This window comes from Streptomyces sp. NPDC049837 (assembly GCF_040674455.1).
In the GTDB taxonomy this organism is placed as follows: domain Bacteria; phylum Actinomycetota; class Actinomycetes; order Streptomycetales; family Streptomycetaceae; genus Streptomyces.
Genome location: NZ_JBFAMP010000002.1, coordinates 221,005 through 276,633 on the forward strand (window position 1 = coordinate 221,005; position 55,629 = coordinate 276,633).

Sequence of the window (55,629 nt, forward strand, 5' to 3'; positions counted from 1 at the left end):
CCGGATCGGCGAGGGTGCACGCGAGCGCAGGGGCGTACTCGGGGAGCGCGAGCAGGGCGCGTTAGGCTCCGGGACGGGACCGACAGCCTGTGAGGGAGACCGAGGGAACCATGGACACCGCACTGCCCCGGGACACGGACGAGCTGACCTACCGCGACGCCACCGAGGCGGACGTGCCCGCGCTCGTCGCGCTCGTCGAGTCGGCGTACCGGGGCGACTCCAGCAGGGCCGGCTGGACGACCGAGGCCGACATCCTTCAGGGGCAGCGCACGGACCCCGAGGGCGTGCGCGAGGTCATCACCACCCCGGGCTCCCGCCTGCTCGTCGTGGAGCGGGCCGGCGAGCCGGTCGCCTGCTGCCAGCTCGAACACCGCGGGGACGCCGCCTACTTCGGGATGTTCGCCGTCCGTCCCGGCCTCCAGGGCGGCGGTGTCGGCCGGCGCGTCCTCGGGGAGGCCGAGCGGCTCGCCGTCGCCGCGTGGGGCGTGCGCGAGATGCACATGACGGTGATCTCGGTCCGGGACGAGCTGATCGCCTGGTACGAGCGGCGCGGCTACCGCCGTACGGGACGGACGACCCCGTTCCCGTACGGCGACGAGCGCTTCGGCCTGCCCCAGCGCGACGACCTGGAGTTCGAGCTGCTGGTGAAGGACCTGGACCGCCGGCCGGACGTGGCCTAGGCGGCGGGCGGCGGGCCGCCCGGTTCGGCCGGCGGCGCACCGGGTCCGCCCTGGGAGGGTCCCGGTTCGCCCCGGGTGCCCGGGGGCCGGTCCATCGCGCCCGGTTTGCCCACCGTGCCCGGCGGCCTGTCCATCGACCCCGGCTTGCCCACCGTGCCGGCACCACCGGGCGGGCCCTGGGGCTCGTCCTTGCCGGGCTCGTCCGTGTGGAACGCCAACTGCCCGTTCCCGACCGTCACCCGCACCCGCGCGCCGGCCGGGAGCCGCCCGTCCAGCAGCAGCCGGGACAGCCGGTTGTCCACCTCGCGCTGGATCGTGCGCCGCAGCGGCCGCGCCCCGTACTCGGGCTGGTGGCCGCGCTGGGCGATCCAGTCGACGGCGTCCGGGGCGAACTCGAGCGTGATGTCCTGCCCGCGCATCCGGCGCCGGGTCTCCTCCAGCAGCAGATCGGTGATCCGGCGCAGTTGCTCCTCGTCGAGGCGCCGGAAGATGACGATCTCGTCGATGCGGTTGAGGAACTCGGGGCGGAAGTGCTCGCGCAGCGGCCGCAGCGCCCGCTCCCGCATCGCGTCGTCCTCCGCCTCGCTGTCCGTGGCGCCGAAGCCGACCATGCCGCGGCCGGTGCCGATCGCCTCGGAGCCGAGGTTGCTCGTCATCACGATGACCGTGTTCTTGAAGTCGACCGTGCGGCCCTGCGAGTCGGTCAGCCGCCCGTCGTCCAGCACCTGGAGCAGGATGTTGAACACGTCCGGGTGGGCCTTCTCGACCTCGTCCAGCAGGAGCAGCGAGTACGGGTGACGGCGCACCGCCTCGGTGAGCTGCCCGGCCTCCTCGTGCCCCACGTACCCGGGCGGGGCGCCGACCAGCCGGCTGACGGTGTGCCGCTCCTGGAACTCGCTCATGTCCAGGCGCACCATCCGCTCGTCGCTGCCGAACAGCGCGTCCGCCAGCGCCCGGGCGAGTTCGGTCTTGCCGACGCCGGTCGGGCCGAGGAACAGGAAGCTGCCGATCGGGCGCCTGGGGTCGGCGAGGCCCGCGCGGGAGCGCAGCACCGCCTCGGAGACGGCCTTGACGGCCTCGTCCTGCCCGATGACCCGCTGCCGCAGGTGCTCCTCCAGCCCCAGCAGCCGGTCCCGCTCCTCCTGGGTGAGGCTGCTGACCGGGATGCCGGTCTGCCTGCTGACCACCTCCGCGATGTCCTCCGCCGTGACCTCGACGGCCGGCCCGTCACCGGCGGGCTGGGCGGTGCGTCCCGCCTTGATCCGCCCGGTGATCTCCTGGATGCGGTCGCGCAGCTCCATCGCCCGCTCGTACTGCTCGGCCGCCACCGCCTGGTCCTTGTCGCGGGCCAACTGCTCCGCCTGCCGCTCCAGCGCCCGCGCGTCGGTGTTCGTGTGCGTGCGCAGCCGCACCCGGGCGCCCGCCTGGTCGATCAGGTCGATGGCCTTGTCGGGCAGGAACCGCTCGGTCAGGTACCGGTCGGACAGCTCGACGGCGGCGAGCAGCGCCGCGTCGGTGTAGCGGACCTGGTGGTGGGCCTCGTAGCGGTCCTGGAGGCCGCGCAGGATCTCCAGGGCGTCCTCCGGGCTCGGCTCGGGCACCAGGATCGGCTGGAACCGGCGGGCGAGCGCCGCGTCCTTCTCGATGTAGCGGCGGTACTCCTCCATCGTCGTCGCGCCGATGACGTGCAGCTCGCCCCGGGCGAGCGCGGGCTTGAGCATGTTGCCCGCGTCCATGGAGCCGCTGTCGCCGCCACCGCTGCCCGCGCCCGCGCCGACCACCGTGTGGAGCTCGTCGATGAAGACGATCAGCTCACCGGAGTGGGTGCGGATCTCCTCGATGATGTTGTTCAGCCGCTCCTCGAAGTCGCCCCGGTAGCGGGTGCCGGCGACCACGCCGGACAGGTCCAGCGCGACGACCCGGCGGTCACGCAGCGTGTCGGGCACGTCGTGCTCGGCGATGCGCTGGGCCAGCCCCTCGACGATGGCCGTCTTGCCGACACCGGCGTCGCCGATCAGCACGGGGTTGTTCTTGCCGCGCCGGGACAGCACCTCCACGGTCTGCTCGATCTCCAGGTCCCGCCCGATCACCGGGTCGATCCGGCCCTCCTTGGCCATGTCGGTGAGGTCGCGGCCGTACTTGTCCAGCGTCGGCGTGCCGCGCTGCGGCGCCGGCCGCTGGTCGGGTTCGCCCACCCACGGGCCCTGCCCGCCGCGCCCGGCGCCGGAGCCCTGCACCGAGCCCGGGTCGAACTTGGCGGCGTTCAGGATGCGCCCCGCCGCCGAGTCCGGATTGGCGGCGAGCGCCGCGAGCACGTGTTCGGGGCCGATGTACGAGGCGCCCCCGTGCCGCGCCAGGTCGTGGGCGTCGAGCAGCGCCCGCTTGACGGCGGGCGTGACGGCGATCCGGGACTGCGGCGGGCCCTCGCCGGCCGTGCGGTCGATCTCCTCGGCCAGGGCGTCCGGGTCCGCGCCCGCACGGGCGATCAGGTCACGGGTGGGCTCGGTGGCCAGGGCCGCCCGCAGCAGGTGCTCGGTCTCCAGGTCCGTGCTGCCGTGTTCGGCCGCGTACGAGGCGGCGTCGCCGACCATCCGGCGCGCGGGCTCGCTCATCAGGCGGCCTATGTCGATGTACCGGGGGATGGGCCGCCCACCCGTGGGTGACGATCCGGCCCCGCCCCCGAAGAAGCGGGCCAGAAACTCGCTGAAGGGGTCGGAGCCGTAACCCTCCGGACCCATGAAACCGCTGCTCATATGCGTCCGTTCCGGTGTCCGGTAATGGCCGGGACACGCTGTACGAGAAGACCTGCTGGATCCAGGTCGCGGGTTCCCGGGCGCATTCCGGTTACACCTGTGACGAACGGGACGCACCGGCTCCGCCCGGCGGGGACGACCGGGCGGAGCGGGGGACGGCGGACGGAGCCGTATCGGCGGAACCGGCGGAGAACCGGCCCGTCAGGCGATGAAGCGGCCCGTGCGGCGGATCTCGGGGTGGTCGGTGGTCGCGCCGTCCAGTTCCAGGGCGCGGACCAGCCGCAGGTGCTGCGGCGTGTTGACCACCCAGCCGATGACCCGCAGCCCCGCCGCGCGCGCCCGCTCGGTGGTCTCCAGGGTGAGCCGCCGGATGTCCAGCGCCAGCGTGGCGGCGCCCACGGCCCGCGCCCGCGCGACGATGTCGTCGCCCCAGTGGCTCGCGATGAGCACCGTCCGCACCCCCGGCACCAGCCGGGCGATCTCGGCGACCGCCTCGTCGTGGAACGACGACACCTCCACCCGTCCGGCCAGATCGCGCCGGTGCATCACCTCGGCCAGCGCCCGCGCGGCCGCCACGTCCTTGATCTCCGCCTGGAGGGGTGTCCGCACGGCGTCCAGGACCTCCTCGAACACCGGGATCCGCTCGCCCAGCCCGGCGTCGAGCTCCCGCAGCTCGGCGAGGGTCTTGTCGGCGATCGCCCCGGTGCCGTCGGTCGTCCGGTCGACCTCGGCGTCGTGCATGACGACGAGTGCGCCGTCCTTGCTCAGATGCAGGTCCAGTTCGATGACGTCCATGCCCGCGTGCTCGGCGCGGACGAAGGACCGCAGGGTGTTCTCCGGTTCGACACCCATGACTCCGCGATGACCGATGGTGAGGAAACTCAAGATCTTCTCGCTTCCGTCGACGGCGGGTACCGCGCGGTGCCGTGCCACACGCGGCACCGTCGCAGCCTAACGATCCGCGCCCGGGACGGAACCCGTCCCGCGCGGGGAAGAGGGGTGATCCGGCCCGGATGCGGCGATGCCCAGGACGAAACCCGTGAGGAGGGCGGCGACCAGGACGGCACGGATGCTCATGGCGTACGCCTCCGGGAGCGGGAAGGGGACCTGTCCGTCCTACCCGTGCCGCCCGGCGTGCCGCGACCCCGTTCACCCGTGCGTGGGCGCGTCGTTGGGGACGCGCCGGGGCCGCGCGCACCCGCTCCGCAGCGTCGGGGCGACTCCGTGGATGCCGCTGCATCACCAACCCCGGACAGGAAAAACAGCGGCCGCGATGGGGGGTCGACAGGATAATTTCTTCCTTCTCCCCTTGTGGCGGAGAACCACCCATGGATACGGTGCCTTGACGCGAGGTTCTCCCGTGGAGGAAGTGTGATGACGGAAATTCTTGTGCAGGATGTAGTCGGCGGGGACGTGACCGCCGATGCCAGGGTGATCGACCACCCGGCGTGGCCCGAGCTCAAGAATGCCGTGGAAGAGATCCGCACCTGGCAGTCCGCGGACGGTTCCATCGACTTCGACGCCGAGGGCGCGCCCTCCCGTGGCATCGCCGGGACCACCCTCGACCGGGTCGTCGCCGCGGTCGAGCAGCTCTCCCCGCTGCTCCCGCACGACACCGCGTACCACCGGGCGCTCGTCGCCGACCTGCGCAAGTGGGCCGACAGCGGCTTCGCCGTGCCGGACTTCCTGGACTCGCTGCTGGCCTTCCAGCCCGCCGCCAACCGGGTCGACGGCCTCCAGCACCTGGTCGTGTTCCCGATGTACACGCAGAACGGCAACCCGGACCGCAATCTGGAAGCCGTCGTGCTGCGCATGGTCTGGCCGGAATGGCTCGCCGAGCTGGAGGCGACCCGCTACGACAACCCGCTCTTCTGCGGCATCACGTTCGAGGACTTCACCTCCGGGTACGACACCAACTCGGCCGTCCTCTTCCCGGAGACCATCGCCGTGCGCGAGGCCCCCGAGCGCTTCAGTTGGGGCGGCATCTTCTGCGACCGCGAGGCCGCCCGCTTCCGCCGCGTCACCGAGGCGGCGGTGGACATCCTCGGCCTCGACCTGCCCGACGACATCCGCGAGATGCTCGGCGACCAGGAGCGCTGCGAGAAGGCGTTCGTGCTCTGGGACATGGTCCACGACCGCACCCACAGCCACGGCGACCTGCCGTTCGACCCCTTCATGATCAAGCAGCGCCAGCCGTTCTGGATGTACGGCCTGGAGGAGCTGCGCTGCGACCTCACCGCCTTCAAGGAGGCCGTGAAGCTGGAGTCCGAGGGCAACGCGCACGGCCGTGACGTCCAGTACGCCGTGCTGTTCGACCGGATGTTCCGCTTCCCGGTCACCGGCGACCGCAACCGCAACTACGACGGCCTCGGCGGCCAGCTCCTCTTCGCGTACCTGCACAAGCACGACGTGCTGCGCTGGACCGACAACACCCTCAAGATCGACTGGGAGCGGGCCCCGCAGGTCACCAACCAGCTCTGCGGCGAGATCGAGAAGCTGTACCGCGACGGCATCGACCGCCCGAAGCTGGTCCACTGGTTCGCCGCGTACGACCTGGTGTCCACCTACCTCGCCCCGCACCCCGGCTCGCGCTGGGCCAAGGGCCCCGACGCCCTGGACCTGAGCCTGCCGCCGCGCAAGCTGGTCGACGAGGTGCTTCCGGACGAGTTTCCGCTGAGCATGTTCTATGAGGCCCTCTCCAAGAAGCTGAAGAACGTGATCGCCTCCACCAAGGGCATCACCGCCGAGAAGACTGGTGAGAAGGCCACCGAGAGGGTCGCCGCGTGAGCTCTCGTACGGAGGAGACGACGACCATGAACGGCAAGGGCAACGGAAACGGTGGCCCGCTCGAGGGCGCTGTCGTCGCGGTGGCCGGAGCGGGCGGCGCGGCCGGCCGTGCCGCCCTGCTGCGGCTCGCGGAGGCCGGTGCGACCGTGGTCGCCTCCGACGCGGACCCTGAGCGGCTCGCCGAGGCGGTCGACGCCGCCCGGTACGCGCACGGCGGGGCGACCGTCACGGGCGACACCGTCGACCTGCTCGACCTGGGCGCGGCCCGGGAGTGGGCCGACAAGACCGAGAAGGAGTTCGGCCGGGTCGACGGCCTGGTCCACCTCGTCGGCGGCTGGCGCGGCAGCGCCACCTTCGCCGAGACGGACCTCGCCGACTGGACCCTGCTGGAGAAGCTCCTGATCCGCACGGTCCAGCACACCTCCCTCGCCTTCCACGACGGGCTGCTGCGCAGCGACCGCGGCCGCTACGTGCTGGTCAGCGCCGCCGGCGCCAGCAAGCCCACCGCCGGTAACGCCGCGTACGCCGCGTCCAAGGCCGCCGCCGAGGCGTGGACGCTCGCGCTCGGCGACGCCTTCCGCAAGGCGGGCGGCGAGGAGGGCCCGAAGGCCGCGGCTACGATCCTGATCGTGAAGGCTCTGGTGCACGACGCCATGCGCGCCGAGCGCCCGAACGCGAAGTTCGCGGGCTTCACGGACGTCAAGGATCTGGCCGACGAGATCGCCGCCGTCTGGGACAAGCCCGCCCGGGAAGTGAATGGACAGCGCCTGTGGCTGACCCCCAAGCCGTGACCCCCAGCACCAAGACGGATGCCCGGCGGCACCACGACCCGACCGTACGGGGTTTCGCCAGCGACAACTACGCCGGCGCGCACCCCGAGGTCATGGCCGCCCTCGCCCTCGCCAACGGCGGCCACCAGGTCGCCTACGGCGAGGACGTGTACACCGAGCACCTCCAGCGGGTCATGCACAGCCACTTCGGCCCGACGGCCGAGGCGTTCCCGGTGTTCAACGGCACCGGCGCCAACGTCACCGCCCTCCAGGCGCTCACCGACCGCTGGGGCGCGGTCATCTGCGCCGAGTCCGCGCACATCAACGTGGACGAGGGCGGGGCGCCCGAGCGCATGGCCGGGCTGAAGCTGCTGACCGTCCCCACTCCGGACGGCAAGCTCACGCCCGAGCTCATCGACCGGCAGGCGTTCGGCTGGGAGGACGAGCACCGCGCCATGCCGCAGGTGGTCTCGATCACCCAGAACACCGAACTGGGTACCGTCTACACCGTCGACGAGATCCGCGCCATCGTCGAGCACGCGCACGGCCTGGGCATGAAGGTGCACCTCGACGGCGCCCGGATAGCCAACGCGGCCGCCTCGCTGAACGTCCCGATGCGGGCGTTCACCAACGCGGTCGGCGTGGACGTGCTGTCGTTCGGCGGGACGAAGAACGGCATGCTCTTCGGCGAGTGCGTGGTCGTGCTCAATCCGGACGCGGCGAAGTACATGAAGCACCTGCGCAAGATGTCCATGCAGCTCGCCTCCAAGATGCGGTTCGTCTCGGTGCAGTTCGAGGCGCTGCTCGCCAAGGACCTGTGGCTGCGCAACGCCCGGCACGCCAACGCGATGGCGCAGCGCCTCGCGGAGGGCGTACGAGCGGTGGACGGGGTGGAGATCCTCTATCCCGTACAGGCCAACGCGGTGTTCGCGCGGCTGCCGCACGAGGTGACCCGGCGGCTCCAGGAGCGGTTCCGCTTCTACTTCTGGGACGAGGCGGCCGGCGACGTGCGCTGGATGTGCTCCTTCGACACCACGGAGGACGACGTCGACGCGTTCGTGCTGGCGCTCAAGGAAGAGATGACGCACTAGCCCCGCGCGTGTGTGCATGAATATGCGGCCGACCGGAAATTGATTGACTCCGGTCGGTCGCCTCTCTATGGTCGGCGGGCATGGAACTGATCCAGCAGGTCCCCGAACTCTCCGCCTACTTGGCGGCCGACGACGTCATCGACCATGAGCACCCGCGTGTGCGTGAGGCCGCGGACCGCCTCGCCGCCTCGCATCCGGACGCATACTCATACGCGAAGGCCGCCTTCGAGCTCGTCCGCGACACCATCCCGCACTCGATGGACGCCGACGATCCGCGCGTCACGTGGCGGGCCTCCGACGTGCTGGAGCAGCGCACCGGGATCTGTTACGCCAAGTCCCATGCGCTCGTCGCCCTGTTGCGGGCCCGGTCCATCCCCGCCGCGCTGTGCTACCAGAAGTTCGAGGTGGTGCACGGTCTGGTCGCGGTGCAACTGCCGGGGGGCGGGGGCTGGGTGCGGCAGGATCCGCGCGGCAACAAGCCGGGCGTGGACGCGCAGTTCCGGATGGACCGCGAGCAGGTGGCGTTCCCCGTGCGAGCGGAGTCCAATGAAGTGGACTATCCGGTGTTGTATGCTAAACCGCATCCTGCCGTTCTGAGCGCCCTGCGGGCCGCCCGGGACCGGCCCCACCTGGACATGACGCTCCCCACGAACCTGTGAACCCTGAACGGCGGACCATGAACCCGACGCTCACCGTCGCCGACGAGGTGCGCACCCTCGTACCCGGCTTCACCCACCTCGCCATCGAGGCCCACGGGCTCGTCAACGGCCCCAGCGACGAGGCCGGTTCGGCCCTCCTGGACGACGCCGCCCGCCGCCTCGCCGAGCGCCTCGGCGGCCGCGCCCCGCACGAGGACCCGCACATCGCCGCCTGGCGCGAGGCGTACACCGCCTTCGGTGCCAAGCCGTCCCGTACGCGCAACTCCGCCGAGGCGCTCGCCAGGCGCGCCCTCGCCGACGGCGGCCTGCCCCGCATCAACCTGCTCGTCGACGCCTACAACGCCGTCAGCGTGGCCCACCTGATCCCGGTCGGCGGCGAGGACGCCGACCGCATCCGGGGCGGGATGCGGCTCGTCCGCGCCACGGGTGCCGAGCCGTTCGTCACCGTCGCCGGTGGCGAGGAGGCCGTCGAGCACCCGGAGGCGGGCGAGGTGGTCTGGTGCGACGACGAGGGCGTCACCTGCCGCCGCTGGAACTGGCGCCAGGGCGTACGGACCCGCCTCACCGAGCGGTCCGTGAACGCGCTCTTCCTGCTGGAGAGCCTGGCGCCCATGACGCGCGCCGAACTGGAGGCCGCGGGCACCGAGCTCGCCGAGTCCCTGGAGAAGCTCAGCCCCGGTGCCCGGATCACGGTCAAAGCCCCCGAGTGACGGCGGCTCGCCCGGGCGCTCAGCCCGCCTCGCGGACCTCGGCCGGGGTCGGCGCCGTGCCGCCGAGGTGCGCGGGCACCCACCAGGTGTCGGTCGCGTCCTTGGGGCGTACGGGATAGGAGCGCTGTGCCGCTTCGAGCAGCTCCTGCACCCGCTCGCGCAGCCGGCGGGTGATCGCGCCCGCGTACTGGTCGGTCGGGGCCTCCACGGGCTCGCCCACCCGGATCGTCACCGGGATGTGGCTGCGCTTGAAGTTGCGCGGCCGCCCCTTGGTCCACAGCCGCTGGGTGCCCCACAGCGCCATCGGGACCAGCGGTACGCCGGCCTCCTGGGCCAGGCGGGCCGCGCCCGACTTGAAGCTCTTGAGCGTGAACGACTGGGAGATCGTCGCCTCGGGGAACACCCCGATGATCTCGCCGGAGCGCAGCGACTCCAGGGCGTGGCGGTAGGCCGCCTCCCCCTGCGCGCGATCGACCGGAATGTGCTTCATGCCGCGCATCAGCGGACCGGAGATCTTGTGCCGGAACACCGAGTCCTTGGCCATGAACCGCACCAGGCGCTTCTGCGGCAGCGCCGCCAGTCCGGAGAAGATGAAGTCCAGATAGCTGATGTGGTTACTGACCAGCACAGCTCCGCCGCTACGCGGGATGTTCTCCGAACCCTGAGTGTCGATCTTCAGGTCGAGCGCCTTGAACATCGTGAGAGCGGCGCCGATGACCGGCCGATAGACGAGTTCTGCCATCTGGAGAAGACCCCTTCTTCAGCGCCTGGGGAGGATTCTCCCGGCGGAAGTTACGCAGCCGTAGGTATCCGGCATTGGGCCGATCGTGCCCCATGTGCGCCGTACAGGCCAGTCCTGACGACTTCGTACAGCGAGATTCTCGTCACGTCGCGTCCTCCCGGGAATCGTACGGACCCCCTGTGCGCTGCACGGGGAAGCCACCACAGGACGGACAGGAAGGCGGGTGCCGGTGCACGCGAGAGTGCTCGGAGCGGGCGAACTGGGTGCGGAGCTGGGGGAGCGGGCGACGCTCGTACAGTTCTCCAGCGCCTTCTGCCAGCCGTGCCGCGCGACCCGGCGCACCCTGGCCGAGGTGGCGGGCATGGTCGACGGCGTGGCGCACATCGAGATCGACGCCGAGCGCCACCTCGGCCTCGTACGGGAGCTGGACATCGTGAAGACCCCCACCGTGCTGGTGCTCGACGGGCGCGGCCGGATCGTCCGCAAGGCGGCCGGACAGCCCCGCAAGGCCGATGTGATCGCCGCGCTCGGCCACGCCGTGTGAGGCCTCGCGAGCCACGCCAGGTGACCTGCAGTGATCCATCTCCCACATCCCGGGACTCCCTTGACTGCCCATGCCATCCGTCGTCAGGCTGACGCCGTGCCCCAGGAACTCCTTCTCCACGGGCGGGCCGACGTCGATCTGGCCCGCAACGCGAGCGCGCGCTGTCCGGGTGTCTGAGCAGCCACGGATCACCTCACCGCGCCCTCCGCAGAAGGACCCCTCCATGACGGTCTCGCCCGACCTCGCCGCCCCCCGTATCCCCAGGCCCGGAACGCCCGGGTCCGCCCGGCCCGCCACGCCCGGCCTCCTCCGCTCCGTCTTCCGGCGGCACGCGGCGGGCGTCGCGGTGATCACGGCCCAGGGCGAGCGGCCCGTCGGTTTCACCGCCACCTCCCTCACCTCGGTCTCCGTCGACCCGCCGATGATCTCGTTCGGCGTAGGGACCTCGTCGTCGAGCTGGCCCGTCCTCGCGGAGGCGGAACACGTCGGCGTCCACGTCCTGGGCGAGCACCAGCGCGACCTCGCGGCCACCTTCGCGCGCAGCGGCGCCGACCGGTTCGGCGCGCCGACCCGCTGGCACCGGGGTCCGGAGGGCGTGCCGGTGCTCGACGGCGTGCTGGCCTGGCTGGTGTGCCGGGTCGTCGCCCGTGTCCCGGCCGGTGACCACCGCCTCGTGGTGGCCGAGGTCGTCGCCGGTGACCCGGACGGCGCGGGCCGTCCGCTGCTGTACCACGAGGGGCGCTTCAACGCTCTCCGGGACTGATTTCCGGGACTGAGAGATCCCGGTTACGGAGCGTTGGCAAGGTCACAGTTCAAAGCGCTTGCTTACCGGGAAAGCAATCGGTGTACTGACGAGTAATATTTCGGTAGGGGCGCCCGGCGCCCCGAGCGGAAACCGTCCCATCAGGCGCCTATGCTGCGTGCAACAAGGCAGCCCAGTTATGACGATGTGTAGGAGAGCCGGCGTGAGCTTGAGGATCGTTGTCTGTGTGAAGTACGTGCCCGACGCCACCGGCGACCGGCACTTCGCCGATGACCTGACCGTCGACCGCGACGACGTCGACGGCCTGCTGTCGGAGCTGGATGAGTACGCGGTGGAGCAGGCGCTCCAGATCGCCGAAGAGGCGGACGACGCGGAGATCACCGTGCTGACCGTCGGCCCCGAGGACGCCAAGGACGCGCTGCGCAAGGCGCTGTCCATGGGCGCCGACAAGGCCGTCCACGTCGAGGACGACGACCTCCACGGCTCCGACGTCATGGCCACCTCGCTGGTGCTCGCCAAGGCGATCGAGAAGACCGGTTACGACCTGGTCATCTGCGGCATGGCGTCCACCGACGGCACCATGGGCGTCCTGCCGGCGATCCTCGCCGAGCGCCTGGGCGTCCCCCAGGTCACCCTGCTCTCCGAGGTCGCGGTCGAGGACGGCACCGTCAAGGGCCGCCGTGACGGCGACACCGCGTCGGAGCAGCTCGAGGCGTCCCTGCCGGCCGTCGTGTCCGTGACGGACCAGTCGGGCGAGGCCCGCTACCCGTCCTTCAAGGGCATCATGGCCGCCAAGAAGAAGCCGGTGGAGTCCCTGGACCTGGAGGACCTGGAGATCGAGGCCGACGAGGTCGGCCTCGAGGGCTCCTGGACCAAGGTCGACTCGGCGGCGGAGCGTCCGGCCCGCACGGCCGGCACGATCGTCAAGGACGAGGGCGAGGGCGGCAAGCAGTTGGCCGAGTTCCTCGCGAGCCAGAAGTTCATCTAAGGCTCGCGCGAGCCACTCACCGCCCCCAGACTCTTCGCATCGCAGGAGATTGAAGTCCCATGGCTGAAGTTCTCGTCTACGTCGACCACGTGGACGGCGCCGTCCGCAAGCCCACCCTGGAGCTGCTGACCCTGGCCCGCCGCATCGGTGAGCCGGTCGCCGTCGCCCTCGGCTCCGGCGCCGAGGCCACCGCCGCCACGCTCGCCGAGCACGGCGCGGTCAAGGTCCTCACCGCCGACGCCCCCGAGTTCGCCGAGTACCTCGTCGTACCGAAGGTGGACGCCCTCCAGGCCGCGTACGAGGCCGTCTCCCCGGCCGCCGTGCTCGTCCCGTCCTCCGCCGAGGGCAAGGAGATCGCGGCCCGCCTGGCGGTCCGCATCGGCTCCGGCATCATCACCGACGCCGTCGACCTGGAGGCCGGCGACGAGGGTCCGGTGGCCACGCAGTCCGCGTTCGCCGCCTCGTTCACCACCAAGTCCCGCGTGTCCAAGGGCACCCCGGTCATCACGGTCAAGCCGAACTCGGCCCCCGTGGAGGCCGCCCCGGCCGCGGGCGCCGTCGAGGCGCTGTCCGTCTCGTTCTCCGAGAAGGCCACCGGCACCAAGGTCGTCTCCCGCACCCCGCGTGAGTCGACCGGCCGCCCCGAGCTGACCGAGGCCGCGATCGTGGTCTCCGGCGGCCGCGGCGTCAACGGCGCCGAGAACTTCGCGATCATCGAGGCGCTCGCCGACTCCCTCGGTGCCGCCGTCGGCGCCTCGCGCGCCGCCGTCGACGCCGGCTGGTACCCGCACTCCAGCCAGGTCGGCCAGACCGGCAAGTCGGTCTCCCCGCAGCTCTACATCGCCTCCGGCATCTCCGGTGCGATCCAGCACCGCGCCGGTATGCAGACCTCGAAGACCATCGTGGCCATCAACAAGGACGCCGAGGCCCCGATCTTCGACCTGGTCGACTACGGCGTGGTCGGCGACCTGTTCCAGGTCGTCCCGCAGCTCACCGAGGAGATCAAGTCCCGCAAGGGCTGACCGTCCCGCAAGGCTGACCTGCGGCATCTGAAGACGGCTCCGGGGCCGCGCGGTGGACTCCACCGCGCGGCCCCGCGCCGTTGGGGTGACCATTGACGCATGTCAGGGCCACCCATTAACTTCACCATACGGATTGTTGATTCCGTGTAGTGGAAATCTGGAGGGTGTGGGAATGGGTCAGCAGGACAAGGCGGCAACGAGCCTCGCCGGCGCGGTCAGCGAGGACATCAGCGCCTCCCTCGTCTCGGTCGACGAGGAGCTGGCGCGCCGCTACCCGGGCGACCCCGGCACCCGCCAGCCGGTCCACACCGTGTACGTACCCGGCGAGGTCTTCGAGGCCGGAACCATCCGCTCCTGGGGCGACCAGGCCCTCGCCATGCTCGACGAGCACGCCCCCGACGCCGCCTCCCTCGCCGCCGTCCTCGGCCTCTCGGACGAGCTCGCCGACGACGTCCACGCGCGCGTGCGGGCCAAGCTGGAGCGCGAGCCCATCGAGGACCTCCGCGTCGACTTCGAGGACGGCTACGGGGGCAAGGACGAGGACACCGACGCCGCCCGCGCCGCGCGCCTGATTTCCGAGGCCTACGCGAAGGGCACCGCCGCCCCCTACATGGGCATCCGCATGAAGTGCATGGAGGCCGCCGTACGCGACCGCGGCATCCGCACCACCGACGTCTTCCTCACCGGCCTCATGGAGCACGGCGGCCTGCCCGAGGGCCTCGTCCTCACCCTCCCCAAGGTCACCTACGCCGAGCAGGTCGGCGCCTTCGTGCGGCTGCTGGAGGCCTTCGAGAAGACCCACGGCCTGGACGCCGGCCGCCTCGGCTTCGAGATCCAGATCGAGACCAGCCAGGCCATCCTCGCCGCCGACGGCACCGCCACCGTCGCCCGCATGATCGACGCCGCCGAGGGCCGCGCCACCGGACTGCACTACGGCACCTTCGACTACAGCGCCTGCCTCGGCGTCTCCGCCGCCTACCAGGCGAGCGACCACCCGGCCGCCGACCACGCCAAGGCGATCATGCAGGTCGCCGCCGCCGGCACCGGCGTACGCGTCTCCGACGGCTCCACCAACGTCCTCCCGGTCGGCCCCACCGAGAAGGTCCACGACGCCTGGCGGCTGCACTACGGCCTCACCCGCCGCGCCCTGGCCCGCGCCTACTACCAGGGCTGGGACATGCACCCGGGCCACCTGCCGACCCGGTACGCCGCCGTCTTCGCCTTCTACCGCGAGGGCTTCCAGCAGGCCGCCGCCCGCCTCTCCGCGTACGCCAACCACGCCGGCGGCGACGTCATGGACGAGCCCGCCACCGCCAAGGCACTCAGCTCCTACCTGCTGCGCGGCATCGACTGCGGCGCCCTCGACACCGACGAGGTCGCCCGCCTCACCGGACTCACCCGCGCCGACCTGGACGGCTTCGCCGCTCCGCGGCGCGGGGACCTGACTGCCACGGCCCAGTAGGCGCCGAGGCTGTCACTGCTGCCCCGTACTCTGTTACGCGTTCGGACGGGAACGCGACACAGGGAACGGGGCAGCGGTGTCTTCGGGGGAGAACGAACTGATCGCCGGGCGCTACCGGGTCATACGGCAGCTCGGGCGCGGCGGCATGGGCGTCGTCTGGCGCGCCGTCGACGAGGTGCTGGGCCGCGAGGTGGCCCTGAAGGAACTCCGTACGTACACGGACTCCTCCGGGCACGAACTGGCCGACCTGCGGCTGCGGATGCAGCGCGAGGCACGGGCCGCCGCGCGCGTGCGCCACCCGGGGGTCATCTCGGTCCACGACGTCTCCGACCACCAGGGCCGCCCGGTCATCGTCATGGAGCTCATCGACGGCCCCTCCCTCGACGACGTCCTGGGCGAGCGCGGCGTCATGGACCCGCGGGAGGCCGCCGCGATCGGCGCCAAGGTGCTGGAGGCGCTCGACGCCGCGCACGCGGTCGGAGTGCTCCACCGGGACGTCAAGCCCGGCAACGTCCTCCTGGACCGAGGGGGACGCGTCGTCCTCACCGACTTCGGCATCGCCGCCATGGACGACCCCGGCGACGGCTCCGCCACCCACCTCACCCGCAGCGGCGAGATCGTCGGCTCGCTCGACTTCCTGGCCCCGGAGCGGGCGCAGGGCCAGGACCCGGGCCCGGCCTCCGACGTCTGGGCGCTCGGCGCCACCCTGTACGCGGCGGTCGAGGGCGCCTCGCCCTTCCGGCGTACGTCGACGTGGTCGACGCTCACCGCGATCGTCTCCGAGCCGCTGCCCGAACCGCGGCGGGCGGGCGCCCTCGGTCCCGTACTGCGGCAGCTCATGGACAAGGACCCGGCGCGGCGACCGGACGCGGCGGGCGCGGCGAGGCTGCTGGCGGCGGTCGCCGAGGGGCGTGACCCCAGGCCGGCCGGCGGGGCCCCGGCGTACGTACCGACCGAGCGCGCCGTGCTGCCGCACCAGCCACAGGGCTTCGGCCCGGCGCCCGCCATACCCCAGGAGCCCGTGCCCCCGGCCGCTCCCGCCGCTCCGGCGGCTCCTGTGGCGCCAGTGGCTCCGGTGGAGCCCGCGGGGCGCAAGGGCCGCGCCAAGGCGTTCGTGGCGGCGGCGACGGTGGCCGTTCTGCTGGCCGGGGGAGGCGTGACGTACGCCTTCATGGACGGCGAGAAGACGGCGACGAGCCAGGAACTGGCGGGTGGGCAGGCCGATGCCGGCGGGAGCCCGGAAGCGGGCCGTCCGCTCGACCCCGGGGCCTCCCCGTCCGCGTCCGGCGGTACGCCGGCCGACCGCAAGCCGTCCCCCTCCGAGCCGGCGGCCGCGAAGTCCTCCCCGGTGGCGGACAAGCCCAGCGCCTCCGCCCCCGGGACGGCCACCGGCGGTGGCACGGACGGTGGGTCCACGGGCGGCGGCGAGCCGGGGACGGCGGGCTCGGGCTCCGGGTCCGCTACGGGCTCCACGGGCGGCGGCTCGGGCCCGGGCGGCGGCTCCACGACGACCACCGGCGGCGGGGACCCGGCACCGGCGCCGGTCTGCCACTCCATCGGCGGCGGCAAGTACAACTGCCAGGTGTGGCGCACCGCGAAGTCCTACCGTGCCGACGGAAGCGAGGCGGGCATCCTCAACGCGGGCACCAACTACTTCTACTGCCAGGCGAACCTCGGCCGCCGCGAGACCCACGGCGAGTGGACCAACGTCTGGTGGGCCAGGACGGACGACGACAGCGGCAACACCGGTGTGTACGTCAGCGACGTCTACATCCAGGGCGGCGACAACGACCAGCCGGTGCCCGGACTCCCCGTCTGCTGACCCCACTTCATCAGGAGGACGGCGGGATCTCGCCCGAGCCGCGCGGGATCAGCACCGTCTCCAGAACGGTCCGGGCCGGGGCGTCGTCGAAGCCGTCCAGCCGCCGGAACAGCCGCTCCGCCGCCGTGCGCCCCAGCGCGGCGGCGTCCTGCGCGATGACGGTGATGCCCAGCAGGTCGGCGAGCTCGATGTCGTCGAAGCCGACGAACGCCACCGGCCGCTCACGCCCGGCCAGTTCGCGTACGACGGTCACGGTCACCCGGTTGTTGCCCGCGAAGATCGCCGTCACCGGCTCCGGGCCGGTGAGCATCGCGGCCGTCGCCTGCCGTACCCGCTCCGGTTCCGTCGAACCCAGCGACACCCAGGCGTCGTCCACCGCCAGGCCCGCGTCCTCCATCGCCGCGCGGTAGCCCCGCAGCCGCTCCACGGCGGTGTGGATGCGCGGCTGGTCGCCGATGAAACCGATCCGCCGGTGCCCGTGCGCGATCAGGTGCGCGACGCCCGCGCGGGCGCCGCCGAAGCTGTCGGACAGCACGACGTCCGCGTCGATCCGCCCGGCCGGGCGGTCCACGAACACCGTCGCGATGCCCGCCCTGATCTCCGGCTCCAGATAGCGGTGGTCGGTGCCGGCCGGGATCACGATCAGCCCGTCGACGCGGCGCGCGCACAGGGCGAGGGCCAGTTCCTGCTCACGGTCCGGGTCCTCGGCGCTGGAGCCGTTGATCAGCAGGGCGCCGTGCGCCCGCGCGACCTCCTCGACGGCGCGGCTGAGCGGGCCGTAGAACGGGTCGGCGAGGTCCTCCAGGACCAGGCCGATGGAGGCGGTACGACCCTTGCGCAGCACCCGAGCGCTGTCGTTGCGGCGGAAGCCGAGCGCCTCGATGGCCTCCTGTACGCGGCGTTCGGTGTCGGCCGTGACGCCCGCCTCGCCGTTGACCACGCGGGAGACGGTCTTCAGCCCGACGCCGGCGCGGGCGGCCACGTCCTTCATGGTCGGCCGGGTGCCGTAGCGGTGGGCGGGGCGGCGGGCGGTCTCGGCCACGGTGCGCTGTCCTGTCGTTCGTCGTCCGGCGGGCGGGAGTGTATGCGAGGCTGTGGCGTCGAGCATAGGCCCTGGACAACGTTGTCATGACGGGGGAGACTGGGGTGAAGCGTTCTTGAACCGCTCTTGAACGTGGCCGTGAAACCAGAGGTCCGCCAGCCGCTCGTGGGCCTTGACGCTCTCCCGGGGGATCCGACGCCGATGCATTCCGACCTCGTCGCCGCGCTGGACATCGGCGGCACCAAGATCGCCGGTGCGCTGGTGGACGGCGGGGGCGGCATTCTGCTGCGGGTGCAGCGGCCGACTCCGGCGCGGGAGGACGGCGAGACGGTGATGGGCGCCGTCGAGGCGGTACTCGCCGAGCTCGCGGCGTCACCGCTGTGGCCGGCCGTCGGTGCCGTCGGCATCGGCAGCGCGGGCCCCGTGGACGCCTCCGCGGGCACGGTCAGCCCCGTCAACGTGCCCGGCTGGCGCGGCTACCCCCTCGTCGAGCGCGTACGCCGCGCCACCGGCGGCCTGCCGGTGGAACTGGTCGGCGACGGCGTGGCGATGACGGCGGCCGAACACTGGCTGGGCGCGGCGCGGGGCCACGACAACGCGCTGTGCATGGTCGTGTCCACCGGTGTCGGCGGCGGCCTGGTGCTCGGCGGCCGCCTGCACACCGGCCCCACCGGCAACGCCGGCCACATCGGGCACATCAGCGTCGACCTGGACGGCGACCCGTGCCCGTGCGGGGCGCGCGGCTGCGTCGAACGCATCGCCAGCGGCCCGAACATCGCCCGTCGCGCCCTGGAGCACGGCTGGCGCCCCGGGCCCGACGGCGACACCACGGCCGCCGCGGTGGCGGCGTCGGCCCGCGCCGGGGACCCGGTCGCCACCGCGTCCTTCGAGCGCGCCGCCCAGGCGCTGGCGGCCGGGATAGCCGCCACGGCGACGCTGGTCGAGATCGACATCGCGGTGATCGGCGGCGGGGTCGCGGGCGCCGACGACGTCCTGTTCGCCCCGCTGCGGCGGTCCCTGCGCGACTACGCCACGCTCTCCTTCGTCCGGCGCCTCACCGTCGCCCCCGCCCTCACCGGCACGGACGCCGGCCTCCTCGGCGCCGCCGCCGCGGCCACCCCGGCCGCCCGGGGCCCGGCCCGGGTCACTTCCACCGCCTGACGCCACGGGGCCCCTGGCGGGGGTGAAGGTTCCTTGTACGTGGGGGCTGACGGGACGACGCACGGCAGCGCACGCCCCGGCACTCAGCGCACCCACGGCGCGACGGGTGCGCCCGCACGGGCGCACCCTGGGCGGGTCAGGGTGTCGTGGTTGACGGGCGGGGCTGGGGGACGATTACCAGGAACGTGTCCGTGGTGAGGTCCATGACCACCTCCGCGGCGAGGCCCTCGGCCCGGCGGGCCTGGGCGAATTCCTCGGCCGGCCAGGAACCGTGCGGGCCGCCTGCCGGGAACCTCTCCAGCACCGTGCGTGTCATCGCGTACCCCCTGTCCATCACCTGCTCCAACGACACTCCACGCCGGAGTGTCACGGCCCAGCAGGCATCTCTTCGTACAGTGAGACGTTTCTCGTGCCCCGTCGGGCGCGACGGAAGCGCAACAGCCCGGCCACAGTTGTGTGCGCGTCAGACACCCGCGTGCCCGGGCGGGTTTCCGTGGCAGGGTGTTGCGGGCAAGCCACTGGGGGCTACGGAGGAGGGGGAACCGTGATCGTCTGGATCAACGGTGCGTTCAGTGCGGGCAAGACCAGCGCCGCGCGCGAACTGGTCGATCTGATCCCGAACAGCACCATCTACGACCCCGAGATCATCGGCGGGGCGCTGCGCCACCTGCTGCCGCAGAAGCGGCTCGCCGAGGTGACCGACTATCAGGACCTGCCGATGTGGCGGCGCATGGTCGTGGACGCCGCCGCCGCGATGCTCGCCGAGGTCGGCGGCGTACTGGTGGTGCCGATGACCCTGCTGCGCCAGGAGTACCGCGATGAGATCTTCGGGGGACTCGCCGCCCGTCGCATCGCCGTACACCATGTGCTGCTGACACCGGACGAAACGATACTGCGCGGACGTATCGCCGCTCGTGAGGAATTCGAGGACGACCCGGAGGGCAACGAGCGCGTCCGCCAGTGGGCGTACGACCACATCGAGCCCTACCGCACGGCGCTCGGCGGTTGGCTCGCCACCGACGCCTACGCCGTCGACAACAGCCGCCTCACCCCGGCCGAGACCGCGCGGACCATCGCCGACGCGATACGCGGCGGGGCGGCCGGCTCGTGCGGGATCGTGCAGACACCGGAGCCGACCGGCGAGACCCTCGCCGCCGGCGTCCTGCTCTTCGACGAGCAGGACCGCGTGCTGCTCGTCGATCCCACCTACAAGCCCGGCTGGGAGTTCCCCGGCGGGGTCGTCGAACGCGGCGAGCCCCCCGCCCGCGCCGGTATGCGGGAGGTCGCCGAGGAGATAGGGCTCGAACTGGACGCCGTACCCAGGCTGCTGCTCGTCGACTGGGAGCCGCCGCGCCCGCCGGGCTACGGCGGCCTCCGGCTCCTCTTCGACGGCGGCCGGCTCACCGCCGCCCAGGCCCGGAGCGTGCTGCTGCCGGGCGCCGAGCTGCGCGGCTGGCGCTTCGTCACCGAGGGCGAGGCGTCCGGGATGCTGCCCCCCGTCCGCTACGAACGGCTCCGCTGGGCGCTGCGCGCCCGTGAACGCGGCACCGTGCTCAACCTGGAGGCCGGCGTCCCCGTCGGCGGAATCGCCGCGTGACCGAACAGGGCTCCTGACAGGGCTTTTACGGCAGTACGGTGCCGACGGCGGCGTCCCGGTCCGCCGCCGCCCTCAGCACGGCCGCCGCATCGTCCGTCAGCGGGTCCCCGTGCCCGAAGCACACCGTGTCCGGCGCCAGCGCGGCGAGCCGCCGCATCGAGGCCTTGGCCCGCTCGCGGTCCACGTGGAAGACGCCCAGGGCCACCCGCCCCACCGACGCCACCGTGTCACCGGTGAACAGCACGCCGTGGCGCGGCAGGTGCACCGCCATCGAGCCGTCCGTGTGGCCCGGCGTGTGCACCACCCGCGCCCCGTCGCCGAAGCCCAGCTCGTCCCCGTCCGCGACCTCACGGTCCACCCGGGCCGGCGGCGCCACCGGAACCGTCAGCCCGTGCTCGTACAGCGGAACCTCCCAGTCCAGCAGGACCGGGTCGGGGACCGGCGCCTCGCCCCGGACGGCCGGCGCGTCCAGGGCGTGGGCCACCACCTCGGCGCCGTACCGGGCGGCCAGTTCACCCGCCGCGCCCACGTGGTCCCGGTGGGCGTGGGTCAGCACGATCCGGCGCAGGTCCTCGGGGCGCAGGCCCCGGCTCCGTATCGCCGCCTCGATCCGCGGACCCGCGCCCGCCCAGCCCGCGTCGATCAGCGTCAGGCCGCCGTCGCCCGCGTCCCCGTCGGCCCACAGATAGGCCTGGCCGATCAGGAAGCGCAGCATGAGCAGTCGGGGCCGTACCTCGATGACATCCATGTTCATGGTCATGCCACCGAACGTACGCACGCCCCGCCCCCGGCGCCCCCGACTCTGCTGTGCGCAGATTCGCCGTCGGCTCAACCGCGCCCGGACGCGGCGTAGTTCAGCAGGAACACCGCCTCCGCGACCGACATGCGCTCCAGCTCGTCCGGCGACACGCTCTCGTTCACCGCGTGGATCTGCGCCTCCGGCTCGCTCAGCCCGATCAGCAGGATCTCCGAGTCCGGGTAGAGCGCCGCCAGCGTGTTGCACAGCGGGATCGACCCGCCCATGCCCGCGATCTGCATCTCCTGGCCCGGGTACGCCACCCGCAGCGCCTCGGCCATCGAGGTGTACGCCGGGCTCGTCACGTCCGCCCGGAACGGCTGGCCCTGCCCCACCTGCTCCACCGACACGCGCGCGCCCCACGGCGTGTGTGCCTCCAGGTGCGCGGTCAGCAGCTTCGTCGCCTCGGCGGCGTCCTGGCCCGGCGGTACCCGAAGGCTGATCTGGGCGCGCGCGGTGGCGTGCACGGACGGGGTGGCGCCGACGACAGGCGGGCAGTCGATGCCCATGACCGTGACGGCCGGGCGCGCCCACAGCCGGTCGCCGACCGAGCCGTGACCGATCAGGCCCACACCGTCGAGCACCTTGGCGTCCTTGCGGAAGTCCTCGTCGGGGTACTGAAGGCCCTGCCACTCGCCCTCGGCGTCCAGCCCGTCGACCGTCGTCGAGCCGTCCTCCGCCCGCAGCGAGTCCAGTACGCGGATGAGCGCGGCCAGCGCGTCCGGCGCGGCCCCGCCGAACAGCCCCGAGTGCAGATTGCCCTGGAGGGTGTCCACCGTGACGCGCACCATCGTCATCCCGCGCAGCGTCGCCGTGACGGTCGGCAGACCCGCCCGGAAGTTCCCCGCGTCACCGATCACGATCGCGTCCGCCGCCAGCAGCTCCGGGTGCGCCTCCGCGTACCGCTCCAGGCCGCCCGTGCCCTGCTCCTCCGAGCCCTCGGCTATGACCTTGACAGCGACCGGGATACCGCCGTTCGCCTTGAGGGCGCGCAGCGCGAGCAGGTGCATGATGAAGCCGCCCTTGCAGTCGGCTGCGCCGCGCCCGTACCAGCGGCCGTCCTCGCGCTCGGTCAGCTCGAACGGGGGCGTGACCCAGCCGGCCAGGTCGAGCGGCGGCTGCACGTCGTAGTGCGCGTACAGCAGCACCGTCGGCGCGCCCTCGGGGCCGGGGAGGTAGCCGTACACCGACTGCGAACCGTCCGGGGTGTCGAACACCGACACGTCCTGGAAGTCCTCCGCCCGCAGCGCGTCCGCCACCCAGTCCGCCGCCGCCCGGCACTCGCTCGGCGGGAACTGCGCCGGATCCGCCACCGACTGGAACGCCACCAACTCCGTGAGCTCCGCCTTCGCGCGGGGCATCAGGGAGGCGACGGTCTCGGCGATCTGCGGGACCGGCCGGGTCGGCTGGGCGGTCATGGGCACGCTCCTGGTGGGTGCGACGTTAAGACTGGCGTTGCGTGTGTCGTTGTACCGCGAACGCGCGTCCGATCCTCCCACAGTGGGCGGGGACGGCCCGCGCCGTAGGATGCGATCACAGGCACGGGCCATGGGTCGGATCAGTCGGAACCAGTCGGAACCAGTCGGGATCAGGAGCAGAAGCACATCGTGAGCAGCGAGAACGCAGACGCCGGTAACGAGTACTCCGCGCCGGTGTGGGATGTCGTCGTGGTCGGCGCGGGGCCGGCGGGAGCGTCCGCGGCTTACGCGGCGGCCGTCGCGGGCCGTCGGGTGCTGCTGCTGGAGAAGGCGGAGCTGCCGCGCTACAAGACGTGCGGCGGGGGCATCATCGGCCCGTCGCGCGACGCCCTGCCGCCCGGCTTCGAACTGCCGTTGCGGGACCGGGTGCACGCCGTCACGTTCTCGCTGAACGGCCGCTTCGCGCGCACCCGCCGCTCGAAGCGGATGCTGTTCGGGCTGCTGAACCGGCCCGAGTTCGACGCGGGTCTGGTCGAGCAGGCGCAGAAGGCGGGCGCCGAACTGCGTACGGGCGCCACGGTGTCGCGCGTTGAGCAGCACGGCACGGCGGTGCCGGACCGGCGTACGGTCGCGGTCGTGCTGGCCGACGGGGAGGTCGTGCTCGCGCGGGCGGTCGTCGGCGCGGACGGCAGTGCCAGCCGGATAGGGGCGCACGTCGGGGTCAAGCTGGACCAGGTCGACCTCGGCCTGGAGGTGGAGATCCCGGTTCCGGAGACGGTCGCGGAGGACTGGGCGGGGCGGGTGCTCATCGACTGGGGTCCGATGCCGGGCAGTTACGGATGGGTGTTCCCCAAGGGCGACACGCTCACCGTGGGCGTGATCTCGGCGCGTGGCGAGGGGTCGGCCACGAAGCGGTACCTGGAGGACTTCATCGCCCGGCTGGGGCTCGCCGGCTTCGAGCCCGCCATCTCGTCGGGGCACCTGACGCGGTGCCGCAGCGACGACTCGCCGCTGTCGCGCGGGCGGGTGCTGGTGTGCGGTGACGCGGCGGGGCTGCTGGAGCCGTGGACCCGCGAGGGGATCTCCTTCGCGCTGCGCTCCGGGCGCCTGGCGGGGGAGTGGGCGGTACGGATCGCCGAGGCGAACGACGCCGTGGACGCGCGGCGCCAGGCGCTGAACTACGCGTTCGCCATCAAGGCGGGGCTGGGCGTGGAGATGGCGGTCGGGCGCCGGATGCTCGCCCTGTTCGAGAAGCGGCCGGGCCTGCTCCACGCGACGATCACCGGCTTCCGCCCGGCGTGGCGCGCGTTCACGGACATCACCCGCGGCGTCACGACCCTGGCGGGCCTCGTCCGCAACTCCGCCGTGGCTCGCCGGGCCCTGGACGCCCTGGACCGCCGGCAGTAACGGGCCTTGCCGGGCCGGGAGGCGGTGACGGGCCGGCGGCCGGCGCGCCGGCTCAGCACGGGGTTATCCGGAACACCGGATGCCGGTGCGCGATGGCGCGCAGGTCCTCGTCGGGCGAGTCGGGGCCGACGCCCTTGAAGAAGATGCCGACCTCGGCCTTCCAGCGCTTGAGGTAGGCCCGCAGCACGTCGGGCTTGTCGTCGTCCCCGACCTCCACGGCGGTGAACGCCTGGACCCGCCTGCCCAGGTGCAGCTCACCGCCGCCCGCCGCGCGCATGTTGTGCGTCCACTGGACGTGACCGCGCGGCGCCACCAGGTACTGGGCGCCGTCCACGGTGAGCACGTTGACCGGCGTACGCCGCCACTCCCCGCTCTTGCGGCCCCGCACGGCCAGGACGCGCGAGCCCCAGACGCTGATGCCGCGCCGGGTCATCCAGGCGACCGCCCGGTTGACGACATGGATGGTGACCCAGCCGGGCTTGATGACGTGCCGGGACTCTGCGGACATGGAACGGACCTCCAAAGTGTGAGCACTGCTCTCGCTTGAGAGCAGTGTGCACGGGAGCGGTGCTCTGGAGCAAGAGCACTGCTCTCTTTTCAGTGCACCGCTCTGGAAGGTGGCAGACTGCTCTCCATGACCACCGTGCGAGGAGCCAGGGCCCGGGCCCGTGTCGAAGTCACCACCGCCATCAAGGACGAGGCGCGCAGACAACTCGCCGCCGAAGGTGCGGCGAAGCTGTCCCTCCGCGCCGTCGCCCGGGAACTCGGCATGGTCTCCTCCGCCCTCTACCGCTACTTCCCGAGTCGTGACGACCTTCTGACCGCGCTCATCGTCGATGCCTACGACGCGATCGGCGCCGCCGCCGAGGCCGCCCTTCAGCCCACGGGCGGCGCGGCCGGTCCAGCCGCCGGCCCGGGCGCCCGCCCCGACCGCGGTCCCGACGGCAGTCCCCGTGCGCGTTGGGTCGCCGTCTGCCGGGCCGTGCGTGCGTGGGCCGTGGCTCATCCGCACGAGTACGCGCTGATCTACGGCTCGCCCGTGCCCGGTTACTCCGCCCCGCAGGTCACGGTCGCCCCCGCCTCCCGGGGCGCGCTCGTCCTCCTCTCCGTCCTCCGGGACGCCCACCGCACCGACGGCGTCGCGCCGCCGCCGCTCGCCGAGGGGCTGCGGACCGAGGCGGACCGCCTCGCGGCCGATCTCGCCCCGGACCTCCCGCCCGCCCTGGTCGCCGCGTTCGTCGGTGCGTGGTGCCAGCTCTTGGGGCTCGTCTCCTTCGAGGTGTTCGGCCACTTCAACGGGGTCGTCGAAGACCCCGATACCTTCTTCGTCCACTCGGTTGACCGGCTCGGGCGCGACCTCGGGCTGCTCCGGTGACGCCGTAGGTCACCGCTCGCGTCATACATGACGGCGGTTGTCAGGTACCGCCGTCATGATCGCTTCTCGTCGGCACTGACGAAGGAGCGTGCAGGTGACGTGTGATGACATCGGCCCCCGGGCCACCGGTACGGCCGCCACGGGCACGCCGGCCGCGCGTGCCCGACTGCGCCGGATCCTCGCCATGGACGCGGCCGGGATGACGGTGTTCGGGCTGATGTACCTCTGTGCGTCCGCGCCCCTCGCCCGGCTGCTGGGCGTCACCGAGGGGCTAGTGGTGAGCCCCCGACCCTTCTCCGGCCCTCCCCTTCTGGAGTTCACCTTGAGAGCCGGGAAGCGTGGGAGGCCGCCACCGCGGACGCCGAATTCCAGCAGCGCACGCGCGCGGCTCGCGAGGGCGCGGGCACACCGGTCACTCCCCATCCGGGCCTGTACGACGTGGTCGCCGACTTCCAAGACGACCGAGCAGGACAGGGATCTGCCTAAAGCTTTAACGATTTGCCTAAAGGCTTTAGGCAAGCGCACAATCGAGTGCGTCGAACGGGAGGGCTGACATGGTGCGCGCGGGACTGACCCCGGAACGCCTGGCCAGGGCCGGTGCGGAACTGGCCGATGAGGTCGGCTTCGAGTACGTGACCGTCTCCGCGCTCGCCAGGCGCTTCGACGTCAAGGTCGCGAGTCTCTACTCGCACGTGAGGAACTCCCGCGACCTCAAGACCCGGATCGCCCTGCTCGCCCTGGAGGAACTCGCCGACAGGGGCGCCGCCGCGCTGGCCGGACGTGCCGGCAAGGACGCCCTGGCCGCGTTGGGGAACGTCTACCGCGACTACGCCCGGGAGCACCCGGGCCGCTACGCCGCGGCGCAGCTCAGGCTCGACCCGGAGACGGCCGCCGCGAGCGCGGGCGGCAGGCACGCGGAGATGACGCGGGCGATCCTGCGCGGCTACGACCTGAGCGAGCCGGACCAGACGCACGCGGTCCGGCTGCTCGGCAGCGTCTTCCACGGTTACGTCAGCCTGGAGCTGTCCGGCGGGTTCAGCCACAGCGCCCCCGGCTCGCAGGAGAGCTGGGAGCGGATCCTGGACGCCCTCGACGCCACGCTGCGCAACTGGCCCACGCGGCCCTGAACGCGCCCACCCACCCACCACTTCGAGCAACAGGCCGAGCCATGCCCACCACGGACCACCCGATCACCACGCCCGTCACCGCGGACCTCCTGCGCGGCGCCCTCGACGTGGAGCGCACCGAGCACGGCGTGCTGCCGCACCGGCTGCCCGCCTGGGCCCGCGCCCAGTGCACCGACGGGCAACTGGCCATGGCCGAGGCCCAGCCCTCCGGCGTACGGCTGGTCTTCCGCACCCGCGCCACCACCGTCGAACTGGAGACGCGGCCCACCAAACGGGTCTACGTCGGAGCCCCGGCCCGCCCGGACGGCATATACGACCTGCTCGTCGACGGCGCCCTGGCCGGACAGGCGAGCGTCGGCGGCGGCAACACCCTGACCATCGACATGACCACCGGGACCGCCGACCACCGGACCGGCCCGTCCGGAACGCTCCGCTTCACCGGCCTGCCCGACCGCGACAAGGACGTCGAGATCTGGCTCCCGCACAACGAGACCACCGAGCTGATCGCCCTGCGCACCGACGCCCCCGTCGAGCCCGCACCGGACCGGGGCCGCAAGGTGTGGCTGCACCACGGCAGTTCGATCAGCCACGGCTCCGACGCCGCGAGCCCCACCACCACCTGGCCCGCACTCGCCGCCTCCCTCGGCGGCGTGGAACTGGTCAACCTGGGCCTGGGCGGCAGCGCCCTGCTCGACCCGTTCACCGCCCGTACGATGCGGGACACCCCCGCCGACCTGATCAGCGTCAAGATCGGCATCAACCTGGTCAACACCGACGCGATGCGCCTCCGCGCCTTCACCCCCGCGCTCCACGGCTTCCTCGACACCATCCGCGACGGCCACCCCACCACACCCCTGCTGGTCGTCTCCCCGATCCTGTGCCCCATCCACGAGGACACACCCGGCCCCAGCGCCGCGGACCTCACCGCCCTGAGCGCCGGGGAACTGCGCTTCCGCGCCACGGGCGATCCGGCCGAGCGCGCGAGCGGGAAACTGACCCTGGGCGTCATCCGCGACGAGCTGGCCCGGACAGTGGCGCAGCGGGCGGCCCAGGACCCCCACCTGCACTACATGGACGGCCGTGACCTCTACGGCGAGCCGGACGCCGCCGAGCTGCCGCTGCCCGACCGGCTCCACCCGGACGCCGCCACCCACCGCCGCATCGGCGAACGCTTCGCCGCGCTGGCCTTCGCCCCGAACGGCGCCTTCGCCCCGAACGGCGCCTGCAAGGACGGCGGCGCCGTACTCCCGGGGGAGTACCGCTGATCACCCCGCCCGGCTGACGCCGCACCCGGGCGGCCGCGTCTAGCGTGGCCGTATGCGAGGCAGGAACCGGAGCGGTGACGAGGGACGGACGCGCCACGCGCCGCGTGCGTGCGGCGGCGGCCGGGTGCCGTCGCCGGAGGGGCGGGCCGGGGGGCCGCCGTGGGTGCGCGACTGGCCCGGGCGTGAGCCCGGTGGGGGAGTGCCGTGGCGTTCCAGCCTCCTGCTCGCCGTGTTCGTACTGGTCGGCAGCGGCTTCGCGGCCAGGGGCCAGCCGGACCGGGAACCGCTGGACGCCCTCGCGCGGGCGCTGCTGCTCGCGGGGCCCGCGATGCTCCTGCTGCGCCACCGGTACCCCGTCACCGTGCTGCACGGCGTCGCGGCGACCGCGCTCGTCTACCTCGGCGCCGGTTACCCGTACGGACCGGTCTTCCTCACCATCGCCGTCGCCGTCTTCGCCGCGATCGTCGCCGGGCACCGGTACGCGGCCTGGTGGGTGCTCGGCCTGCTGTGGGCGGGGCACCTGCTGGTCGCGCACTGGCTGTACCGGTACCTGCCGCCGGCCGGCGACGGGCCCGCGCCCTGGGGCCAGGAACTGCCCATCGCCGCGTCCGTCGTCGCCATCGTCACGCTCTCCGAACTCGCCCGCGTACGCCGTCAGGAGTGGGCGCGCGTACGGGCCGAACGGGCCGCCGCCGAGAAGCGCCGCGCCGACGAGGAGAGGCTGCGGATCGCCCGCGAGCTGCACGACGTGCTCGCCCACTCCATCTCGGTGATCAACGTCCAGGCGGGCGTGGGCCTCGCCCTGCTCGACTCCGACCCCGAGCAGGCGCGCACCGCGCTCACCACCATCAAGGCGGCCAGCAAGGAGGCGCTCGGCGAGGTACGGCAGGTGCTCGACACCCTCCGCACGCCGGGCGAGCGCGGCGAGGCGCCCCGCGCCCCCGCCCCCGGCCTGGACCGGCTCCCCGAGCTCGTCGAGCAGGCGGCGAGCGCCGGACTGGCCGTCGAGGTGACGACCGACGGGACGAGGGCAGACCTGCCGCCCGGCGCCGACCTCGCCGCGTTCCGCATCGTGCAGGAGGCCCTGACCAACGTGGTCCGCCACTCCGGATCGCGCACCGCCCGCGTACACCTGGCGTACGCGCCCGGCCGCCTCGACCTCCGTATCGACGACGAAGGCCCCGCCACCGGCACCGACGCGGGCGGCACGGGCAACGGGCTGGCCGGGATGCGGGAGCGGGCGGCCTCCCTCGGTGGCACGATCGAGGCGGGCCCGCGCCCGGACGGCGGCTTCCGCGTGCACGCCACGCTGCCCCTGCGCCCGACGAAGGAGAACACTCCGTGATCCGTGTGCTGCTCGCCGACGACCAGGCCCTAGTCCGGGCGGGATTCCGGGCGCTGCTGGACGCGCAGCCGGACATCGAGACCGTGGCGGAGGCCGCCGACGGCGAGGAGGCCCTCGCGCGCGTACGGGAACTGCGGCCGGACGTCGTCCTGATGGACATCCGGATGCCGGTGCTCGACGGGCTGGCCGCCACGCGCCGCATCACCGAGGACGAGCGGCTGGACGGCGTGAAGGTGGTGATGCTGACGACGTTCGAGCTGGACGAGTACGTCTTCGAGGCGATCCGTGCGGGCGCGTCCGGCTTCCTCGTCAAGGACACCGAGCCGGACGAACTGCTGCGCGCCGTACGGGCGGTGGTCGCCGGGGACGCCCTGCTGTCGCCGGGGGTCACGCGCCGACTGATCGCGGAGTTCGCCGCCCGCTCCAAGCGGCCCGTCGGCGACGCGCGGCTCGACGGGCTCACGGAGCGCGAGCGGGAGGTGATGGCGCTCGTGGGCATCGGCCTGTCGAACGAGGAGATCGCCCGGCGGCTGGTAGTCAGCCCCCTGACGGCCAAGACGCACGTCAGCCGCACGATGGTGAAGCTGGGCGCCCGCGACCGCGCCCAACTCGTCGTGCTGGCCTACGAGTCGGGCCTGGTCCGCCCCGGCTGGCTCGGCTGAACGCGCGACCCGTCCCCGAACCGCCACAGCACCCGCACCACCCGCGTCGCGAAGCCCAGGCAGCCCGCCGTCGCGGCCACCACCAGCACGCCCCGCGCCGCGCCGCCCTCCAGGCCCAGTACGAGCACGGGCGCGGCGCACACGAGGAACAGCCCCACCGCCAGGAGCGCCGCGGTCACCAGCGCGTACCCGATCTCGACGGTGATGGCGTCCCGTTGAGCCTGTGTTCGATTCCCCATGGGCCGAGTGTCACAAGCGTGCGGCCGGTGGGCAAGCACATCGCCCACCGGCCGCACCGCGCGCGTCGACGGATCAGTCCCGTACGCCGACGGGCTCGGCCTCCTCCGCCCTCGTACCGGCCGACTTCGCGACCACGACCGACCGCTGGGGCGTACGCGCACGGCGGTCGCCGCGCAGACCGGTGAGGGTGATCAGCAGTCCGGCGAGCGCGATCGCGGTCACGACGACGAGGCCCGGCCGGAAGCTGTCCAGGACCGCCTGCGGGGACGCCGCGGGACCGCCCTCGTGGCCACCGGCCGTGATCACGGCGGTCACGACGGCGAGGAAGATGGCACCGCCCACCTGGATGGAGGTGTTGAGCAGCCCGGACACCATGCCCTGCTCCTCGTCGTCCACGCCGTTGGTAGCCTGGATGTTGAGGGAGGGGAAGGTCAGGGCGCAGGCGGCTCCGAGCAGCAGCATGGAGGGGAGGATGACGGCCGCGTAGCGCGGAGTGAGATCGACCTGGAGGAAGATCGCGTACGCGGCGACCAGGAGCGTGAAGCCCGTCGCGATCACCCGGGGCGTACCGAACCGGTCGACCACGTCACCGATCTTGGTGGAGGAGAGCGCCACCAGCACACCGGCCGGCAGGAACGCGAGCGCGGTCTGGAGCGCGCTCCAGCCGAGCAGGGACTGCATGTACTGCGTGACGATGAACTGGAAGGCGACGTACGAGCCGAAGAACGCGGCGGCGCCGAGCTGGGCGCGCAACTGCGAACCGGAGCGCAGCACGCCGAGCCGCAGCAGCGGGCTCGCGCTGCGCCGCTCGATGGTGACGAACGCGGCGAGCAGGGCGGCGGTGGCCAGGAAGGAGAGCAGCGTACGGGCGGAGGCCCAGCCCGCCTCGGGCGCCTGGACCACGGTGAACACCAGCAGCAGCATGGCGGCCGTGCCGGTGACGGCGCCGGGGACGTCGTAGCCGCCACGCGTGTCCTCGCGGTCGCTGTGCGGGATCAGCTTCAGGCCGGCCACCAGGGCGAGCAGCGCGATGGGCGCGGGCAGCAGCATGGTCCAGCGCCAGCTCAGCTCGGTGAGCAGCCCGGACAGCACCAGGCCCATCGAGAAGCCGGTGGCGGCGCAGGTGGTGTAGATCGACAGGGCCCGGTTGCGCTGCGGACCCTCCTTGAACGTGGTGGTGATGATCGAGAGGCCGGCGGGGGCGGTGAACGCGGCGCTCAGGCCCTTGATGAAGCGGCTCGCGATCAGCAGCGGCCCGGAGTCGACGAGTCCGCCGAGCAGGGAGGCGAGCGCGAAGACGGCGAGGGCGATCAGGAAGACCCGGCGGCGGCCGAGGAGGTCGGCCGCGCGGCCGCCGAGCAGCAGGAGACCGCCGTAACCGAGGATGTAGCCGCTGACGATCCACTGGAGGGTCGCGGTGGACAGCCCGAGGTCGGTGGCGATGGAGGGCAGGGCGACGCCGACCATCGAGACGTCGAGGGCGTCGAGGAACATCGCGGCGCACAGGACCAGCAGGGTGCCCCAGAGACGGGGGCTCCAGCGGTCCTCCGTGGCCGAAGGCACGCCAGGGGAGGGGACGTTGAGCGGAGAGGTCATGCGCAGCACAGTACATGCACGTGCATTGAATGCAAACGCATTTAATTCCGATGCAACAAACGGTGTCTTCCCTGCTAACGTGGCTCCATGGCTGTGACGAAGTCCGAGCGCGCGCTCGTGGAACAGTGGCGCGACGTGCTCGCCCTGCACGCCCGCACGATGTGCGAACTCGACCGTGCGCTGCACCGGCACGGGCTCGGCGCCAGCGACTTCGAGGTCCTCGACGTCCTCGCGGAGGGCGCGGCGGAGGACGGTGGCTGCGCGTACCGCGTGCAGGAGCTCGCCTCCCGCGTGCACCTCAGCCAGAGCGCCCTGTCGCGGCTGGTCGCGCGGCTGGAGAAGGACGGCCTGGTGACCCGCGGCATGTGCAGCGAGGACCGGCGCGGAGTACGGGTCGCCCTGACCGACGCGGGCCGCGCCCGGCACGCCGAGGCGCAGCCCCTCCAGCGTGCCGTGCTGAGCCGGATGCTCGCCGGAGAGCCGGGGCCGGTGCCGGTGCCCGGGTCTACGACCAGGTGACGGCGGACGACTCCCGCCACAGCCGAGCCAGCCGCCCGTCCCCGGTGACGGTCACCGCGTCGGTGGGCAGCCGGTTCCACAGGGTCAGGTACAGCCGCCCGGCCGGTCCGCTCAGCTCGCAGTCCGCGGACCCCTCGTCCGTCCGCACCGCGCGCGGCGCCTGATCCGACAGCCGTACGGTCCACACGTCACCGGTGTCCGTCGCCCGTACGCGCAGGACGCCCGGCTCCGGCGTGCGCACCCGGCTCTTCTCCCGGGCGTGCATGCCGCACAGCAGCTCGTCGATCCCGTCGGCTGCGAACGCGGGCGCCACCTCCGGCACCTCCGCCGCTCCCGCCCCGAGCGCCAACTGCGCGTCCACCCGGTGGATCGCGGTCTCGTGCGCCTGGCGCCGCGCCCAGAACGCGCGCGGTGAGGGCGCGGGCAGGAACGCCCAGCACTCCAGGGAGTCGGGCGCGTCGGTCAGCGCGGCGACCAGCCGGCCGTGGCCCTCGCGGAACCAGGCCAGCAACTCGGCGCCGTCCAGGTCCGGTTCGCCCTCGGCCGGGTGGAACGAGGTGTGCCCCTCCGTGACGAAGGCGGTGGCCCATCGGTGCACCATGCCGGTGTGCCGCAACACGTCCCGTACCCGCCAGCCGGGACAGCTCGGCACCGGAGCCTCCGGACCGGCCTTCTCGGCCGTCTCGGCGAGCAACTGGCCTTCGGCCGCCAGGGACTTGATGTGCTCGGTGATCTGCATGTCGCGATTCTGCCAGCACGGCGCCGCCCGTGGCCGGTGTGTCCGGATGCTGTCAGGGCGCGGCTGACCGCCCGCCCCGCCCCCGTAGCAGCAGACCGCCCAGTTCCGTGCGGCGGTGCAGGACAGCCCGTCCCGCCCGCACCGTCGTGATCAGGCCCGCCGCCCGCAGCGCCGCGGCGTGGGCGGAGGCGGTGGCGGTGCTGACGCCCAGCCGCCGGGCGAGCCCGCTCGTCGTGTGCTCCTCGGCGAGCAGCAACAGGGCGTCGACGCGGGTACGCCCCAGCACGCCGGCCAGCGCCTCGGCCGTACCGACCGGGCCTGCCGGGGTCAGAGGCACCCCCGGGCCCGCCGCGTACGTCAGGAACAGGGGCCGGCCGGGCAGGTCGGCGATCAGGGGTTGGCCGGTCCAGTGGAAGGTGGGCACCAGCACCAGGCCGCGCCCGCCGAGCTCGATCACCCGGTCGCCCTCCGCCCCGAACTCCCAGACGCCCTCCTTCAGCCGGGCGCCCGGGACCAGGCCGGCGAGTGCGGCGCCGACCCCGTGTTCGGCGACGGTCAGGGCGTGGCGCGTGAACTCCGCCTGGTGCAGATCCCCCACCAGCGGCCACACCGGCCGCAGCGCCGTCTCGAACGCCGCCTGCTGTGCACGGCGCAGGACCTGCCACGCCCCGGCGTCGCCCCGGTGCAGGTCGCGCACCCACGCCGGGGGCCGGATCGCGGTCCCCGCGTACACGCGCTCGATCTCGGTGCGGACCAGCTCCGGGCGCGAGGCCCGCACGGTGTCCAGACCGTCCCCCAGCGTGTCGCTGAACACATCGAGGAAACGGGGCGCTTCGCGCGCGGGGACGAGGTCCGCGAGCGGCCGTACGGCCATCGGCAAGGCCCGGAGCAGCCGCTGTCTCCAGCGCCCGAAGAGCAACTCGTCGCCGGGGACGGTCATCTTCATCAGCGCCGCGTTCAGCTCCTGCAAGGGGGCCGGCCGGGGCGCGAAGCGCACCCCCGCGAAGTCGGCGGCCGTGAAGCGGATCCGGATCACTGTCCCCCCTGGTGCCGTCGCGCCGCCGTCACGGCCGACGCCCCACGCTATCCGGGGCGGCCCGCCGCCGAGGCGCCGCGTGCCGCGTACCCGATCAGGGCCGCGCCCGCGGCCAGCACCGCCACGGTCGTCAGCGCGACCGGCAGGGAGAACCAGTCGGCGAGGAACCCGATCGCGGGCGGCCCGAGCAGCATCCCGCCGTATCCCAGCGTGGAGGCGGCGGCCACCCCGGCGGGGCCCGCCACGGCGCCCGCCCTGGCGACGGCGACGGGGAAGATGTTCGCCAGTCCCAGCCCCGTCACGGCGAAGCCGAGCAGCGCGAGCCACACCGTCGGCGCCAGGGCGCCCAGCAGCATCCCGGTGGCCGCGGTCGCCCCGCCCGCCACCAGGGTGCGGGTCTGCCCGAGCCGCTCAAGCATCGCCGTCCCGGAGAGACGTCCGGCGGTCATGGCGAGCGCGAACAGCGAGTACCCGGCGGCCGCCACGCCCGGGTGGGCGTGCAGGTCCTGCTCCAGGTGGAGCGCCCCCCAGTCGGCCAGCGCCCCCTCTCCGTACGCCGTGCACAGGGCGATCACGCCGAAGACCGCCACCAGCCGGCGCGCCCGGCCGTCCATCCGGCCCGGCGCGCGCTCGTCGGAGGGCACCGCCTCCGGGACGGTGGGGGCGGGGTGGCGCAGGAGTACGGGCCCGGCGGCGGCCGTCAGCGCGAGGCCGGCGACCGTGAGGCCGAGGAGGTGCGCGGTGGGGGAGAGGCCGCCCGCGACCAGGCCGCCGAGCCCGGCGCCGAGCATGCCGCCGAGGCTGAACGCGGCGTGGAAGCTGGGCATCACGGGGCGGCGAAGCGCGGCCACGAGGTCGACGGCGGCGCTGTTCATGGCCACGTTGATGCCGCCGTACGCGGTGCCGAAGACCAGGAGGACCAGGCCGAGGGCGAGCGCCGAGTGGGTCAGCGGGGGAAGCGCGATGCTCAGGCTGAGCAGCACCGCCGAGGCGACCGTCACCGGGTGGCTGCCGAAGCGCCGGCACAGGCGGCCGGTGAGCGTCATGGTCACGACCGCGCCGGCCGACACGCCGAGGAGGGCGAGCCCGAGGTCGCCGGCGGAGGCTCCGGTCTGCTGCTTGATGGCCGGGATGCGGACCACCCAGCCGGCGAACAGGAAACCGTCGAGGGCGAAGAACAAGGTCAGGGCGGTGCGGAGGCGGGCCAGGGTGCGTGAGGCGGTGTCTCCGCCGGAGCCCCCCGGAACGGCCGTCCGTAGTTTGTTTAGGTGCGGCACAAACTCAGGATAGGGGTCGGAGCAGCGCTCATCAACCGCCGGGCACCGGCGTCGATCCGCTTTGGATCCCGGGTGCCCGGCGGTTTTCGCGGGTGTGGGGACGCGCGGGGCTGCCGGATTGCCGTACTGCGGCTGCCGTACTGCACAGCGCGTAGCGCGCCGGCCGGTGCGGGGCGCCGTTACGCGGTGGGCCGGCCGGGCTCAGCCCGGTGTTCGGCCCGTACGGGCGGCCGTCGCGCCATCGGGCGCGCCCGCCCCGCGCGGGCGCCGGTTACGCGCCCGCCCCGTGCGTCACGCGGTCGGGCGAGCGGCCCCGTGCGGGCGGCCGTCACGCGGTCGCCGGGCTCAGCCGCCCGTGCGGTTGCCCTTCGGCTTGCCCCGCTGGTCCGGGGTGCCGTGCGGCGGCGGGCTGCTGGGCTCCGGCGACGTCGCGGGCGATACGGGCGAGCCGCCTTGGCCGTGACCGGCCACGTCGGCCTTGCGGGCGGCCGGGTTGCCGCCGGACAGGGGGGCTCCGGCATCCAGTTGCCGCTTCCGGGCCGTCAGGACCTGGACGACCATGGCGCGGTCGGCGTGCTCATGCTCGTAGTGCAGCAACTGGTCGAGCTCGGGGACGCCGAGCGAGCGGATGCGGTGCTCCAGCGTGCCTACGTTCAGCTCGTCGTAATCGGGCAGCGGGAGTTTGCTGCGGTCGGGGGTGGTCATCCGGATCCTCCCTATGTCTCGTGGACCGTCTCGCCGACGCTCTACCCGTGGACGATCTCCCGGACCTCGTCGACGACGTGCTTGTCCAGCGCGGCGCGCACCAACGCGGCGGCCAGCGCGGGCAGTTCCTCCTTCCCGGCCAGTCCGGCCAGCGCCTCCGGGTCCGCCGGGAGGCCCAGCCGCTTCGCTCCGGCCAGCGTCTTGCCGTCCAGGTACGGCGCCACCTCCGGCCACACGCCCTGTGCCTCGCGCAGGAAGATGTCCGCGCCGGCCGGGCCGATCCCCGGCACCTCCTGGAGCAGGGAGCGAAGCCGCTCCACATCGCCGCCGGCCTTGTCGCGCAGCCGGCGGAGGTCGCCGCCGTACGCGTCGAGGACCAGCTCCGCGGCCTTGCCGAGCTGGGTCGCGGTCCGCTCGTCGTAACGCCGGTAACCGCCCTCGCCGAGCGCGTCCACCCGTTGCTGCCAGGTGGCGTCGCGCATGTGCTTCGCGTCCCGCATCCCCGCGCCGAACAGGGCGCGGGCCGCCGCGACGGCCGTGTCGGCCCGGATGCGGGCGCTCAGCAGATGGGCCAGCACCAGGAGCTGGTACAGCGGCTGGGGGGTGTCCTTGAGGTGGATCCCGGCCTGCTCCGCGTAGGTGCGGCCCTCCTCGTCGAGCAGGGCCCGGACGGTCGTCTCTCTGTCGGGGCGTGCCATGGAACCTCCCGGAACCTCTCGCGGCCTCCGGCGACCGGTCGCCGGTGAACAACCTCCGGTGACCGCCCTCCGGTGACCGCCCTTTCGTGACCGGCCTCCGGTGAGCTGAGCCCCCGGGTGACCGGCCTCCGGCGACGGTGACCGATCTCCGGCGACCCTGCCGCCCGCAGTACCCGTCCACGACCGGCCGAAACAGCACCGCCGGGCCGGACGGGCCCCTGGATCATGGGAGACTCGCCACCATGAACGGCAAGGCGACCACGACCCGATCACGGCTGGACAGAGGCCGCAGCGCGCTCGGACCCGCGCTGGAACTGGTGCACACCGGACGCGCCCCCACCCGCGCCGTCCTCACCGCCGAACTCGGCGTGACCCGTGCCACCGCCGGAGCCGTCGCCGCCGAACTGGAAGCCCTCGGCCTCATCCGCGTCGACTCCCGCCCCGGTGCCGCCGCCGGCTCCCAGGGCCGGCCGTCCCACCGGCTCATCGTCGACGAGAACGGACCCGTCGCGCTGGCCGCCCAGATCCACGCCGACGGCTTCCGCGCCGCCCTCGTCGGCCTCGGCGGCCGCATCGTGGCCACCGCGCCCGGCTGCGTGACCGTCTCCGAGGACCCGGCCCAGGTCCTGGCGGCCGTCGTCGGGGCGGGCGCCGACCTGCTGCGCGAGAGCGGGCGCCGCTGCGTGGGCGCCGGGCTGGCGGTCCCCTCCGCCGTCGCCGAACCCGAGGGCACCGCCCTCAACCCGCTCCACGTCGCCTGGCCCGCCGGTGCGCCCGTGCGCGACATCTTCGCCGAGCTGGTCCGGGCGGCCGGCATCGACGGCCCCGCCTTCACCGGCAACGACGTGAACCTCGCCGCCCTCGCCGAGCACCGGCACGGCGCGGGGCGCGGCGCGCAGCACCTGCTCTGCGTCGCCACCGGGCACCGCGGCGTCGGCGGCGCCCTCGTGCTGGACGGGCGCCTGCACACCGGCAGCTCCGGCCTCGCCCTGGAGGTCGGCCACCTCACCGTGAACCCGGAGGGCCGGCCCTGCTACTGCGGCAGCCGCGGCTGCCTCGACGTCGAGGCCGACCCGCTGGCCTTCCTCATGGCCGCCGGCCGCGAGCCCGGCCCCGAGGTCTCCCTGCTCCAGCAGTGCCGTGACCTGCTCCGCGACCACGCCGGTGACCCGGGCGTACGGGCCGCCACCGAGGAACTCATCGACCGCCTCGGGCTGGGCCTGGCCGGTCTGGTCAACATCCTCAACCCCGACCGCATCATCCTCGGCGGCCTGCACCGCGAACTGCTCGCCGCCGACCCCGAGCGGCTGCGCGCCGTGGTCGCCGACCGCAGCCTGTGGGGCCGCAGCGGTGGCGTGCCGATCCTCGGCTGCACCCTGGACCACAACAGCCTCGCCGGCGCGGCCGAACTGGCCTGGCAGCCGGTCCTCGACGACCCCCTCGCCGCCCTGGGCCGCCCGGCCGCGTAACGGCGCCCCGCCCCAGCCGCGCCCGCGCCCTCACCCCACCCGTACTCCCGTCGTCGTACGCGGACTGCCGCTGCCCGTACGACGACGGGGGCGCCCTCGGCCGGTCAGTCTCGGAGGTACGAGACGACCCATCGCACCGAGGAGCTGACCGAGATGACCACCCTCGCCCACGACGGACCGGGCCCCTGGATCCTCTTCTTCCCGCTGTTCTGGGCGGCGGTGATCTTCACCGTCGTCACCCTGCTGCGCCGCGCCCCGTGGCACCGCCGCCGCCACCACCGGGGCGCTCCCGACGAGCAGTCACCGATCGCTCTCCTCGGCCACCGCTTCGCGGCCGGTGAGATCGACGAGGACGAGTACTGGCGCCGGCTCTCCGTCCTGGAGGAGCAGTTCGGCCGCCCCGCCCCCGGCAAGGGGTGAGCGGCCGGCGTGAGTCCCCGCCCGGTCAGCCCGCCACGGCCGGCCGGGCGGTGGCCCGTTCGCGTACCGCGTCCGCCGCGTCCGCCGTGTCCCCGAAGGGCACCGCGCCCGTGAACGGACCGCTGGTGGCCGCCCCGTACACCGGAAGGGGCGGTATCGGCATGGGCGTGGTCGAGGGCGCCGGAAGGGTGAACCACACGACCTTCCCGGACTCGCCCTGCGGCCGCGCGCCCCAACTCTCGCTGACCGCCTCTATCAGGGCCAGACCGCGGCCCGAAGTGGCCAGCGGGTCGGACGGGTTGACCGTGGGGAGGCGGGGGTCGTGGTCGTGGACCGAGACCGTGAGCCGGTCGAGCAGCAGCTCGATCTCGACGGTGCACATCTTGTCCGGCTCGGCGTGCCGGTGAACGTTCGTCAGGAGCTCGGTGACACCGAGCGCGGCCTTCTCGATCAGACAATCGAGATTCCAGTAGCGCAATTGCGCTGAAACGATTCTGCGGACCTGACCGATCCGCGACGGCAGGGCTTGGAGCTCTACCGTGCACTGCCTGCTTGCCTGGCTGATCACGGCTGCGACTCCCCGAAATAGGTCCGGAAGAAGACGGAGATCGGATCCAGTAGTTGGCTGGCTGTTGGTCCGGCGGGATGGATCGCAGCGTCACCGCCGGTGCACCCTGGGTAGTGATGTCAGTCCAGCGTGGACCAAGGGTGACCGCTTCGCAACTCGCGGCGACCGGTTACCCGTGGGTCCCTGCTGCCACTTCTGTCAGTCCCCGCCGCCGCCCGCCCGGCGTACGGCCTCCAGCAGACGGCCGGCCGGCGCCGCCGCCGCGCCGTGGCTCCGCCGGCCGCGCTGCCCCATGGTCAGCCGGTACCGGGTGCCGTTGAGCGTCGCCACCATGGCGTCGTCGCGTCCCGCGAACCAGGGCCTGCTCGCCCTGACCGCCCGTACCGGCGCGCTGTCGATCACCCGTCCGTAGCTGGTGAGGAGCGCCAGCCTGCCGTCCTTGATCAGGACCTCGCCCGCCCGGGTCAGCGAACGCGGCCACCGTTCGATCCGTACGCCGGTGGCGCTGAAATCGGCCTCGGCCATGTCGTACCCAGCCCCCTTCGCGCAGGTTTATCCGGTCAGTCTGCACAAGTACGCGCCCGTACACCAGGGCGCGTGGGTGGATGCGCCCCCTGCGCCCCTTGCGACGCGAGGGGGCGCGCGGGGGCGCCCCGGCGTCCTCCTGCAAGCGTTCCCTATGGGCCATCAAAGTCATCGTTTGTGCAGGTGAGCGGGGTATGTTCGGGATGGGACAGCAGGGGAGAGAACGATGAGGAGTGGCGCGTGAACACCGTTGAGCAAGCAGGACGACCGGGGTCCGCCGACCCGGCCGTGACCATCGACGTGGACCACAGCGATCCCGCCTACCGGGAGTGGCTGAAAGAAGCCGTACGCAAGGTCCAGGCGGACGCCAACCGGTCCGCCGACACCCACCTCCTGCGCTTCCCGCTGCCCGAACGATGGGGCATCGACCTCTACCTCAAGGACGAGTCGACCCACCCGACCGGCAGCCTCAAGCACCGCCTGGCGCGCTCGCTCTTCCTCTACGGGCTGTGCAACGGCTGGATCCGCCCCGGAAAGCCCGTCATCGAGGCGTCCAGCGGCTCCACCGCCGTCTCCGAGGCGTACTTCGCGAGCCTGATCGGCGTCCCGTTCATCGCCGTCATGCCGCGCACCACCAGCCCGGAGAAGATCCGGCTCATCGAATTCCACGGCGGGCAGTGCCACTTCGTCGACGACTCGCGCAAGATGTACGAGGAGTCCGCCGCCCTCGCCGCCACCACCGGCGGCCACTACATGGACCAGTTCACGTACGCGGAGCGGGCCACCGACTGGCGCGGCAACAACAACATCGCCGAGTCGATCTACCAGCAGTTGCGGCTGGAGCGCTATCCGGAACCCGCCTGGATCGTCGCCACCGCCGGTACGGGCGGCACCTCCGCGACCATCGCCCGCTACGTCCACTACATGATGTACGACACCCGCATCTGCGTCCCCGACCCCGAGAACTCCTGCTTCTTCGAGGGCTGGACGACCGGCAACGCGGACGCCTCCAGCGACTGCGGCTCGCGCATCGAGGGCATCGGCAGGCCCCGGATGGAGCCGAGCTTCGTACCCGGCGCGATCGACCGGATGATGAAGGTGCCCGACGCGGCGAGCGTGGCCGCCGTACGCGCCCTGGAGACCGCCATCGGGCGCAAGGCGGGCGGCTCGACGGGGACCGGCCTGTGGAGCGCGCTGAAGATCGTCGCCGAGATGGTGGCGGAGGGCCGCACCGGCAGCGTCGTCACCCTGATCTGCGACCCGGGCGACCGCTACCTCGACAAGTACTACTCCGACGAGTGGCTCGCCGAACAGGGCCTGGACATCGCCCCGTACAGCGCGGCCATCGACGAGTTCCTCGGCAGCGGCGTCTGGCCGGATCCGCCCGCCACGTCCGCCACGTCCGCCGCCCCCGCCCGGCCCGCTCCGAGCGCCGGGGCCGCGCGCGACTGACGAAACGTTACGGTGCCGGGGACGAGGCGAGTCTGCGGTCGAGGTTGCGCATCGCGTCCCGGAACGAGCGGCCCACCCCGGACCGGGCCAGCCGCATCACCAGCCGGAACGGCGCGGCGCCCTCGGCCGCCATCGTCCACCGCACCCGGGTGCCGGCCCCATGCGGCGCCGGGCTGAGCAGCCACTCCTCCATCAGGGCCCGGACGCCCGGGGCGTTGGTCTCCTCCACTCGGTAGGCGTACCGCTCGGCGGCGTCCGTCACCAGTATCCGTTCCTGGAAGACCACCCCGCCGCGCAGCCGTATCTCCCGGCCGGCACCGCCGGCGGTCGGCCGGGCTGCCGCGATGGCGGGGAACCACGAAGGGCTGTCCGCGACCTCCTCGGCGAGCGCCCGGTACACCGCCGAGGGCGGCGCGGCCACTTCCGTGTCGAAGACCAGACGCAGGGGCGCGGACTCGAGGAAGTCGAGCCCGACAGGGCGCAGTCGGCGTGCCATGGGACCGTACCTCCAGCATATGAGGGGGGTGCCAGGGCCCCACACCATAGCTGCCGACCCGTCAGTTGTCCGCCAGAAGACCGGACAAGGCCCGCCCGAAAATCCAGCGGCCCGCCCGCGCGAGCACCGGATCGCACCACCGCGGCAGCCCCCGGAGGCGCAGCTCCTCCGTCCACGTCACCCGGACCGCCCCCGCGACCGCCTCCCGCACCTCGATCTCGGCCCACCCCGTGACCACCCGGCCCCGCTTCTCCAGCCGGCACACGCCCGCGGCCGTACCGCCCGGCTCGGGCGGCTCCCAGCGGACCACCTCCATCGGGTCGTCGAACCCGACCGGTCCGATCCCGGTACGCATCGTGAACCGGCTCCCCACGCGCGCGTGCCCCGCGCTCACCGCCCTGGCCCGGGTCAGCGGCACCCGCGCCGCATGCGCCTCCCAGTCGGTGAGCCGCCGCCACGCCTCGGCGGCGGACATCGGCGCACCACGGACGATCCGGAACAGAGCCATGCCCCGATCGTATGCGCGCCGGACCGTCCTGCCGGCGGCCGGGGCGACCGCCGGACGGGCCCCCGGGCCGGGGCCGCGTATACGGCCGCCGCACCAGGCGGCCCACCTCACGCCGCTACCCCGTGCCCCGCGCCGTGAGGGCATCCCGCGCCTGAGTGCCCCCGGGCCGTAGCGCGCGCCCGCCCCCGCCGCAGCGCCCCCAGCCGCGCGCCGAACGCGGCACGTCAGGCCGCGTCCTCCTCGCCCGCCACGACCAGGCCCGGCAGGTGCTCGGCCATCTCGGCGCGGGCCTCGTCCGACAGGCCGCCGTCCGTCACCAGGGCATCGATCTGGTCCAGGCGGGCGAAGGAACTCAGGCCCACCACGCCCCACTTGGTGTGGTCCGCCACGACGACGACGCGCCGCGCCGAGCGGATGAAGCGCCGGTTGGTCTCCGCCTCCGCCAGGTTCGGGGTCGACAGACCGGCCTCCACCGAGATGCCGTGCACCCCGAGGAACAGCACGTCGAAGTGGAGCGAGCGGATCGCCTGGTCCGCCACCGGACCGACCAGCGAATCCGAGGGCGTCCGCACCCCGCCCGTCAGCACCACGGTCGCCGCACCCGGGCGCGGGGCGCCGCCCGAGCCGGTGCGCTGCGCCGTGTGGAACACATCGGCGACCCGTACCGAGTTGGTCACCACCGTCAGGTCCGGCACCTCCAGCAGGTGCTGGGCCAGCGCGTACGTCGTCGTACCGCCCGACAGGGCGATCGCGCTCCCCGGCACGGCCATCGCCGCGGCCGCCCGCGCGATATCCTCCTTGGCGCCCTGCTCCAGCGAGGACTTCGCCTCGAACCCCGGCTCGTGGGTGCTCGCCTCGACCAGCGGCACCGCGCCACCGTGGACCTTCTCGATGACGCCCTGCCGGGCCAGCGCGTCCAGGTCCCGCCGCACGGTCATGTCGGAGACGTTGAGTTTGCGGGTGAGCTCGTTGACCCGCACCCCGCCGCGCCGCCTCACCTCGTCCAGGATCAAGGCGCGCCGCTGCTCCGCGAGGAGGTTCTGGTTGTCGCTCACCGCAGGGGCCGGTCCTTCCATGTCGTCACCACCGCTGGCCAAGGCTCATCATCCTGCCACGGGTCCGGAGACAACAGACCGGGGGAGATTCGGTGAGAACCCTGCCACCGACCGCCATGTTCGACGATTCTTGACAATGCCCGGTCACAACCGGTCATGCACACCCCGCAACCCTGCCCGCCCCGCCTTGAGAGGGAGCCACCCACGTGCCCCCTGCCATCCCGGAGCCAACCCGCCCCGGCGCCGCGCTGGAACTGCTCGTCCACGGCGTCGGCGGTACGACGCCCGAGCTCATGCTCGACGATCCCCGTACCGTACGGGTGACCGGCGACGAGACGGCGGCGATCTACCGGCGCACCGTCGACCAGCACGCCGAGGAGGAACCGGAGCGGTTCGCCGACGGACGGCCCGTCCCGGAGGCGTACTGCTGGTGCAACCTCACCTCCGGCAACGGCGCCCGCGCGTTATGGCTGCTGCTCCTGCCGTTCATGGTGGTCAACCTCGCCCACTGGATGCGCCCGCCCGCCGAACGGCAGGCCACCACCGTCCGGCTGTACGGCGTGCTGGTGCGGCTCGTCGCCCTGACCTTGACCGTGCTGCTCACCGCAGCCGCCTGTGAGGTCGCCCTGGACCTCACGGCCTGGCAGTGCGCCGGCTCCACCCGGTGCGCCGAGGAACGGTCCTGGCTCGGCTTCATGTCGGCCGCCCAGGGCGGCTGGTGGTCCCAGCCCGGCCGCCGGCTCGCGCTCGCCGCCCTCGTCCCCGCCGCCCTGGTGGGCCTCCTGTGGTACCTGTCCAACCGCACGTGGAGCGCGTACGAGGCCCAGCGGCCGCCCCGCGGCGAGATGGACGGGGACGGCGTACCCGCCGGGGGGCCCAGGCCCGCCCTCGGCCGCCCCGGCTTCTGGTACGGCCGCCGCCTCGTCGCCCGGCTGCGCGCCGCGCACACCGCCGCCGGGTTCCTCACCGTCGCCGCCGCGGTCGCCGGGGCGGCGGCACGGTACGACCGGCACGCGGCCGGCCCCGCCCGCGAGGTGCTCGGCTGGACGCTGGAGGGCGCCCTGCTGCTCGGCGGGGTCGTCGTGACGTGGGTGGTGTGCCGCCGGGGCCGCAGCGAGAAGCGGCTCGACAACCGGCTCGACCGCGCCGTCGTCACCTGGCTGCCGGCCGCCTCCATCGCCCTGCTCGTCCTCGCGGTCCTGTACGCCGCCTGGTCCCGCCCCGGCTGGCGCTCCACCGGCACCCTGCCCGGGGACGTCACCTTCAGCGTGATCGCCCTGTCCCAGGGCGCCCTCGTCCTCGCCCTCGCCGTGGTGGCGCTGCGGCTGTACCGCCGCGCCCCCCACACCCGTACCGTCCTGCGCGGGCTCGGCGGCCCCGCCGTCGCCATGCTCGCCTGCGCGCTCGGCGGCGTCATGAGCGGCGGCGTCGCACAGCGGGTCGCCGACTGGCTCGACGGCCCGGCCACGCCCGGCACCGGCGAGCACCCCATCGGCCCACCCGTGCTGCTGAGCTGGCAGGCCTCCGTCATCCCCGTCCTGCTGCTCCTGCTGCTCGTCCCCGCCGTCGTCCTCGGCATCCGCACCGCGCTCTCCGCCCGCCGCCTGGCGCCCGTCGTGGAGGCCGAGTACGAGGGCGAGAAGCCCGACCCGGTCCGCACCCGGCGCATCGCCGCCACGCGCGCGCGTGCGGCCCTCACCGACGCGGCGCCCGGCGTCGCCGGCATCGTCGCGGGCGCCACCCTCCTGCTGGGTGCCGCCGCGCTCGTCGGGGCGCGGGTGAGCAAGAAGGTGCCCGGCGAGGCCTTCGAGGGCGGGCACCCGTTCGTCGAGAGCGCGGCCGAGGCGGCGCAGGCGCTGGGGTCCTGGCTGATCGGCTTCGGCTTCATACTGTTCGTCACCTGGGGCCGTCGCGCCTACAAGGACGCCTCCGCACGCCGCACCATCGGCATCCTCTGGGACGTCGGTACGTTCTGGCCGCGCGCCGCCCACCCGTTCGCCCCGCCCTGCTACGCGGAGCGGGCGGTGCCGGACCTCGCCTGGCGGATGTCGTCCTGGACCGGCCGCACGGGCGGCCGCCTGGTCATCTCCGGCCACTCGCAGGGCAGCGTGCTGGCCGCCGCCGCCGTCTGGCAGCTCCCCGCCGCCACCCGGCGCCGTGTCGCACTGCTCACCTACGGCTCGCCCCTGGAACGGCTGTACGGGCGGTGGTTCCCCGCCTACTTCGGGCCCCGCCCCCTGGCCGCCCTCCACCGGGAGGTGCACTGCTGGCGCAACCTGTGGCGCCGCACCGACCCCATAGGCGGGCCGGTGAACGTCCCCGCCGAAGGGGACAAGCCGGAGGTCGACCACCGGGCGCTGCGTGACCCGGTCGTCTACGGCCGCACCCACGAGCACCCGCTGCCCGAACCGATCCTGGGCCACGGCGACTACCAGGCCGACCCGGTGTTCGCCAAGGAACGCACCGTACTGCTCGACCGGCTGCCGCCCGCCCTGCCGTTGCCGGTCCCGGCACCGGTGCCGGTGCCCGAGCAGCGGACCGAGGAGCCCGGGCAGCGGACCCAGGAGACCTCACCGGACGGGGCTCAGGGCAGCTCGGGCAGGTCCTCGGGGTAGAGGAGGGTGAGGTCGTCGGTGCTCATCTCGGTGAGCCCGGCGACCCGGCCCGCGTGCCGCTCGACCATCGACTCGAACGTCTGGCGGGCGGTTCGGCCGTTGCCGAACGCGGGCCCCTTCGGCAGCTCCGTGAAGTACTTCAGCAGCGCCTCGGCCGTCCCCTCGGCGAGCCGGTACTCGTGGTCCTCCGCCTGCTGCTCCACGATCCGCAGCAGCTCACCGGGCACGTAGTCGTTGAAGGTGATCTTCCGTGAGAAGCGGGACGCCACACCCGGATTGACGGTCAGGAACCGCTCCATCTCGGCCGTGTACCCGGCGACGATCACCACGACCGCCTCCCGGTGGTCCTCCATCAGCTTCACCAGCGTGTCGATCGCCTCACGCCCGAAGTCCCGCCCCGAGTCCTCGGGCGACAGGGCGTACGCCTCGTCGATGAACAGCACCCCGCCGCGCGCCCGGTCGAACGCCTCCTGGGTGCGGATCGCCGTGGAGCCGATGTGCTCGCCGACCAGGTCCACGCGCGACACCTCGACGAGATGGCCGCGCTCCAGCACGCCCAGGGCCGCGAGGATCTCGCCGTACAGGCGGGCGACGGTCGTCTTGCCGGTGCCGGGGGAGCCGGTGAAGACCAGATGGCGGCGGACGGACGCCGCCTTGAGCCCCGCCTCCTGGCGCCTCCTGCCGACCTCGATCATGTTGGTGAGGGTGCGCACCTCGCGCTTGACGCTGTCGAGGCCCACCAGGGCGTCCAGTTCGCCCAGGACGTCCTGGGCGCTGCGCACGGGCGGCCCGGCGGGCGGCTCCGGTATGGCGGTGTTCCGAGCCGGTGCCTGGGGCGTGGCCGGTGCCTGGGCCGGTGTCCGCTCCACGGCCTGGGAGGGCACCGTACCGAGCAGCCCGCCGACGGACCGGGTCGCGGCCAGGACGGTGGTCTCGGCCCGGGCGGTGAGGACCCCGCTCTCGTCGCTGGTGCAGTCCTCGACGACGGGCCCCTCCTCTCCGAACTCGTATCCACCGCGTGCGCACCGCTCCGTACGGCACCGCCTCAGCGTCGTACGGCAGTTGTCCATGACGTGGAAGCCGTACCCCCCGCTGCCCGTCACCCGGCAGCCGTGGAACGTGCCGCGGCCCTCGGCCGAGACGTAGAACCCCGCCTCGGCGGGGGAGGTGACCGTGCACCTCTCGATCGCCGGATCGGCGCCCTTGGTGACGATGACACCGGTCTGTACGGAGTCGATGGTGCACCCGCTCAGGGTGCCGCCGCTGCCGTGGTCGCGGAACCAGGCCCCGGTGGACGCCTCCCGGATGCGGCAGTCGTCGAGCTGGGCGGTGGCGCCGTCGCTGACCGACACCGCCGTGTTCCGCACCTGGGACAGGTCACTGTCCACCACGTCGGCGCGCGAGCCCCGGTCGAGGACGAACAGCGCGTCGGGTACGTCGTGGACGCGGCACGAGTCCAGGACCGCCGTCGCGCCGTCGCTGACCCAGACCGCCGGATAGTCGCCCGTACTGTCGTGGATCTCGCACTGGTTGGCGTCCACGCGCGTGCCCGGGTCCCACACGGACAGCCCGTTGCGGCCGAACCGCCGCACCGTCGAGCGGGTCAGCGTCAGCACCGAACGGGACCGCAGGTCGACCGCGTTCTCCGGGATGTCGTGGATGTCGCAGTCGGAGAGGGTCAGCACGGCGTCGGTGTCGAGGGTGACCCCGTCGGCGGTCGTGCGGTGCACCGACGAGTCGGTGAGATGGGCCGCCGCCCGGCCGGTGACCTGGACGCCGCTGCCCTTGATCTCGTACACCTCGCAGCCGATCGCCTCCAGGCCGCTGCCCTCGCCCGTCACGGACAGCCCCGCGCCCGAGGCGTGGTGGATCCGGCACCGCTCCAGGCGGGGGTGCGCGCCGCCGCGCACGGAGATGCCCGACTGCCCCGCCGACACCACCTCGCACTCCTCGAACACGCCACCCGCGCCGTCCAGTACGCCGATCCCGACGCCCGCCGGATTGTCGACCGTGCAGCGCCGCACGGTGGGCCGCGCCGCGCCCCGCACCTCCACCCCGGCCGCCGAACGGGTCACGATCCGCAGGTCCAGCAGCTCGGGGGTGCCGTCCTCGATGAGCAGCGCGGGCGCCGAGCTGTCCTGGCCCTCCACATGCAGGTCCTGGACGGTCGCCGAGGCGCGCACGGTCAGCGGCACCCCGTCGGCCGGGGCGATCCGCACCGAGCCGACCGCGCCCTCCGTGCCGCGCAGGGTGACGGCGCGCCGGAGGACCAGGTTCTCCCGGTACGTCCCGGGGGAGATGGTCAGGACATCGCCGTCACCGGCGGCCTCCAGGGCCGCGGCGAGGGAGGCGTACTCGCCCGTGCGGCGCCGCCACCGCGATGTGCCGGTGTGCGTCACCTGGACCGTGCCCTGTGCCATGGTGCTGCTCTGCCCCCACCTCGTGCCTCGCGCGTCTTCCCGGACGATCGCACCACCGTAGCGCGCGCGGAGGGGGCGAGTTGACCGGTCGGCCACCCCCGACCGCCGGCCCACCTCGGACCGCCGGTCCGCTCCGGGCCGGGCGGCCACACCGACGGCGGGGACCGGTCAGCTCCCCGTGCCGGTCCTGCCCCAGTCCGGCCCGGCCTGCGCCCACGCCCGGTCCAGTCGCGCGTACCGCCGTTGCACCAACTGCCATACGACGACCCGCCTGGCGCCTTCGACGAGCCCGGCCGCCAGCAGCGAGGTGCCGATGCCGGCGAGCACGGCCTGGTCGTGGGCGGTCTCCTCGGTCATGGGGCGGTCGACCAGCCGGCCCCGGTCGTCGGTCCAGACGCGGAACGTGTCGCCCGGGTCGGCGTTGTCCCGTGCGGTGGTCAGCGCCCCGGTGTGCGCCGCGCCGTCCGGCCCGGTCCACCGGGCGATCACCGCGCGGCGTATCTGCTGCTGGGTGGCAGCCTCGGGGTCGCGCGCGGTCGTCCGGGCACTCTCGTCGCGACCGAGCACATGGGCCGTGACGAGGTGGCGCTGCTCCTGCTGGAGCCGCGCCTCCCGCTGGAGCGAGGTGTTGGTCAGCGCGCCGCAGATCCAGCCGGCGACCGGAGCGGCGACACACATCAGCAGCAGGGCGGCGAGCGCCACCCATGCCTCGGCGAGATCGGTGGCCCGGCGCAGGGGATTGTGCCGCCAGCGCCAGAGTCCGACGACCGCACGCACAGGCCCGCACCCCCTTCCGTGTCCGTCATGCCCGTCAACGCGTCTGCCGGACTCCCGGGTTCCCGTGAAGGCACGGCCTATGCGACGGAGGAGGGTGGGACGGGTCAGCCGAGGATCTCCACCGGGTCGCCGACCCGGAGCGTGCCCGGGTGCTCGGGCACCAGATTCTGGCCGAAGATCATCTTCTTGTCGATGAGGCGGTGCCGCGCCAGGGTGCGCAACGGTTCCTTGCCGCGGCGTGCGGTGCGCTGGTCGGTGGTCGTCACGACGCAGCGCGCGCAGGGCTTGGCGACGCGGAAGGCGACCTCGCCGATCGCGATCCGGGTCCAGCGGTCCTCGTCCCAGGGGGCGGTGCCCTCGACGACCACGGTGGGCCGGAAGCGGTCCATGGGCAACGGGCCCTCGTCGGGGTGACCGCCCTGGGCGATGAGGGAGTTCAGGGCGTCCAGCGAGGAGACGGACGTGACGAGCAGGGGGTAGCCGTCGGCGAAGTTAACGGTCTCCCCGGGCAGCGCGTACTCCGGGTCGATGGGGCGGCGGCGCGCCGGGTCGTCGAGGTGCACCAGCCGTACGTCCTGGCCCAGGTAGGCGCTGAACCACTCGTCCGCGGCGGGCCCGGCCGGTACCGCCTCGACCTTCGACAGGAAGATCTCGGCCGGCACGGTCTCCGACGGCTCCGGTACGGCGACGGTCAGCGGCTCCAGCCCGGGTGCGGACACCCTAATCCCGCCGCCGGGCACGTTCTCGGCGAAGGCCAACGCCAGCCTGGGCTGCTGGCGTTGGGTGACCACCTTCGCCGCGGCGTCGATGAGCATCCAGCGGCGGTCCCCGGCGAGCCCCCATGGCTCGACCGCCGCCTCGACGGGCGAGGCCCCCCGGAGGGACTTGACCGGGCGGACGTGCAGCGAGCGCAGGGCAGGAGTCGGCATGGCCTCATCCTGCCAGCACGCGTGGCGTCCGACCGGGAGAGTCAGTACCCCCCGCCCTGGTAGGGGCGGTTGTACGGGTCGTCGTACGGGGAGGGCGCGGGCGCCGGGACGGGACGGGGCGCCGCCGGGCGCATCGCCTCGTAACCGGTGGGAACCGGCCGCGACTGGTGGTGGGGCTGCGGGCCCGGATAGCCGCCGCGCGGGGCGGTCGGCTGCTGCGGGATGTACGGCGCCGGCATGTGCTGCAGCGGGGCGGGCTGCGGAGCCGCCTGCTGGGGATAGCCGTACGACCCGCCGCCATAGGACGGCATGGGCTGGGAGGGACCCGCCGGGAGGGCGGGAAGAGCCGCGGGGAGCGCCGGCAGGTAGGAGTTGCCGGTGTCGTACGCGGGGGGCACTCGGATCGGCGCGATCTGAGGCGTGCCCCGTTCCGCGACGAGAGAGTCGTAGATCGGGGTGTCCGGGAACGACGGCGCGTTGTAGTACGCGCCGCCGTAGGAACGGGGGGAGGTCATGGCACATAAGTTAAGCCCACGATGTGCTGGTTGGGGAGGCTGATAAGCAGGTTGTTTTACGCGGTGTGAGTGGCCGCCGATCGCCAATACGAGCGAACCCGGGAAAAACGGTCACCGTCCGTGTAAAGGCCAGGCTGATGGGGGGTTACCGGCAGGTCCCCCGAGCCCGCCGAAGCCCCCGGCAAGGTGGCGTATACATAAATCCCCGACCGCTCGGCGGCGGGCACTGGTCAGCATGTCCATGCTTAAAGAAGGTCAATGTTCCACCGGACGTGCGGAGTCTTCACGCCCCATCAACATCGAATTGGGCCGGCGTAACTCCGCGTGCCCGGAAAAGTGCGCTGCGGCGCCGGTGTCCACTTCGTGGCAGCCCGCCCTGACGCCCCGTCACCTGTCCGGCGCGACCTCGGGGCGCGGATAGGTGCGCCCCTTCCAGGCGGCGCCCCGTCCCCGGTGGTGCCGCACCGCCGAATCGACCGTCATGCACAGATAGAGGGACGCCGTGAACGGCAGCAGGAGCGCCCGCCACGGCGACTGCCGGTAGTAGCGGAGCATCGGCACGTACGTCCCCGTCATCACCGCCCACGCCACCGCGCCCAGCAGGCCGGCCGCCGTGTCGCCCGCGAGCAGCCCCACGCACACGGCGGCCGGCGGCGCCAGGTACACCACCGCCAGCCCCGCCACCGTCCCGGCCAGCAGCACGGGGTTGTGCCACAACTGGGCGTACGCGCTGCGCGTCACCATCCGCCACAGATCCGCCAGCCGGGGATACGGACGGATGCTGTCCACCCGGTCGGCGAGCCCCAGCCAGATCCGGCCACCGGCCCCCTGGACCGCCCGCGCCAGCGACACGTCGTCGATCACCGCCTGACGGATCACCTCCGGGACGCGCGCCCGGACGGCCACCTCCGTCCGCAGCAGCACGCACCCGCCCGCCGCGGCCGCCGTCCGCGCCCCCGGCCTGTTGACCCGGCGGAACGGATACAGCTTGGCGAAGAAGTACACGAACGCGGGAACGACCAGCCGCTCCCAGCCCGTCGACGCCCGCAACCGCGCCATCTGCGAGACCAGGTCGAGGCCGTTCGCCGTGGCCGCCGCGACCAGCTCGCGCAGACTGTCCGGTTCATGGGCGATGTCGGCGTCCGTCAGCAGCAGGTACTCCGGCCCGCCGGAGCCGTCCGCCGCGCCACGCGCGCGTGCCCGTGCGATTCCGTGCCGCAGCGCCCACAGCTTCCCGGTCCAGCCGGGCTCCGGCGCGCCGGGCGACACCACCGTCAGCGGCGGCCCTCCGTACCGTACGGCCAGCGTGCGGGCCAGATCCCCCGTGCCGTCCGTGCTGCCGTCGTCCACCAGGAAGATCTCCAGCGGTCCCGGATAGTCCTGCGCCAGCAGCGACGGCAGGCTCAGCGGCAGCACCCCGGCCTCGTCCCTGGCCGGCACCACCACGGCGACGGACGGCCACCGGTCCGGTTCGGCGAGGCGTGGCAGGCGCTGATCGGTCCGCCAGAAGAACCCCTGCCCCAGCAGCAGCCATGCCCAGGCGGCCACCGACCCCAGGGCGATCCACGCAATGGTGCTCATTCGCCGCAGTCTGCCCCACAACGCCGGGAGCGCAAGGGTCGTCGGCTAGGGTGATCGGGTGAAGATCGCGCTTATGGACTCCGGAATCGGCCTGCTGGCGGCGGCCGCCGCGGTACGCCGGCTGCGGCCGGACGCGGCTCTCGTCCTCTCCTCCGACCCCGACGGGATGCCCTGGGGCCCCCGCACGGCCGACGACCTCACCACGCGCGCCCTCGCCGTGGCCCGCGCGGCGGCCGCACACCGGCCGGACGCGCTCATCGTGGCCTGCAACACCGCCTCCGTCCACGCCCTGCCGACGCTCCGCGCCGAGCTGGAGCCCGCGATCCCGGTCATCGGGACGGTCCCGGCGATCAAGCCGGCCGCGGCCGGTGGCGGGCCCGTCGCCATCTGGGCCACCCCCCTCACCACGGGCAGCCCCTACCAGCGCGGCCTCATCCGCGACTTCGCCGGCTCCGTCGAGGTCACCGAGGTGCCCTGCCCGGGCCTCGCCGACGCCGTCCAGTACGCCGACGAGGACGCCATCGACCGGGCCATCGCCGCGGCCGCCGCGCTCACGCCCTCCGATGCAAGGGCCGTCGTCCTGGGCTGCACCCATTACGAACTGGTCGCCGAACGCATCCGGGCCGCCGTACAGCCCGCCGGCCTGCCCCCCGTGGTGCTGCACGGCTCGGCCGACGCGGTCGCCGCCCAGGCGCTGCGCCGCATCGGCGCCCTGCCCGAGCCCGACGCGACACCCGGCACCGGCCTCACCGTGCTGCTCAGCGGCCGCACCGCCGAGCTCCCGGACGCCGCCCTGGCGTACGCGGAAGGCCGTCTGCTGGGCGAGGCCGCGCCGACGCACTGACGGCCGCGCGAACGGCCGTGATTGCGGAACGTGAGTACGCTGCTACTCATGAGGGACCACTCCCGCGCCGAGCGACCTCCCGCAGACCCGGTGCCCGACACCTGGACCGGACGAGCCACCAACCGCGTCCAGTGGGTGCTCGCCGCCGCCGGAGCCGCCTGTGTGGCCCTCGGCGTCGGGCTGGCCGTCGGCACGACGTGGACCTCCGGTACCGCCGCCCTGCTCATGGCGGTCGTCGGCTGCGTCACGGCGGGGCTGCTGGTGCTCTTCGGGACCCTCGCCTTCGTCCACGTCGAGATCACGGTCGACCGGCACGCCCTCGACGTGCGCTGCGGCCACATGGGCGTGCCACGCAGGCGCATCCCGCTCGACACCGTGGTGGACGCCGAATTCGCGCCCTCGGTCACCCCGCGCCAGTGGGGCGGCTGGGGCTACCGCTGGCTGCCCGAGAAGGGCACGGCGGTCGTCGTGCGCCGGGGCGAGGGCCTCATCCTCACCCTGGGCGACGGGCGGAGCTTCACGGTCACCGTGGACGACGCGGAAGCGGCCGTCCGCGTCATCCGCCACCGCCTCCGCCTGCGGCGGCCCACCAAGGACGAGTGGACCCTCACGGACGACCCGGACGGCGCCCCCCTCACGGACGGCCCCGACGGCCCCGGCCCGCACCGCCCGCACCGCCCGGACCCGCACCGCCCGGACCCCACGGCCGACACCGCACCCGGCCGCTGAGGCCACCCCCGCCGGACGATCCCGCCCTCCGGGAGGCGTCGCCCGCCCCGGGGCCACCGGCCGCGCTCCCGTTCGTACAGGAGATCGCCGTAGACTCCGGCACGTGAGCGCCACCATGACCGCCGTCGATGTTCCCCCTCCCGCCCCCGAGAAGCGGCGGGTCCGGTTGCCGGGGTGGTTGGCGCGGTGGGTGCGGCCGGCGGCCGCGGTGCTGTCCGGGGCGCTGCTGTTCCTGAGCTTCCCGCCCCGCCCCCTGTGGTGGCTCGCCGTGCCCGGCTTCGCGCTGCTCGGGTGGACGCTGCGGGGGCGGCGGCTGAGGGCGGGCTTCGGGCTCGGTTACCTCGCCGGGCTCGGCTTCCTCCTGCCCCTCCTCGTATGGACGGGCGAGGAGGTCGGGGCGGGGCCGTGGCTGGCGCTCGTCGCCGCCGAGTCGCTCTTCGTCGGGGCCGCCTGCCTCCTCGTCGCCGCCGTCTCACGGCTCCCCGCCTGGCCCGTGTTCGCCGCCGCCGCATGGATCGTGGGCGAGGCGGCACGCGCGCGTGTCCCCTTCGGCGGGTTCCCCTGGGGCAAGATCGCCTTCGGCCAGGCGGACGGCCTGTTCCTGCCGCTCGCCGCCGTGGGCGGCACCCCCGTGCTCGGCTTCGCCGTCGCGCTGTGCGGCTTCGGCCTGTACGAAGCGGTACGCGTCCTCCGTACGCACAAGGCGGCCGGCACCCTCCCGCGCGGCCCCCTCGCCGCGGCCGCCCTCTCCGTCTTCGTCCCGGTCACGGCCGCCCTCGCCGCCCAGCCGCTCGTCTCCGACGCCGCGCAGGACGGCACCGCCACCGTCGCCGCCATCCAGGGCAACGTGCCGCGCCTGGGGCTGGACTTCAACGCGCAGCGCCGCGCCGTCCTCGACAACCACGCCGACCGCACCGAGCAGCTCGCCGACGACGTCGCGGCGGGCAAGGCGCCGAAGCCGGACTTCGTCCTGTGGCCGGAGAACTCCTCCGACCTCGACCCCTACCGCAACAGCGACGCCCGGCGCGTCATCGACGAGGCGGTCGGGGCCATCGGCGTACCGACCGTCATCGGAGCCGTCGTCACGCCCGAGACCGGAACCCTCCGCAACACCCTCATCCAGTGGGACCCCCGGCGCGGTCCTGTCGCGACGTACGACAAGCGGCACGTCCAGCCGTTCGGCGAGTACATCCCGATGCGCTCCTTCGTACGGATCTTCAACAAGAACGTCGACCGCGTCAGCCGCGACTTCGGACCCGGCAGCGAGGTGGGCGTGTTCGACCTCGCCGGCACGAAGGTCGGGCTGGCCACCTGCTACGAGGCGGCCTTCGACTGGGCGGTACGCGACACCGTCACGCACGGCGCCCGGCTCATCTCCGTACCGAGCAACAACGCCACCTTCGGGCGCAGCGAGATGACCTACCAGCAGCTCGCCATGTCGCGGGTGCGGGCCGTCGAGCACAGCCGTTCCGTCGTCGTCCCGGTGACCAGCGGCGTCAGCGCGATCATCCTCCCGGACGGCTCGATCGTCCGGGAGTCCCGGATGTTCACGCCGGACGCCCTGGTGGCGGAGGTGCCGCTGCGCTCCTCGCTGACACCCGCGACCCGGCTGGGCACGCTGCCCGAGGCGGCCCTGGTGGCCCTGGCCGCCGCCGGGCTGGGCTGGGCGGCGGTACGTGTGGCGGCTGCACGCCGTCGTACTTCGCCGCAGGTACCGACCGCCTAGGGTCGGGGCATGGCGACTCCTGACTTCATCCGGGCCGTGCGGGCCACCGCCGGGCACCAACTGCTCTTCCTTCCCGGCGTCACCTCCGTCGTCTTCGACGACGAAGGCAGGCTCCTGCTGGTCAGACGCGCCGACAACGGCAGGTGGTCGCTCGTCGGAGGCATTCCGGAGCCGGGGGAACAGCCGGCCGTGAGCGCCGTGC

54 protein-coding genes and 1 pseudogene (1 of these 55 only partly in view) are annotated in these 55,629 nt (G+C 73.3%); 29 read left to right on the forward strand and 26 right to left on the reverse strand.

From position 1 onward, the window contains the following. The first annotated feature begins 110 nt into the window (after nucleotides 1-110). Nucleotides 111-680, forward strand: a complete 570-nt coding sequence (locus AB0J57_RS05630; RefSeq protein ID WP_366126693.1) for a GNAT family N-acetyltransferase — start codon at nucleotides 111-113, stop codon at nucleotides 678-680. Here AB0J57_RS05630 and AB0J57_RS05635 read toward each other — a convergent pair. From AB0J57_RS05635 to AB0J57_RS05645, 3 genes are all read right to left on the reverse strand, one after another. Continuing rightward, nucleotides 677-3,433: an AAA family ATPase gene (locus AB0J57_RS05635; protein WP_366126694.1), complete on the reverse strand. Its 2,757-nt coding sequence runs from the start codon at nucleotides 3,431-3,433 to the stop codon at nucleotides 677-679. The genes AB0J57_RS05630 and AB0J57_RS05635 overlap by 4 nt on opposite strands. Nucleotides 3,434-3,634: 201 nt before the next feature. Next, nucleotides 3,635-4,318 (reverse strand): glycerophosphodiester phosphodiesterase family protein, encoded by a 684-nt coding sequence (locus AB0J57_RS05640; protein ID WP_366127156.1) that lies wholly within the window; start codon nucleotides 4,316-4,318, stop codon nucleotides 3,635-3,637. A gap of 66 nt (nucleotides 4,319-4,384) precedes the next feature. Further along, nucleotides 4,385-4,510, reverse strand: coding sequence for a hypothetical protein (locus AB0J57_RS05645; protein WP_366126695.1), 126 nt, complete (start codon nucleotides 4,508-4,510; stop codon nucleotides 4,385-4,387). Between the two features lie 297 nt (nucleotides 4,511-4,807). Between AB0J57_RS05645 and AB0J57_RS05650 the strand changes: the two genes are divergently transcribed. The 5 genes from AB0J57_RS05650 (at nucleotide 4,808) to AB0J57_RS05670 (ending at nucleotide 9,450) form a co-directional block, all read left to right on the forward strand. After that, complete coding sequence (locus AB0J57_RS05650) at nucleotides 4,808-6,220, forward strand: DUF6421 family protein (protein ID WP_366126696.1); 1,413 nt, start codon at nucleotides 4,808-4,810, stop codon at nucleotides 6,218-6,220. 26 nt (nucleotides 6,221-6,246) lie between these two features. After that, on the forward strand, nucleotides 6,247-7,011 hold the full coding sequence (locus tag AB0J57_RS05655; protein WP_366127157.1) for an SDR family NAD(P)-dependent oxidoreductase: 765 nt from the start codon (nucleotides 6,247-6,249) through the stop codon (nucleotides 7,009-7,011). Continuing rightward, nucleotides 7,008-8,081 (forward strand): low specificity L-threonine aldolase, encoded by a 1,074-nt coding sequence (locus tag AB0J57_RS05660; RefSeq protein ID WP_366127158.1) that lies wholly within the window; start codon nucleotides 7,008-7,010, stop codon nucleotides 8,079-8,081. The genes AB0J57_RS05655 and AB0J57_RS05660 overlap by 4 nt, the downstream gene beginning before the upstream one ends. A gap of 80 nt (nucleotides 8,082-8,161) precedes the next feature. After that, on the forward strand, nucleotides 8,162-8,740 hold the full coding sequence (locus AB0J57_RS05665; protein WP_366126697.1) for a transglutaminase family protein: 579 nt from the start codon (nucleotides 8,162-8,164) through the stop codon (nucleotides 8,738-8,740). 17 nt (nucleotides 8,741-8,757) lie between these two features. Next, complete coding sequence (locus AB0J57_RS05670) at nucleotides 8,758-9,450, forward strand: phenylalanine--tRNA ligase beta subunit-related protein (RefSeq protein ID WP_366126698.1); 693 nt, start codon at nucleotides 8,758-8,760, stop codon at nucleotides 9,448-9,450. Nucleotides 9,451-9,469: 19 nt separating this feature from the next. Here the strand turns inward: AB0J57_RS05670 and AB0J57_RS05675 are convergent, their stop codons facing one another. After that, nucleotides 9,470-10,192 (reverse strand): lysophospholipid acyltransferase family protein, encoded by a 723-nt coding sequence (locus AB0J57_RS05675; protein ID WP_366126699.1) that lies wholly within the window; start codon nucleotides 10,190-10,192, stop codon nucleotides 9,470-9,472. 223 nt (nucleotides 10,193-10,415) lie between these two features. On the opposite strand from AB0J57_RS05675, the gene AB0J57_RS05680 reads away from it, so the two are divergent. From AB0J57_RS05680 to AB0J57_RS05705, 6 genes are all read left to right on the forward strand, one after another. Next, complete coding sequence (locus AB0J57_RS05680; RefSeq protein ID WP_366126700.1) at nucleotides 10,416-10,736, forward strand: thioredoxin family protein; 321 nt, start codon at nucleotides 10,416-10,418, stop codon at nucleotides 10,734-10,736. Between the two features lie 223 nt (nucleotides 10,737-10,959). Continuing rightward, nucleotides 10,960-11,499 (forward strand): flavin reductase family protein, encoded by a 540-nt coding sequence (locus AB0J57_RS05685; RefSeq protein ID WP_366126701.1) that lies wholly within the window; start codon nucleotides 10,960-10,962, stop codon nucleotides 11,497-11,499. Nucleotides 11,500-11,701: 202 nt separating this feature from the next. Continuing rightward, a complete protein-coding gene (locus AB0J57_RS05690) occupies nucleotides 11,702-12,487 on the forward strand; it encodes an electron transfer flavoprotein subunit beta/FixA family protein (RefSeq protein WP_366126702.1) in 786 nt (261 codons plus the stop codon). Nucleotides 12,488-12,546: 59 nt separating this feature from the next. Continuing rightward, complete coding sequence (locus AB0J57_RS05695; protein WP_366126703.1) at nucleotides 12,547-13,509, forward strand: electron transfer flavoprotein subunit alpha/FixB family protein; 963 nt, start codon at nucleotides 12,547-12,549, stop codon at nucleotides 13,507-13,509. A gap of 172 nt (nucleotides 13,510-13,681) precedes the next feature. Beyond that, entirely contained in the window at nucleotides 13,682-14,971 is a 1,290-nt protein-coding gene (locus tag AB0J57_RS05700) for an aldolase/citrate lyase family protein (protein WP_366126704.1), read from the forward strand. 76 nt (nucleotides 14,972-15,047) lie between these two features. Beyond that, complete coding sequence (locus AB0J57_RS05705) at nucleotides 15,048-16,793, forward strand: serine/threonine-protein kinase (RefSeq protein ID WP_366126705.1); 1,746 nt, start codon at nucleotides 15,048-15,050, stop codon at nucleotides 16,791-16,793. Nucleotides 16,794-16,803: 10 nt separating this feature from the next. Here AB0J57_RS05705 and AB0J57_RS05710 read toward each other — a convergent pair whose 3' ends face one another. Beyond that, complete coding sequence (locus tag AB0J57_RS05710; protein WP_366126706.1) at nucleotides 16,804-17,835, reverse strand: LacI family DNA-binding transcriptional regulator; 1,032 nt, start codon at nucleotides 17,833-17,835, stop codon at nucleotides 16,804-16,806. 201 nt (nucleotides 17,836-18,036) lie between these two features. Between AB0J57_RS05710 and AB0J57_RS05715 the strand changes: the two genes are divergently transcribed. Continuing rightward, entirely contained in the window at nucleotides 18,037-18,996 is a 960-nt protein-coding gene (locus tag AB0J57_RS05715) for an ROK family protein (protein WP_366126707.1), read from the forward strand. Between the two features lie 136 nt (nucleotides 18,997-19,132). Here the strand turns inward: AB0J57_RS05715 and AB0J57_RS05720 are convergent, their stop codons facing one another. Next, nucleotides 19,133-19,312, reverse strand: a complete 180-nt coding sequence (locus AB0J57_RS05720) for a hypothetical protein (RefSeq protein ID WP_366126708.1) — start codon at nucleotides 19,310-19,312, stop codon at nucleotides 19,133-19,135. A gap of 228 nt (nucleotides 19,313-19,540) precedes the next feature. Here AB0J57_RS05720 and AB0J57_RS05725 point away from each other — a divergent pair, with 228 nt between their 5' ends. Then, nucleotides 19,541-20,593 carry an NUDIX domain-containing protein gene (locus tag AB0J57_RS05725; RefSeq protein ID WP_366126709.1) on the forward strand — a complete coding sequence of 351 codons (1,053 nt, stop codon included), beginning with the start codon at nucleotides 19,541-19,543 and terminating at the stop codon, nucleotides 20,591-20,593. 25 nt (nucleotides 20,594-20,618) lie between these two features. On the opposite strand, the gene AB0J57_RS05730 is transcribed toward AB0J57_RS05725, so the two are convergent. Then, a complete protein-coding gene (locus tag AB0J57_RS05730; RefSeq protein WP_366127159.1) occupies nucleotides 20,619-21,341 on the reverse strand; it encodes an MBL fold metallo-hydrolase in 723 nt (240 codons plus the stop codon). A gap of 80 nt (nucleotides 21,342-21,421) precedes the next feature. Beyond that, a complete protein-coding gene (locus AB0J57_RS05735; RefSeq protein WP_366126710.1) occupies nucleotides 21,422-22,807 on the reverse strand; it encodes a dipeptidase in 1,386 nt (461 codons plus the stop codon). 189 nt (nucleotides 22,808-22,996) lie between these two features. Between AB0J57_RS05735 and AB0J57_RS05740 the strand changes: the two genes are divergently transcribed. Beyond that, the gene (locus AB0J57_RS05740) at nucleotides 22,997-24,214 is read left to right on the forward strand and encodes a geranylgeranyl reductase family protein (RefSeq protein WP_366126711.1); all 1,218 of its coding nucleotides are present in this window, start codon (nucleotides 22,997-22,999) and stop codon (nucleotides 24,212-24,214) included. Nucleotides 24,215-24,266: 52 nt separating this feature from the next. Here AB0J57_RS05740 and AB0J57_RS05745 read toward each other — a convergent pair whose 3' ends face one another. Further along, on the reverse strand, nucleotides 24,267-24,722 hold the full coding sequence (locus tag AB0J57_RS05745) for a nitroreductase family deazaflavin-dependent oxidoreductase (RefSeq protein ID WP_366126712.1): 456 nt from the start codon (nucleotides 24,720-24,722) through the stop codon (nucleotides 24,267-24,269). Nucleotides 24,723-24,848: 126 nt separating this feature from the next. Between AB0J57_RS05745 and AB0J57_RS05750 the strand changes: the two genes are divergently transcribed. From AB0J57_RS05750 to AB0J57_RS05770, 5 genes are all read left to right on the forward strand, one after another. Next, nucleotides 24,849-25,589 carry a TetR/AcrR family transcriptional regulator gene (locus AB0J57_RS05750; protein WP_366126713.1) on the forward strand — a complete coding sequence of 247 codons (741 nt, stop codon included), beginning with the start codon at nucleotides 24,849-24,851 and terminating at the stop codon, nucleotides 25,587-25,589. A gap of 554 nt (nucleotides 25,590-26,143) precedes the next feature. Then, entirely contained in the window at nucleotides 26,144-26,716 is a 573-nt protein-coding gene (locus tag AB0J57_RS05755; protein WP_366126714.1) for a WHG domain-containing protein, read from the forward strand. A gap of 41 nt (nucleotides 26,717-26,757) precedes the next feature. Next, nucleotides 26,758-27,981, forward strand: a complete 1,224-nt coding sequence (locus AB0J57_RS05760) for a GDSL-type esterase/lipase family protein (protein ID WP_366126715.1) — start codon at nucleotides 26,758-26,760, stop codon at nucleotides 27,979-27,981. A 52-nt stretch (nucleotides 27,982-28,033) separates the two neighbouring features. After that, the gene (locus AB0J57_RS05765) at nucleotides 28,034-29,326 is read left to right on the forward strand and encodes a sensor histidine kinase (protein ID WP_366126717.1); all 1,293 of its coding nucleotides are present in this window, start codon (nucleotides 28,034-28,036) and stop codon (nucleotides 29,324-29,326) included. Continuing rightward, the gene (locus AB0J57_RS05770) at nucleotides 29,323-29,988 is read left to right on the forward strand and encodes a response regulator transcription factor (RefSeq protein ID WP_366126718.1); all 666 of its coding nucleotides are present in this window, start codon (nucleotides 29,323-29,325) and stop codon (nucleotides 29,986-29,988) included. Before AB0J57_RS05765 ends, AB0J57_RS05770 begins: the two co-directional genes overlap by 4 nt. On the opposite strand, the gene AB0J57_RS05775 is transcribed toward AB0J57_RS05770, so the two are convergent. Both AB0J57_RS05775 and AB0J57_RS05780 read right to left on the reverse strand, forming a co-directional pair. Beyond that, nucleotides 29,949-30,227 carry a DUF6332 family protein gene (locus tag AB0J57_RS05775; protein WP_366126719.1) on the reverse strand — a complete coding sequence of 93 codons (279 nt, stop codon included), beginning with the start codon at nucleotides 30,225-30,227 and terminating at the stop codon, nucleotides 29,949-29,951. The genes AB0J57_RS05770 and AB0J57_RS05775 overlap by 40 nt on opposite strands. Nucleotides 30,228-30,300: 73 nt before the next feature. Beyond that, complete coding sequence (locus AB0J57_RS05780) at nucleotides 30,301-31,824, reverse strand: MFS transporter (RefSeq protein ID WP_366126720.1); 1,524 nt, start codon at nucleotides 31,822-31,824, stop codon at nucleotides 30,301-30,303. Between the two features lie 87 nt (nucleotides 31,825-31,911). On the opposite strand from AB0J57_RS05780, the gene AB0J57_RS05785 reads away from it, so the two are divergent. Beyond that, on the forward strand, nucleotides 31,912-32,343 hold the full coding sequence (locus AB0J57_RS05785) for a MarR family transcriptional regulator (protein ID WP_366126721.1): 432 nt from the start codon (nucleotides 31,912-31,914) through the stop codon (nucleotides 32,341-32,343). Here AB0J57_RS05785 and AB0J57_RS05790 read toward each other — a convergent pair. The 5 genes from AB0J57_RS05790 to AB0J57_RS05810 all read right to left on the reverse strand — a co-directional run bounded on the left by AB0J57_RS05790 (nucleotide 32,330) and on the right by AB0J57_RS05810 (nucleotide 36,798). Beyond that, nucleotides 32,330-33,082: a maleylpyruvate isomerase family mycothiol-dependent enzyme gene (locus tag AB0J57_RS05790; protein WP_366126722.1), complete on the reverse strand. Its 753-nt coding sequence runs from the start codon at nucleotides 33,080-33,082 to the stop codon at nucleotides 32,330-32,332. The two genes, AB0J57_RS05785 and AB0J57_RS05790, sit on opposite strands and share 14 nt — an antisense overlap. A 52-nt stretch (nucleotides 33,083-33,134) precedes the next feature. After that, entirely contained in the window at nucleotides 33,135-34,118 is a 984-nt protein-coding gene (locus AB0J57_RS05795; protein ID WP_366126723.1) for an ArsR family transcriptional regulator, read from the reverse strand. 47 nt (nucleotides 34,119-34,165) lie between these two features. Continuing rightward, nucleotides 34,166-35,395 (reverse strand): MFS transporter, encoded by a 1,230-nt coding sequence (locus AB0J57_RS05800; RefSeq protein ID WP_366126724.1) that lies wholly within the window; start codon nucleotides 35,393-35,395, stop codon nucleotides 34,166-34,168. A 345-nt stretch (nucleotides 35,396-35,740) separates the two neighbouring features. Next, on the reverse strand, nucleotides 35,741-36,100 hold the full coding sequence (locus AB0J57_RS05805) for a hypothetical protein (protein ID WP_366126725.1): 360 nt from the start codon (nucleotides 36,098-36,100) through the stop codon (nucleotides 35,741-35,743). A 41-nt stretch (nucleotides 36,101-36,141) separates the two neighbouring features. Next, nucleotides 36,142-36,798 (reverse strand): endonuclease, encoded by a 657-nt coding sequence (locus tag AB0J57_RS05810; protein ID WP_366126726.1) that lies wholly within the window; start codon nucleotides 36,796-36,798, stop codon nucleotides 36,142-36,144. 242 nt (nucleotides 36,799-37,040) lie between these two features. Here AB0J57_RS05810 and AB0J57_RS05815 point away from each other — a divergent pair, with 242 nt between their 5' ends. After that, the gene (locus AB0J57_RS05815) at nucleotides 37,041-38,267 is read left to right on the forward strand and encodes an ROK family protein (RefSeq protein ID WP_366126727.1); all 1,227 of its coding nucleotides are present in this window, start codon (nucleotides 37,041-37,043) and stop codon (nucleotides 38,265-38,267) included. Nucleotides 38,268-38,420: 153 nt separating this feature from the next. Continuing rightward, nucleotides 38,421-38,687: an SHOCT domain-containing protein gene (locus AB0J57_RS05820; protein ID WP_366126728.1), complete on the forward strand. Its 267-nt coding sequence runs from the start codon at nucleotides 38,421-38,423 to the stop codon at nucleotides 38,685-38,687. A gap of 25 nt (nucleotides 38,688-38,712) precedes the next feature. Here the strand turns inward: AB0J57_RS05820 and AB0J57_RS05825 are convergent, their stop codons facing one another. Next, nucleotides 38,713-39,255 (reverse strand): ATP-binding protein, encoded by a 543-nt coding sequence (locus AB0J57_RS05825; RefSeq protein ID WP_366126729.1) that lies wholly within the window; start codon nucleotides 39,253-39,255, stop codon nucleotides 38,713-38,715. A 198-nt stretch (nucleotides 39,256-39,453) separates the two neighbouring features. Beyond that, nucleotides 39,454-39,780, reverse strand: coding sequence for a hypothetical protein (locus AB0J57_RS05830; protein WP_366126730.1), 327 nt, complete (start codon nucleotides 39,778-39,780; stop codon nucleotides 39,454-39,456). A 240-nt stretch (nucleotides 39,781-40,020) separates the two neighbouring features. Here AB0J57_RS05830 and AB0J57_RS05835 point away from each other — a divergent pair, with 240 nt between their 5' ends. Beyond that, the gene (locus tag AB0J57_RS05835) at nucleotides 40,021-41,232 is read left to right on the forward strand and encodes a PLP-dependent cysteine synthase family protein (protein WP_366126731.1); all 1,212 of its coding nucleotides are present in this window, start codon (nucleotides 40,021-40,023) and stop codon (nucleotides 41,230-41,232) included. A gap of 7 nt (nucleotides 41,233-41,239) precedes the next feature. Here the strand turns inward: AB0J57_RS05835 and AB0J57_RS05840 are convergent, their stop codons facing one another. From AB0J57_RS05840 to AB0J57_RS05850, 3 genes are all read right to left on the reverse strand, one after another. Next, entirely contained in the window at nucleotides 41,240-41,728 is a 489-nt protein-coding gene (locus AB0J57_RS05840; RefSeq protein ID WP_366126732.1) for an SRPBCC family protein, read from the reverse strand. 61 nt (nucleotides 41,729-41,789) lie between these two features. Further along, complete coding sequence (locus tag AB0J57_RS05845; RefSeq protein WP_366126733.1) at nucleotides 41,790-42,236, reverse strand: SRPBCC family protein; 447 nt, start codon at nucleotides 42,234-42,236, stop codon at nucleotides 41,790-41,792. A 224-nt stretch (nucleotides 42,237-42,460) separates the two neighbouring features. Beyond that, nucleotides 42,461-43,291: a DeoR/GlpR family DNA-binding transcription regulator gene (locus AB0J57_RS05850; protein ID WP_366126734.1), complete on the reverse strand. Its 831-nt coding sequence runs from the start codon at nucleotides 43,289-43,291 to the stop codon at nucleotides 42,461-42,463. A 206-nt stretch (nucleotides 43,292-43,497) separates the two neighbouring features. On the opposite strand from AB0J57_RS05850, the gene AB0J57_RS05855 reads away from it, so the two are divergent. Next, nucleotides 43,498-45,906 carry a hypothetical protein gene (locus tag AB0J57_RS05855; protein WP_366126735.1) on the forward strand — a complete coding sequence of 803 codons (2,409 nt, stop codon included), beginning with the start codon at nucleotides 43,498-43,500 and terminating at the stop codon, nucleotides 45,904-45,906. Here AB0J57_RS05855 and AB0J57_RS05860 read toward each other — a convergent pair. The 5 genes from AB0J57_RS05860 to AB0J57_RS05880 form a co-directional block, all read right to left on the reverse strand. Further along, nucleotides 45,876-48,326, reverse strand: a complete 2,451-nt coding sequence (locus AB0J57_RS05860; protein ID WP_366126736.1) for a right-handed parallel beta-helix repeat-containing protein — start codon at nucleotides 48,324-48,326, stop codon at nucleotides 45,876-45,878. The genes AB0J57_RS05855 and AB0J57_RS05860 overlap by 31 nt on opposite strands. 168 nt (nucleotides 48,327-48,494) lie before the next feature. Next, nucleotides 48,495-49,103, reverse strand: coding sequence for a hypothetical protein (locus tag AB0J57_RS05865; RefSeq protein WP_366126737.1), 609 nt, complete (start codon nucleotides 49,101-49,103; stop codon nucleotides 48,495-48,497). Nucleotides 49,104-49,207: 104 nt separating this feature from the next. Next, nucleotides 49,208-50,032: an MOSC N-terminal beta barrel domain-containing protein gene (locus AB0J57_RS05870; RefSeq protein WP_366126738.1), complete on the reverse strand. Its 825-nt coding sequence runs from the start codon at nucleotides 50,030-50,032 to the stop codon at nucleotides 49,208-49,210. Between the two features lie 41 nt (nucleotides 50,033-50,073). After that, complete coding sequence (locus tag AB0J57_RS05875) at nucleotides 50,074-50,547, reverse strand: DUF6643 family protein (protein ID WP_366126739.1); 474 nt, start codon at nucleotides 50,545-50,547, stop codon at nucleotides 50,074-50,076. 387 nt (nucleotides 50,548-50,934) lie between these two features. Then, complete coding sequence (locus tag AB0J57_RS05880) at nucleotides 50,935-52,128, reverse strand: glycosyltransferase (protein ID WP_366126740.1); 1,194 nt, start codon at nucleotides 52,126-52,128, stop codon at nucleotides 50,935-50,937. 58 nt (nucleotides 52,129-52,186) lie between these two features. On the opposite strand from AB0J57_RS05880, the gene AB0J57_RS05885 reads away from it, so the two are divergent. The 4 genes and pseudogenes from AB0J57_RS05885 to AB0J57_RS05900 all read left to right on the forward strand — a co-directional run. Beyond that, nucleotides 52,187-52,972 (forward strand): aspartate/glutamate racemase family protein, encoded by a 786-nt coding sequence (locus tag AB0J57_RS05885; protein WP_366126741.1) that lies wholly within the window; start codon nucleotides 52,187-52,189, stop codon nucleotides 52,970-52,972. A gap of 48 nt (nucleotides 52,973-53,020) precedes the next feature. Next, nucleotides 53,021-53,548 (forward strand): annotated as a pseudogene (locus tag AB0J57_RS05890) (hypothetical protein); the annotation flags it as partial. A 256-nt stretch (nucleotides 53,549-53,804) separates the two neighbouring features. After that, nucleotides 53,805-55,427, forward strand: a complete 1,623-nt coding sequence (lnt, locus tag AB0J57_RS05895) for an apolipoprotein N-acyltransferase (RefSeq protein ID WP_366126742.1) — start codon at nucleotides 53,805-53,807, stop codon at nucleotides 55,425-55,427. 9 nt (nucleotides 55,428-55,436) lie between these two features. Next, on the forward strand, nucleotides 55,437-55,629 hold the start of the coding sequence (locus AB0J57_RS05900; RefSeq protein ID WP_366126743.1) for an NUDIX domain-containing protein. 284 nt of this gene lie beyond the right edge of the window; only the first 193 of its 477 coding nucleotides appear in the window; it begins with the start codon at nucleotides 55,437-55,439; the stop codon falls past the right edge of the window.

Coding starts and splice junctions, on each gene's coding strand:
- AB0J57_RS05635 (WP_366126694.1), bottom strand. CDS start 3,433: ATGAGCAGCGGTTTCATGGGTCCGGAGGGTTACGGCTCCGACCCCTTC.
- AB0J57_RS05810 (WP_366126726.1), bottom strand. CDS start 36,798: ATGGCACGCCCCGACAGAGAGACGACCGTCCGGGCCCTGCTCGACGAG.
- AB0J57_RS05720 (WP_366126708.1), bottom strand. CDS start 19,312: ATGACACGCACGGTGCTGGAGAGGTTCCCGGCAGGCGGCCCGCACGGT.
- AB0J57_RS05650 (WP_366126696.1), top strand. CDS start 4,808: ATGACGGAAATTCTTGTGCAGGATGTAGTCGGCGGGGACGTGACCGCC.
- AB0J57_RS05775 (WP_366126719.1), bottom strand. CDS start 30,227: ATGGGGAATCGAACACAGGCTCAACGGGACGCCATCACCGTCGAGATC.
- AB0J57_RS05820 (WP_366126728.1), top strand. CDS start 38,421: ATGACCACCCTCGCCCACGACGGACCGGGCCCCTGGATCCTCTTCTTC.
- AB0J57_RS05785 (WP_366126721.1), top strand. CDS start 31,912: ATGGCTGTGACGAAGTCCGAGCGCGCGCTCGTGGAACAGTGGCGCGAC.
- AB0J57_RS05780 (WP_366126720.1), bottom strand. CDS start 31,824: ATGACCTCTCCGCTCAACGTCCCCTCCCCTGGCGTGCCTTCGGCCACG.
- AB0J57_RS05860 (WP_366126736.1), bottom strand. CDS start 48,326: ATGGCACAGGGCACGGTCCAGGTGACGCACACCGGCACATCGCGGTGG.
- AB0J57_RS05630 (WP_366126693.1), top strand. CDS start 111: ATGGACACCGCACTGCCCCGGGACACGGACGAGCTGACCTACCGCGAC.
- AB0J57_RS05755 (WP_366126714.1), top strand. CDS start 26,144: ATGGTGCGCGCGGGACTGACCCCGGAACGCCTGGCCAGGGCCGGTGCG.
- AB0J57_RS05685 (WP_366126701.1), top strand. CDS start 10,960: ATGACGGTCTCGCCCGACCTCGCCGCCCCCCGTATCCCCAGGCCCGGA.
- AB0J57_RS05875 (WP_366126739.1), bottom strand. CDS start 50,547: ATGACCTCCCCCCGTTCCTACGGCGGCGCGTACTACAACGCGCCGTCG.
- AB0J57_RS05790 (WP_366126722.1), bottom strand. CDS start 33,082: ATGCAGATCACCGAGCACATCAAGTCCCTGGCGGCCGAAGGCCAGTTG.
- AB0J57_RS05805 (WP_366126725.1), bottom strand. CDS start 36,100: ATGACCACCCCCGACCGCAGCAAACTCCCGCTGCCCGATTACGACGAG.
- AB0J57_RS05655 (WP_366127157.1), top strand. CDS start 6,247: ATGAACGGCAAGGGCAACGGAAACGGTGGCCCGCTCGAGGGCGCTGTC.
- AB0J57_RS05760 (WP_366126715.1), top strand. CDS start 26,758: ATGCCCACCACGGACCACCCGATCACCACGCCCGTCACCGCGGACCTC.
- AB0J57_RS05715 (WP_366126707.1), top strand. CDS start 18,037: ATGCATTCCGACCTCGTCGCCGCGCTGGACATCGGCGGCACCAAGATC.
- AB0J57_RS05745 (WP_366126712.1), bottom strand. CDS start 24,722: ATGTCCGCAGAGTCCCGGCACGTCATCAAGCCCGGCTGGGTCACCATC.
- AB0J57_RS05765 (WP_366126717.1), top strand. CDS start 28,034: ATGCGAGGCAGGAACCGGAGCGGTGACGAGGGACGGACGCGCCACGCG.
- AB0J57_RS05830 (WP_366126730.1), bottom strand. CDS start 39,780: ATGGCCGAGGCCGATTTCAGCGCCACCGGCGTACGGATCGAACGGTGG.
- AB0J57_RS05645 (WP_366126695.1), bottom strand. CDS start 4,510: ATGAGCATCCGTGCCGTCCTGGTCGCCGCCCTCCTCACGGGTTTCGTC.
- AB0J57_RS05695 (WP_366126703.1), top strand. CDS start 12,547: ATGGCTGAAGTTCTCGTCTACGTCGACCACGTGGACGGCGCCGTCCGC.
- AB0J57_RS05730 (WP_366127159.1), bottom strand. CDS start 21,341: ATGGATGTCATCGAGGTACGGCCCCGACTGCTCATGCTGCGCTTCCTG.
- AB0J57_RS05670 (WP_366126698.1), top strand. CDS start 8,758: ATGAACCCGACGCTCACCGTCGCCGACGAGGTGCGCACCCTCGTACCC.
- AB0J57_RS05700 (WP_366126704.1), top strand. CDS start 13,682: ATGGGTCAGCAGGACAAGGCGGCAACGAGCCTCGCCGGCGCGGTCAGC.
- AB0J57_RS05750 (WP_366126713.1), top strand. CDS start 24,849: ATGACCACCGTGCGAGGAGCCAGGGCCCGGGCCCGTGTCGAAGTCACC.
- AB0J57_RS05815 (WP_366126727.1), top strand. CDS start 37,041: ATGAACGGCAAGGCGACCACGACCCGATCACGGCTGGACAGAGGCCGC.
- AB0J57_RS05870 (WP_366126738.1), bottom strand. CDS start 50,032: ATGCCGACTCCTGCCCTGCGCTCGCTGCACGTCCGCCCGGTCAAGTCC.
- AB0J57_RS05735 (WP_366126710.1), bottom strand. CDS start 22,807: ATGACCGCCCAGCCGACCCGGCCGGTCCCGCAGATCGCCGAGACCGTC.
- AB0J57_RS05665 (WP_366126697.1), top strand. CDS start 8,162: ATGGAACTGATCCAGCAGGTCCCCGAACTCTCCGCCTACTTGGCGGCC.
- AB0J57_RS05880 (WP_366126740.1), bottom strand. CDS start 52,128: ATGAGCACCATTGCGTGGATCGCCCTGGGGTCGGTGGCCGCCTGGGCA.
- AB0J57_RS05675 (WP_366126699.1), bottom strand. CDS start 10,192: ATGGCAGAACTCGTCTATCGGCCGGTCATCGGCGCCGCTCTCACGATG.
- AB0J57_RS05845 (WP_366126733.1), bottom strand. CDS start 42,236: ATGGCTCTGTTCCGGATCGTCCGTGGTGCGCCGATGTCCGCCGCCGAG.
- AB0J57_RS05840 (WP_366126732.1), bottom strand. CDS start 41,728: ATGGCACGCCGACTGCGCCCTGTCGGGCTCGACTTCCTCGAGTCCGCG.